Below are 53,656 nucleotides of genomic sequence, written 5' to 3'. Positions count from 1 at the left end.
GTATGGCGGCTGCACTTCCGCCAGCCAGTAGTCAAACCATTCATCGCTTCCTGTTTTTTTCATCGGCATCGTTTCGAATTGCCAAGCGCCGTTCCGCCATTCGTATGGGTCGCCGTGCAGCAGCTCCACCTTGTCGACATCCCCTTTTTTGGTCCGAAGCCGAAGATGAAGCGTTCGTTCGTCATAAGCATAAGCGAAATTGTCCGTTGGACGATGGTAAACAGCCTCTTTGAACACGGGGCATCCTCCTTACAAAAGCAATCGTTTGCATCATTTCCTCTTTAAAAAAAGAGTAAAACAAGAAGAGAAGAAAAGTCAAATTTTATAGAAAAAGAGCTTGTAAAATAGAAAAAAGGCGATATAATAGAAATGAGCGGTGCAATCGTTTTCATCGATAATGTCGTTGTTTATTTGTGCAAACGATTTCCTGATGGTTGCACTGTGGCCGTGTTCTCAAACTTTCTTGTTTAGGAGGGGGATTATGAGAAAAGCGTTGTCGTTGTTTCTCATGACGGTGCTCTTGGTCGGTCTGCTTTCCGCCTGCGGGCCGAAGCGGGATGCGGAGCAGCCAAAACAGACCAACAATGGGACCGAAGAAGCGAAGAAACCGGAAAAGCTGGTCGTTTGGGTGAACGACGATGAAAAACAAAAACAAGCGTTGAAAGATATTTTTCAAAAGTATACACAAAAAACCGGCATCCAAATCCAAATGGTTGCTGTCAAAATGCTGGATCAAACAAAAAAATTGGCGCTTGACGGTCCAGCCGGCAAAGGGCCGGACGTGTTCTACCAGCCGCATGACCGCATCGGCGACATTGTGCTGCAAGGGCTGGCCGATCCGGTTGATCTTGGCGATGCGAAAGGCGAGTACAGCGAGACCGCTGTCAATGCGGTGACGTATGACGGACAAACGTACGGTGTGCCGGCGGTTGTGGAAACATACGGCGTGTTCTATAACAAAAATTTAGTGCCGGAAGCGCCGAAAACGATGGATGAGTTGATGAAGATCGCTAAAGAAAAAACGAATGCGGCGAAAGACCAATACGGCTTTTTAATGGAAGCGGCGAACTTCTACTTCGTTTATCCGTTCTTCGCCGGCTACGGCGGCTATGTGTTCAAAAATGAAAACGGCAAATACGATACGAGCGACATCGGTTTGGCCAACGACGGAGCCGTCAAGGGAGCAGAGCTCGTCCGATCGTGGTTTAAAAACGGCTACATCCCGAAAGAAATCACCAGCGATATTATGAACGGGCTGTTTACAAAAGGAAAGGTGGCAGTCGCCATCACCGGTCCGTGGAACATTGCTTCGTACAAGGAAGCGTTAGGCGACAAGCTGGCAACGGCACCGCTGCCGGTGCTCGACAACGGCGAACATCCGAAATCGTTTGTGGGTGTCAAAACATGGATGTTGTCCGCTTATTCGAAAAACAAAGCGTGGGCAGTCGATTTCATGAAATTTGTGACGAACGAAGAAAACTCGCTTCACTACTATGAAGTGGCCGGCGAAATGCCAGCAAACGAAAAAGCGTTGACGAACGAAAAAATCACGAACGACCCGCTGATCGCCGGCTTTGCTGAGCAAATCCAATACGGCGAACCGATGCCGAACGTGCCGGAAATGTCGCAAGTATGGGAGCCGATGGGCAACGCGCTGCAATTCATCGCGAAAGGCGATAACCCGAAAGCGGTGCTCAGCGAAGCGGTCAAAACGATTCAAGACAAAATCGCGGCCAGCGGTGCTGGAAAATAACACGTCATATGGCGGTGGATAGGATCATCCCTATCCACCGTTCTTATCCATCGATAGGAGGGAGTTCCGATGCCGGAAGCGAACGTCCGTCATCGGCCGGCGGTGGCGATGGCGCTGTCATTGCTGTTTGCCGGCCTTGGACAATTGTACAACCGCCGCTATATCAAAGGAATTTTGTTCCTCATCATCGAAGCGGCGTTCCTTATCACCTTTTATAACTTTTTGAATATCGGGCTGTGGGGGCTGGTGACCCTCGGCGAAATCCCGATGCTCGATCATTCGATTTTCTTGTTGATTCAAGGGCTTGTTTCCGTGATCATCATCGCTTTTGCCGTTGCGTTGCACGTTGCCAACGTCATTGACGCCCGCAACGACGCCCGCCGGCGGCAGCGCGGCGAGCCGTTTCCCTCGCTTGTTGAGTCGTGCCGGAACGCATGGGACCGAGGATTTCCGTACATTTTTGTCACGCCTGGGCTTGTCATGCTTTTGTTTATCGTTGTGCTGCCGCTGCTGTTCATGGTGTCGCTCGCCTTTACGGACTACAACTTGTATCATTCACCGCCGCGGCATTTGTTGAATTGGGTCGGATTTGACAACTTCAAAAACTTAGTCTCCATTCCGATTTGGAAAAGCACGTTTTTCAGCGTCCTCGCGTGGACGATCGTCTGGACGGTCGTAGCGACGACGATGCAAATCGCGCTTGGGCTGTTTTTGGCGCTGCTCGTCAACGATCCGCGCATTAAGTTGAAACGATTCATCCGCACGGTGCTCATTTTGCCGTGGGCCGTGCCGGCGTTTGTCACGATTTTGGTGTTTGCCGCGATGTTTAACGATAAATTCGGGGCGATCAACCGTGAGGTGCTGAGTTTGTTTGGGTTGTCGGTTCCGTGGATGACCGACCCGTTTTGGACGAGAGTGGCGCTCATCTTGATTCAGACATGGCTTGGTTTCCCGTTTGTGTTTGCGTTATTTACCGGCGTTTTGCAAAGCATTTCCCGCGATTGGTACGAAGCGGCCGATATCGACGGGGCGACGCGCTGGCAAAAGTTTAAATCGATCACCTTGCCGCATGTGCTGTACGCCACGGCTCCGCTGTTGATCATGCAATACGCGGGGAACTTCAATAACTTCAACATCATCTATTTGTTCAACCATGGCGGTCCGGCCGTGCGCGGGCAAAACGCCGGCGGAACGGACATTCTTATTTCGTGGGTGTACGATTTGACGTTTACGACGAACAACTACAATATGGCGGCTGCGATTTCGCTCATCATCGGCTTGATTGTGTGCGGGTTTGCTGTTTATCAGTTCCGGCGCACCCGTTCCTTTAAAGAGGAGGGGAACATTTAATGAAGCGCAAATGGAAATCGCATATCGAAGTCACGCTCATTTACTTGTTTATCGCGTTCATGTTTGTTGTCATCGCTTATCCGCTTCTTTGGACCATCAGCATGTCGCTCAATCCGGGCACGAGCTTGTACTCGGCATCGCTCATTCCGGAAAAATGGACGCTCGAGCATTACAAATGGCTGTTTACCAGCCCGCAAAGCGATTATTTGCTTTGGTATAAAAACAGCTTGTTTGTTGCGGCGGTGAACGCGGCGCTGTCCGTTTTCTTCACGGCGCTCATCGCTTATGCGTTTTCGCGCTACAAATTCGTCGGGCGGAAAACGGGGCTGTACTTGTTTTTAGTCTTGCAAATGTTCCCCTCGCTCATGGCGATGGTGGCGCTGTATATTTTGCTTGACATGCTCCATTTGCTCGATTCGCTCTGGGGGCTCATTCTCATTTATGTCGGCGGGCAAATTCCGTTTAACGCTTGGCTTGTGAAAGGCTATTTTGACACGATTCCGCGCGAATTGGACGAGGCGGCGCGCATCGATGGCGCCGGTCATTTCGGCGTCTTTTTCCGCATCATGCTCCCGTTAGCCAAGCCGATTTTGGCCGTTGTCGCCTTGTTTAACTTCATGGCGCCGTTTACCGACTTTTTGCTGCCGTCGATCGTCTTGCGCGATCCGGATAAATTTACGTTGGCGGTCGGGCTGTTCAATTTCATCAGCGACCGGTTTGCCAACAACTTCACTCGCTTCGCCGCCGGCTCGATTTTGATTGCCGCCCCGATTGCCATCGTCTTTTTGTTCTTGCAGCGATATTTGATTTCCGGCTTAACAGCGGGTGGCACAAAAGGGTAAGAACCGCTATCATAAATAGTGGGCTTACCCGTTTCCACACAGCTAAACGGATAGAAAAGTTCCATGGGCAGCGCGATCTGCCCTCCACCCGGGGATGAAAATCCCGCGTCAGTTCGACATTTTCACAGTAAAGGGGGGAAACGGAAATGGGGAACCGTCTTGGTGTACTGTTCATCCTTCCGTTCCTTCTTTTTTATGCCATGCCGGCTGCGGCGGCGGAAAAAGAAGAACGGACGTGGCAAGACGAAGCGATTTATTTCATCATGGTCGACCGTTTCAACAATATGGATCCGACGAACGACCGAGACGTCAATGTCAACGACCCAAAAGGATATTTTGGCGGGGATTTAAAAGGAGTGACCGCGAAGCTCGATTACATCAAGGAAATGGGGTTTACCGCCATTTGGCTGACGCCGGTGTTTGAAAACATGCCGGGCGGCTATCATGGATATTGGATCAAAGATTTTTATCGCGTCGACCCGCATTTCGGCACGCTCGATGACTTGAAAACGCTGGTCAAAGAGGCGCACCGGCGCGACATGAAAGTCATTTTGGACTTTGTTGCCAACCATGTCGGTTACGACCATCCGTGGCTTCAAGATCCGGCGAAAAAAGACTGGTTCCACCCGAAGAAAGAGATTTTTGACTGGAACAATCAAAAGCAAGTAGAAAACGGCTGGGTGTATGGGCTTCCCGATCTGGCACAGGAAAACCCGGAAGTGAAAAAATACCTCATTGACGCCGCCAAATGGTGGATCAAAGAGACCGACATTGACGGCTACCGGCTCGATACGGTGCGGCATGTGCCGAAATCGTTTTGGCAAGAATTTTCTAAAGAAGTGAAGGCGGTGAAGAAAGACGTTTTCCTTCTCGGTGAAGTGTGGAGCGACGATCCGCGCTATATCGCCGATTACGGGAAGTACGGCATCGATGGGTTTGTCGATTACCCGCTCTATGGCGCGGTGAAGCAGTCGCTTGCGAGGCGCGATGCTTCGCTCCGCCCGCTCTATGATGTCTGGGAGTACAACCAAACGTTTTACGACCGCCCGTATTGGCTTGGGACGTTTTTGGACAACCATGATAATGTCCGGTTTACAAAGCTAGCGATTGACAACCGCAACAACCCGATTTCGCGCATCAAACTAGCCATGACGTATTTGTTCACCGCCCCAGGCATCCCGATCATGTATTATGGAACGGAAATCGCGATGAACGGCGGCCCCGATCCGGACAACCGCCGGTTGATGGACTTCCGCGCCGACCCGGAAATCATCGATTACTTAAAAAAAATCGGCCCGCTCCGTCAACAGCTGCCGTCGTTGCGGCGCGGCGATTTTACGCTCTTGTATGAAAAAGACGGCATGGCGGTGTTCAAGCGGCGCTATCGGGATGAAACCACTGTCATCGCCATCAACAATACAAGCAAAACGCAGCACGTGCATTTGACGAACGATCAGCTGCCGAAAAACAAAGAGCTGCGCGGCTTTTTATTGGACGATCTCGTCCGCGGCGATGGGGACGGCTACGATCTTGTATTGGACCGCGAAACGGCGGAAGTGTACAAACTGCGGGACAAAACGGGGATCAACATCCCGTTTATCGCCGCGCTAGTCGCGGTTTACGCGCTATTCCTCTTGTTTTTATACATGGTGAAAAAACGGGCAAAACGGATCCATGAATAAGAATAAATAGAAAGGAGGGGACTTATGACCGTTACAATTAAAGATGTCGCCAAGCGGGCCAATGTCGCGCCGTCGACCGTATCGCGCGTCATCGCCGACAGCCCGCGCATCAGCGAGAAAACGAAGCAGCGGGTGCGCGAGGCGATGAAAGAGCTCGGCTACCATCCAAATTTTATCGCCCGCAGCCTCGCCAGCCAAGCAACGCAAGTGATCGGCATCGTCATGCCGAGCTCGGCGGACCAAGCGCTGCAAAACCCGTTTTTCCCGGAAGTGATCCGCGGCATCAGCAAAGCCGCCCATGAAAAGCGGTACGCCTTGCAAATGTCGACCGGGGAAAAAGAGAGCGACATTTACGAGCGGGTCGTCGAGATGCTGCAAGGGCGGCGCGTGGACGGCGTCATTTTGCTTTATTCAAGGCAAAACGACAAGCTGATGAAATACTTGCAAAAACATGACTTCCCATTCGTCGTCATCGGCAAGCCGCACCAAAAGGCGGAACAAGTGACCCATGTCGACAACGACAACGTGCAGGCGGGAAAGGACGCCACGACCTATTTAATCGCCCACGGCCATGAACGCATCGCCTTTGTCGGGGGCAATCCGCAATATTTGGTGACCATCGACCGCCAAACCGGCTATGAAGAGGCGCTTCGTGAAGCGGGGCTGCCGTACCGGCCGGAATACGTCATCCATGAGGAGTTTTTGCAAGAAGGCGGCCAAGAGGCGATGAAAGAGCTGCTTTCTTTGCCCGAGCCGCCGACCGGGCTGGTGGTCGCCGACGATCTCATGGCGCTCGGGATGCTGAAGACGCTCGATGAAATCGGCCTGCGCGTCCCCGAAGACGTGTCGATCGTCAGCTTTAACAACACCTTGCTCGCCGAAATGTCGCGCCCGCCGCTCACCTCAATCGACATCGGCATTTTCCAGCTCGGCTACGAAGCGGCGAAAAGTTTAATGGAAAAAATCGAAAACGAAGCCGAACCGATCAAGCGCATCATCATCCCGCACCGGCTTGTCGAGCGGGGGTCGTGTGCAAGGCGCTAGATCACGGAAGCGCTGTTGGGGAAAGGTGTCCGTCGCACGTCGCATGGGCGGGCATCTTTTTCTATTTCTACATAGAGCTTAGAAGGCCAGTGAAAAACCGCTGATTCCCTTCATCAATGGGGGAACGCGTGAAAAGCAGGACCGATGCAACAAAGTTTTTCTAGTTGAGAAATGAGATGGAAAAGCTGGGCCCACGAGTAAATCACCGGCCCTCTAGAAGGCCGGTGATGTGTGAAGACAATCAGCGCGCGATCTGCCTTTCTCCATTTGAGAAACCTTGCCTCATCACCATGCATTCAAGATCCAGACAATCAAAGGGATGACGATCACAAAGCCTAATATAAGATAACTGAAATACCGAAGCCATTTGGGTGCGGATTTTACTTTCAAGCTCTCTCGTTTCCATGCTCCGCCTGTTACGATTCTTTCAAAATCTTCAATGGGCGAAAAAATTTGCTCGTTATCTTTTTTCGGATATTCCTCCGTTGCTTGCGTTTCGTGAAGATCCTTCATGATTGTCACCTTCTTTTTCAGTATTGGTGAACTACCCCCACTTAATTTTCTAGCGAAAAAACTTACTATGACTCCGTAGAAAAGATGCCCAATTTGCCAGCAAAGGAGCGCCACGCCTGAGGTCAACGGCGGCGTTCGCTCTGACAGCGCGGTTGTCGGATAAAGGAGCAGACCAAGCAAAAAGCAAACAATAGGAAGGCGGATGAACATTTGCTTAGTGGTCCACTGTTGCTTGACCGCAACATAGAAAAGGCCTACTGCCAATACGATCGATATAAATAGATGAAAAGAAAACTCGACCGCTTCCGAAAAGGCAAAGCGATTGAAAACGGGGACATAATCGATATTTAGAAGCAGTGTATACAGTTTGATGTTCCAATATGTCTCAAGCATTTTAAAAAACAAGCCAAGCCATATGCCTGACACCAAGCCAGCCACACTTCCTTTTATGACAAGCGAGCGACTCATGACTTGTCTCCCTTTATTAAATAATCAGTCTTAAATCTATAAAAGGACTGACATATCATAGTAATAATCATTCAGTATTCTCATTGTATTATCATCTTGTATTGGTTGTAAAGCAAGCATTGGTTAAGGCTCACCTACCAGAAACATTGTGATAGGCTAAAGAATGCTTGCATAGGAGATTCATTATACTATACAATGGAATCAATCGGTAAGCAGCATTTTTGAACCAAAAGGAAGGGGAACAGTATGGCAGGGATACAAGTAGAACAATCGAATGATCATTTAGTGATTCGTTGGCTGTTATCGGACATAGAAATCCCTCTCTCTGATATTGTAGAAGTAACACTTGACGATACTTATGCTGGGGAGGAGAAGACAGCGATCAGAATTGGTACGCCATACGGGGAAACCGATAGATTGGTCATTCGCACCCATGCGAATACTTATATTTTGTTTACGACTGATGCGGCCAACCTTAAAAACAAAATTGGCTCGTTTCAAAACGATGTGCGTAAACACCAATGATATTCTCGTTCTTACAGACATCGGTTAGATAACCGTTGTCTTTTTTATTTGCCAAAATCAGTACTCTCGGATGATCATGATGAGCAAACGAAAGTCATAAAGCCTAGCGGTCAGGAGATGAAGAATTTGATCTTTTGTATATTTTTATATACAATCGTATACAGAAAGGAGGGGAGAAGGTTGGAACTGAGGCGTCGATATGATCTATGATCACCACGAAGGATGGGAGTTGGTCCGGCAATGAAACCGCTACCTGAATGAACAGTTTGCTCCGCAAGATGAAGTGCTTGCCAGTGTCTTACGATCGGTGGCGAGAGTGAAAGAAACGATGGGAAAGGAGGAAAGATGAGCAAATGCATGGACATTTTTTCCCCGGGGATGGGCATTCATTCGAAGGTCATCCCCCTTGGAAAGGCCCCCATATGCGCATGGGGCCACATCGCGGCGCCAAAACATTTCGACGGGGACGGGTGCTCGATTTTTTACAAAGGTTATACGTCAAGCGTGAGACCTTAAAGCAGCAGTTGCAGTCGCCAGAGCTTCAATCGATTCATCCTGTGCTGACGGGGGAATTGAAAGCGATCGAAATGGTGATCAACGAATTCATTCAGTCGTTTGACATTCATAATGATGAGTTGAACATGATGTTGGGGATCCACCAGTCCGATGATGCCCACATCGATGAACGCGATGATGAAGGGAATGGCGAAGTAGGAAAGGAATGACCATCCAAAAAAGGAGAGAGGATTCATGTTTGTGCAAATGCGCAAAATTACAGTGGCGGAAGGATTCGCTGACCAAGTGGTTGAACGCTTTCAAAAACCAGGAATCATCGAGCAGCAAGAAGGATTTGTTGATTTGAAAATTTTAGTAAAAAAAACGCGTCGTGGTGATGAGGAAGTCGTGCTTCTGATCACATGGGAATCGGAAGAACATTGGAAAAAGTGGGAGAAAAGCGACGCGCACATCGCCGGTCATAAAGCGAAACGAAATGAGCCCAAACCGGAGTTTATTCTTCATGTAGAAGTGGGGCATTACGAAGTAAAAGCAGTGAAACAAGGGGGACAGTTGGCAGCGGCCGAAGAGTGAAGGGAGACACCAAAGCTCCTCTTTCACCGATGGCGGTCGGGGGAAGAGGAGTTGAAACAGGTTATTGTTTTGCTTCGTTTCGGACATTCGGCGTTCCGTAAGTATGGAACGTTTCGACGGTTTTGTTTCCCTATGCCTGCCCTCGGCTTCTCTCTTCTTCAGTCCATGTAATCGGTTTCCAATCCGGCGCTACGACGAGATAGCCGCCGGCACGTCCTTTTATCTTAATTAGGCGAGAAGACTCCCACTTCAACGAAGCGAAGCGGCGCATTAAACATCTTAAAGAAAAGTAAAGCTGTAGACCTGAGTGTCTTATGCTCTAGCGGCAAAGTGGACACGCCTCAAAGAATAAGGATTGCTTGAAGCAGTCAAACTTCTTTGGAAGCCTCCACTTCAAATTTTCGCTAGAAAATTAAGTGGGGGTCGTTCACTCAGTCCCTTCCTTTTCAAAAACAAAACCTCCGTCATAGGCAACGCACGCCCAAAGAGAGATGGGCACGATTCACACAAAGATCGGTCAGGGGCATGCTCCGTTCGCCTTTCACAGTCAAAGAAAATACCCGCCCCATCCGGGACGGGCAGAGAGAAGAGGGGCACCTTGTTACGAAGTAGGGAACATCGTAGCTTTATCGTACGCGATGTTTTCCCATTGTGCCATATTTTTGTAAGGAAAGGTAACGTGATTTTGTAAAAGGGTTGGCGTCAACGGCGGCTGCCATCAGCTGCTAATGAATTGGCCGCCGTCGACATGAAGCATTTGCCCGGTCATGTACGATGATTCGTCGCTTGCCAAAAAGACGTAGCACGGGGCGACTTCGCTCGGCTGGCCGGGCCGTTTCATCGGGGTGTTGGCGCCGAACGTGGCGACTTGGCTGCTTTGGAATGTCGACGGGATGAGCGGTGTCCAAATCGGGCCTGGGGCGACGCCGTTGACGCGGATGCCTTGGCCGACGAGCGCTTTGGCCAGCGAGCGGGTGAAGGCGACGATCGCTCCTTTTGTTGCTGAATAGTCAATCAGTTGTTCATTGCCTTCATAGGCGGTGATGGAAGCGGTGTTAATGATGACGCTGCCGTTTTTTAAGTGCGGGAGCGCCGCTTTCGTTAGGAAAAAGTAGCCGAATACGTTCGTACGGAACGTTTTTTCCAGCTGTGCCGCGGTGATGTTGAGAATGTTCGGCTGCGGGTGCTGTTCAGCGGCGTTGTTGACGACGATGTCCAACTTGCCGAACGTCTCGATCGTTTGTTTCACCGCCTCTTTGCAAAACGTTTCATCGCCGCTGTCGCCGGCGATCGCCAAGCACCGTTTTCCTTCCTGTTCGACGAGCCGTTTCGTTTCCGCGGCGTCCTCGTGTTCGTTCAAATACAAAATGACGACATCGGCTCCTTCTTTGGCGAAATGAACCGCGACCGCCCGGCCGATGCCGCTGTCGCCGCCGCTGATGATGGCGACTTTATTCGCCAATTTGCCGCTTCCTTGATACGAGTCTTTGATCGTGACCGGCTGCGGGTTCATCTCCGTTTGCAGGCCCGGCTGGCGCGTCTGGTGCTGCGGCGGCAGCGTGGCTTGTTGCTTTGTGACCATATGTTTCTCCTCCTTGGCGGGTATTGTCAACGTTAGTATGGAACGGAGGGGCGGAAATATGTGCAACGAGGCGATGAAGGGGTCGACAGTGATCACTTTTTTGCCGACGTTTCCATCGAGGTCGTTTGCCGATCATGACGCATGGTATATGCTTTTTTCTGAAGCGGTAAGGCGATAGCCGTTGAGCCGAAGGAACGGGTTCAAGGCGGCAAATCTTGTTCGTTGATTGGCGTGATGAAACAGATGATTTTGGAAGAGGCTGGCATCTAATGCTGCCGCCTTTAGCTAAAGGGGGAAGCGTCTTGCCCGGAAGCGCTTTGTTTCGGACGGTTGACCGCGCTGTTCAGCAGATCTAGAAGGCTGGTGAAAAACGGTTGTTTCTCTTGATCGATGGGGGAACGTGTGAAATGCGATACCGATGTGACAAGGCTTTTCTATTTGAGAAACAAGGCTGGTAAGCGGCCTGTTCCCTTAAATCACCAGCCTTCTAGAAATTTACGGAACATGTTCTTTTCCTCTTTCGTTTTTTCGTTTCTTGCCATAAACGTCTTTGGGGGGAGATGGTCTTTACTTTTTTGATTAAGTAAAGATAAAATAGTGGGCAAAGAGGAAAGTCCTGCGGTATTTTGGCGCAAGAAGCCAGCGAGCAGTTGCACGTCCATCTGAGAGATTTCATCAATGCTCAACGACTCGAAAAGCAGTTCTAAAATGTATGTTCGAACACGGAGCTGTCGACTCCGACATAGAGTTTCATGAGATCACCTCCGTTCATTGTAGGATCGTGGGGGTGGGACTCTTCGGGATGCCCCCGGACCGCGCATGTTGACCAGTCACCCTCGCGTATGAGAACTCACGTCTCTCGGCTGCTCGAACCATTGCTTACTTCTTCGTGTTGGTAGTGTTTTAATGTCATCGAAAGCTGAAGTGAGGAGTGATATTCTTGAGACAGGAATCTTTGGAACAGAGAGTAGAACGGCTTGAATTTTATATTGACCTATTACGAGATTTTGCCGTTGATCCGGAAACATTTGCTATTTGGGATTGGGTCATTTCTCGTAAATTAAACAAAAGTCAGGTGGATCGCTTAATGAAGACAGCTAAAGAGTTCAATCAAGCCATTAAGATAGCGAATGAAAACGGCAATCAGCCACCAAAGTTCGAAGAGTTCAGCCGAAAAATTATTGAGATTGTCCATTTCGAAGATGATCCTGCAGATGAAGAGACTGTGTTGCAATTTTTAAAACGAATTAAAAACTCTCACAGATATTTGTCCGATTGCTACTTGACTACCACAGAATAACCCTCGTATCACAAATGTTTTCATTTTTTTACTAGAAGGCCGGTGAAAAATCGCTGTCACACACCAACTGGAGGCATTTTCATTCAGAAAAGAAAGCTGATTCTGCAAGGTTTCTCTCATTGAGAAATGGGTGGAACTCAGCAGTATTTTGCACAAAATCACCAGCCTCCTAGGAACATTTTTGTGAAAATGCCGAACTGACGCGGAGTTTTATCTCCCGGTGAAGGGCAGATCGCGCTGTCCATGGAACTTTTCTTTGGAACCTATATTCCTTAATCTGTCATTTTTGTGTTAGAGGTGAGGGCAAGGTTTGCTTATGAATATTTTTTGTTCCGAGACGATGGCATGGCCGAGGTTTGTTGCGTGAAAAACGAAGAGAGGAAAACGAGCTGACTCGTTTGAGCCAGCTCGTTTTCTTTACAGCACATTGAAATAACGCGCTTCCGGATGGGCGACGACGATCGCCGAGACGGAGGCTTCCGGCTCCATCATGTAGCCGTCGGTCAAGCGGATGCCGACATCTTCCGGATGAAGGAGGCGGAACAGCTTTTCTTGGTCTTCCAAGTTCGGACAGGCCGGGTAGCCGAACGAGTAGCGCTGGCCTTGGTATTTGGCGGCGAAGCGCTCTTCCATCGTGAAGTCCGGGTCGTCTGGGAAGCCCCAGCGGTCGCGCATAATTTGATGGATGCGTTCGGCGAACCCTTCGGCGATCTCGAGCGCCAACGCCTGAATGGCGTGGCTTTTCAAAAATTCGCCTTCGTCTTTCCACTGTTGGGCGAGTTCGCGGATGCCGTGCCCAGCGGTGACGGCGAAAAAGCCGACATAGTCCATTTCCCCGCTCTCTTTCGATTTCAAGTAATCGGCGAGGCAAAGGTGCGGCGCCCGCGGCTGGCGCGGGAAGTCAAACGTCTCAAGCACGGTTTGCCGGTCGATCGGGTCGTAAATGTACACGCGGTTGCCGTCGCTTTGCGCCGGGAAAAAGCGGTAGACGCCGGCCGGCTGAATCCAGTCGTGTGTTTTGGCGGCGGCGATCAGCTCATCGACGACCGCTTTTAAGGCGAGCGCTTTTTCGTCTTTTTCTTCCAACAGCCGCTTCACTTTTCCTTTCAAGCCGAGATGATGGCCGAGCACCATTTGCCAGTTGACGTACGGCAACACGTGGTCAAGCGGCACATTCCTTAGCACGTGGCGGTCGAGATCGGCCGGCACGTAGACCGGGACGTCGGTCGAAACGTTGGATTTGGCGGCCGCGGCGACAGCCGCCGTTCGCGCCGGTTCGTGTCCAACGGTTTCTTTTTTTTGATAGTCGATCTCGCCTTGCTGGATTTGGTTGGCAAGGGCGAGCCCATCCATGGCGTCCTTCGCGTACAAGACGATGCCGTCGTATTCGGGCGCGATTTTGTTTTCCGTAAACTTGCGCGTCAAGGCGGCGCCGCCGACTAAAATCGGGGTCGAAACACCGGCTTGCCGCAAGTCTTGCGCGGTGACGACCATCTGTTGCGCCGATTTGACGAGCAGGCCCGACAGGCCGATGATGTCCGGTTTATGCTCGCGCACCGCTTCGATGAGCTGCTGGGGGGCGACTTTGATGCCAAGGTCGATCACTTCATAGCCGTTGTTGCTTAAAATAATGTCGACCAAGTTTTTGCCGATGTCATGCACATCGCCCTTCACCGTCGCCAGGATTACTTTTCCTTTCGTGCTTCCTTCTTTCTTTTCCATATATGGTTCTAAAAAGGCGACGGCCGCTTTCATTACTTCTGCGCTTTGCAATACTTCAGCGACGATGAGCTGGTTGTTGTTAAACAGCCGTCCGACTTCGTCCATGCCGGCCATGAGCGGGCCGTTGATGATCGCGAGCGGATCGGAGTACGTTTCCAGCGCCTGTTCCAAATCGGGAATGAGCCCGTCTTTTGATCCTTCAATGACGTAGCGGGCGAGCCGCTCTTCCAAGCTCAAGTTCGTCTGCACCGGCTTGGCGGCGGTGATTTTGCTTCGGTAAAATTCAATAAAGGCGTTTAACGTTTCGTCGCTGGTGGCAAAAAGAAGCGCCTCGGCCATCCGCACTTCTTCTTCCGGAATCGAAGCGAACCGCTCGAGCTTCTCGGTGTTGACGATGGCGTAATCGAGCCCGGCTTGCGTGCAATGGTACAAAAAGACCGAGTTCAGCACTTCGCGCCCGGCCGGCGGCAAGCCGAACGAGACGTTGCTGATGCCGAGCATCGTTAAACAATGAGGAAGCCGCTCTTTAATGAGGCGGATTCCTTCGATCGTTTCTTTCGCCGCGCCGATGTATTGCTCATCGCCGGTGCCGACCGGGAAGACGAGCGGATCGAAAATGATGTCGCGCTCAGGCACGCCGTAGCGGTTCACGAGCAAGTCATACGAACGCAAGGCGATCTCGAGCTTCCGTTCGGCGGTGACCGCCATCCCTTGTTCATCGATCGTCCCGACCACAACGGCGGCGCCGTAGCGGTGCAGCAGCGGCACGACGTTGGCAAAGCGCTCTTCGCCGTCTTCGAGGTTGATCGAGTTAATGATCGCCTTTCCTTGTGAATACGTGAGGGCGCGCTCGATGACACGCTCGTCGGTCGAGTCAATGACGAGCGGCACTTTTACTTTTTTGACGACTTCGCGGACGAACTGTTCCATGTCGGAAAGCTCATCACGGTCCGGATCGGCGAGGCAAATGTCGATGACATGGGCGCCGTTTTTCACTTGGGCGCGGGCGATTTCCGCCGCTTCTTCGTATTTGCCTTCGGCGATGAGGCGCTTAAATTTGCGCGAGCCGATGACGTTCGTCCGCTCACCGACAAAAAGCGGGCGCATCGTTTCATCGTAGATGAGCGCTTCAATGCCGGAGACGGCGTGCGTGTCAAACGAGGACGGGATCGGCCGCGGCGGAATGTGGCGCACCGCTTCGGCGATGGCCCGGATATGGTCCGGCGTCGTGCCGCAGCACCCGCCGACGATGTTGATCCATCCTTTTTCGGCAAAGCGGCGGATTTTTTCCGCGAGCATCTCCGGTGTTTCATGGTAATGCCCTTCTTCGTCCGGCAGGCCGGCGTTCGGGTAGCAGCTGACCGCCGTGTCGGCAAGCGAGGCGAGCGTGCGCAAATGATCGGTCATAAACTCCGGGCCGGTCGCGCAGTTTAAGCCGACGGCGATCGGCTTCATGTGGCGGATCGAGATGAAAAACGAATCGATCGCCTGCCCGGCAAGCGTTGTACCCATCGGCTCGATCGTGCCGGAAATCATGAGCGGCACGCGGCGGCCGACCGCTTCAAACGCTTTGGAAATGCCGATGAATCCCGCTTTGACATTCAAGGCATCTTGGCACGTTTCCAAAAGGAGAAGGTCGACGCCGCCCAAAAGCAGTCCGCGCGCCTGTTCTTCATAGGCGGCAACGAGTTCGTCAAACGTCGCTCCGCCCGTGACCGACAAAGTTTTCGTCGTCGGCCCCATCGAACCGGCGACAAAGCGCGGCCAGTCGGGCGTCGCGAACGCCTCGGCCGCTTGTTTGGCGAGCTTCGCTGCTTCGATGTTCAGCTCGAGCGCCAAATGGCCAAGTCCGTATTCATCAAGGACGATGCGCGTCGCCCCGAACGTGTTCGTTTCAATGATGTCCGCGCCGGCTTCCAAGTACGCTTCATGAATGCGGCGGATGACGTGCGGGGCGGTGATGGTCAAGTATTCGTTGCACCCTTCATACGCCTCGCCGCCAAAGTCGGCGGCTGATAAGTTGGCGCTTTGGATCATGGTGCCCATGGCGCCGTCGATGACAAGAATTTTTCGCTGCAGCTGTTGTTCGAAGATGAGGTCAGCCATGCACAACCTTCCTTTCTTTCGCGGCCGCTTCTTTTTCGTGAATGTAGCGGACGAGCTCCACCGTCATGTCGTAGCGCAAAAACGGCGTAATGAAATAAATGCCGTGAAACAAGTCGAACGCCGCATCAATGAGCGCTTTGGCGATGGCGATTCCTTCGCGCGCCGCCCGCACCGGGTCGTCGCCGCAGGCGGCCATGCGGGCGCGAATATCGTCGGACAGCGTAATGCCCGGCACCTCATGATGCAAAAACTCGGCGTTGCGCGCGCTCACAAGCGGCATAATGCCGATGTAAATCGGCGCATTCAAATGTTTCGTCGCTTCGTGCACGGCCATGATTTTCTCTTCCGAGTAAACCGGTTGAGTCAAGAAATAATGGGCGCCGCACTGAATTTTTTTCTCCATCCGCTCAACGGCCTTATCCAAATGGCGGACATTCGGATTGAACGCCGCGCCGATCGAGAAGTTCGTTTTTTGTCCGAGCGGTTTGCCCGAATACGACAATCCCTCATTAAACTGGCGGATCAAGCGGATTAAATCAAACGACGATAAATCGTACACCGATGTCGCTCCCGGAAAGTCGCCGATTTTTGACGGGTCGCCGGTAATGGCGAGCACGTCGGTGATGCCGAGCGTATGCAGGCCCATCAAGTGTGACTGCAGGCCGATCAAGTTGCGGTCGCGGCACGTAATATGCACGAGCGGGCGGACGCCGAGCCGCTCTTTGATGATGGCCGCGACGGCGGCGTTGCTGATGCGCGGCGTGGCGAGCGAGTTGTCGGCCAGCGTCAGCGCGTCAATGCCGGCGTCATGGAGCGCTTTCGCCCCGGCGAGAAATTTGTCAATGCCCAATTTTTTCGGGGGATCGAGCTCGACGATCACCGAGCGGCGGGCGCGGACAAGTTCGGGAAGCGGCGTCGCTGATGATGGAATGTCGGATTGGACCGACACCGGCACGGCGCGTCGTTTGACCGTTTTTTCCGTTACCGGCGTCCGGTCTTGCAGCGCCCGCGCCATCGCTTCAATATGGTTCGGCGTCGTGCCGCAGCATCCGCCGAGCAGCCGCACCCCTTGGTCGCGAAACGCTTTCGCCGTTTCCTCGAAGTATTCGGCATTCGTCTCATAGACGAGCCGGCCATCGCGATAGTCGGGGAGGCTCGCGTTCGGGTACGCCGATAAAAAGGCGCGCGTTGGCAGCGGCACTTCCTCGAGCGATTGAAGCATATAGTACGGCCCGAGCCGGCAGTTGAGCCCGACGACATCGGCGCCAAGCGCTTCTAAGCGGGCGAGGGCGTCAGCGAGCGGCGTGCCGTCTTGCAAGACGCCCACTTCATGGAGCGACACATGGGCGATGACCGGCAAGTCCGTCTCTTTGCGGGCGATGGCGAGCACCGTCTCCAACTCTTCTAAATCGTAATACGTCTCGAGCAGCACGCCGTCCACTCCCTCCGCCAGCAAGACAAACAGCTGCTCGCGGAACGTCCGCTTCACTTCATCAAGCGGCACGGCGCTTTTGTTTAACGTGCGCAGCCCGCCAATGGTCCCGAGCACGTACGCCCGACCGTTGGCGGCTTGCCTAGCGAGCCGCACCGCCGCCCGGTTGATGGCCGGCACCTCATCTTGCAAGCCGTAGCGGGCGAGTTTCACATAGTTGGCGCCGTAGGTATTCGTCTGGATGACGTCGGCGCCTGCCGCGATATAGGCTTCGTGAATATGGACGATGTCTTCCGGTTTCGATAGATTCAATTCTTCAAAACAACGGTCAACGCCATGCGAATAGAGAAGCGTCCCCATCGCCCCATCGGCGATCAGCACGCGTTGTTTCAACTCATCAAGCAATCCCACGTTCCATTTCCCCCGTTTCTTGGCAAGTAAAAGAAAAAAGCCTTCTAAGAAGAAGACTTTCCGTTCGCTTCTTCTTATCTTCCAGGCTGCTGCCTGTCTGGATTTAGCACCTTGGCCGCCCGCCAGGTTGCTGAGGGTTCACCGGGCCAGTCCCTCCCCCTCTCTTGATAAGAAAATTCGTATCCAATTGTATCGTCCCGTTTGGGTGATTACTATATAATTTAATGTATTTTTTGAAATTATTCAATACAGTGAAGCAAGAAATTTGCCAAAGATTTGCCCGATCAAGGGAGAAGGAACTCTTGTATGATTGCAAAAATCGGAAATAGCGCTACAAACACCTGCCGCCATGCGGGCAATCGGTGTTTTCTCTTTGCTTGCCAATCGAACGTTCAGCAGGGAAAGACATTCTCCAGTGGCCGATGTTCAACGAAGCCATGCGCTGTTTTCCGATTGAGGCTGGTGAAAAACCGTTGTCACACACCAATCAGAGGCATTTTCATTCAGAAAAGTTCCATGAGCAGCGCGACTTGCCCTCCACCCAGGCATGAAAATCTCGCGTCAGGCCGGCATTTTCATTCAGAAAAGAAAGTGGATTCCACTAAGTCTCTCTAATTGAGAAATAGGTGAAATCAGTAGTATGTTGCACTAAGTCCACCGACCTCTATTGTGTTTTGGCTATTGAACATCTCCTTGCGCTGACACCAATTTCTTACCAATCGCTTTTTTGCTTAGTTCATCACCATAACGTGCACTTCTCTGAACAGGTGTAGGCAAAAAATGATTTGTTCCTATTCTTTCGTGGATGCATAAGTTAAGGCATGTCATGAAATACAACTTTTAGTGAAGAGCCTTTTGTTTCGATAGCACAAAAAATGTCGAAATATGTTAAAAAAAGACGAAAAACGTCAACTCATTTCTCTTTTTTTTTAATTTTTTTTTAAGAGTCAAAGTGTATAATAAAAAATGGATGATGTTAACAAGGAATTTAATAGAAATGGCGTCACAGACAGGAGTGAAATAGATGAAACGATGGTCGTGGCCGTATTTTATTCTCATTAGCCTGCCGTTTGTGTTGTTTATTGTCCTTGCCTTTGGTTTAAAAGCGGCTAAGATGCCAATGTGGGGAAAAATCGCATTGATTGCGGCCGTTCTTGTTTATGGGATCGTTTATTCGCGTTTATTGCGGAAAATAAAATAAAGTCCGATCGGATTTGAAATACGAGTAGTTCACGCTTATTGCCAGAACGCTCGGCGTGTCGCAAGCAGTTGCTACAACTGTTGTTTCGATCGTGCTGACCGGCTCCACGCTCGTTTCGATGATTCTTGGAATTACTGCGATTTTGTCAGGCGGAGTCGATGCCATTTTGGAAATTGGCTGGTCAGCGTTTGTAGCAACGGTGAAAAAAATAGTGGCTGAGCGGGAACAAAAAGCGGCTATTGCATGGTAACATGGAAACCGGCAGGGGGAGAAAGGCCCCCTGCCGTTCCTATGAGATGAAAGGGGGAAGAGCCGTGAGACTCGTATGGCTATGGTATCTCCAAAAACAGCGAAGCAGTATCGCCCCTTTACAGCGAAAATCACCGTTTTCCCCGCGGACGACACTGTTGTTGTTGGAAGCGACGAAATGGCTCATTTCGTCGGCGCTCGTTGCAGTGATCTGTTTTCGATCGACAATGATGTTTCGTCCTGTTGTGACGATGTTGATTCTTTTCTTTTTATCGGTCGGTCCTCTAATCGGGGTTTCGCTGGAGTCAAAAGAGGCGTTGGAGCGCCGCTACCATTTTGACTATTTGCGGTTGTCTAGTGTGCGGGATGATCACGTATGGAGGCGGTTGCTAGGCCTTCACTATGCGGTGTCTTTGCTGCGTCTATCGCCGTTGTTTCTCCCTCCCTCTGTCGGCTTGATCGCCAAGTTTGGGGTGGTAGGAGCGGTGTGGGTATGGCTTGGGCAAGCGATGATGCTGCTTCTGTATGTCATATCGCATATGATGCGCGGTTCAACAACTAGAGCGGCGCGTGTATGTTCAGCTTTGTTCTTTCGCATGGCCTCATTGGCGCTCGGGTATGCTGTGCTTGCGGCGATAATGCCGCTGTTGCAATTGTCCCGCCAAGCGGTTCGGATGTATGGGTTGTCGCTTTCTTATCTTGCGCATATGGATGATTACGTTGCTCACTGGCAACAGCAATTTTATCAACGCATGGCCCACTTAGGGGAAGGATGGTCCTTTTCAAGCACTGCTTTATCACTTGTTGGAGCTGGGTTTGTACTGTTGGCTCTGCTTTGTTTTCCTTTTCTTCGTGCCTCTCATTCCAGCAAGGCGATGGATAAGCTGTATTCATGGCAGCTGCGTGCCATTGAGGTATTAGCGGTTCGCGGCACGAACAATGCGATTTTATATAAGGATCTTTGTCTGTTCATGCGCAAAGCAAAGGAGTTGGCCAAGCCGCCTTGGACGCTGTTTCTGCCAGGGGAATTGTTCTTGGTTGCTGGAGCGAATTTGCCGCTGTTGGCGGCCGTTCACAACGGAGCGATCCTTTTGTTTTTGTTTCTGTTCGAAGTATACTTGGTCATGACAGGGACGTTGCGAGCCATGACCGATGCCTTTCCAGACATTTTTCAGTTTGAAAGCGAAATGGAGCGTCTCCTTGTTTTTCGGCTTCTTTCTCCGCCTCCCCTTGGATCGTTAATTGAAGCGAAATGGACGCTGCTTGAGCGATTAGGGAGTTACCCATGCCTAATCGCATGCGGATGGCTGTTTATCGAATATATCGGATTATCGGGAGTGCATCGAGGGGTGTGGGCGGTAATCGGAGCGATACTGATGCTGCCAGCCTATCCGTTTGTTGTGAAACGGATTTTGCGCACCGATTATGAAGTGTTCTGCCTTGTTTTAGCCAGCGGTGAACAAGCGGCATTGACATCTCCGCGTGATTATGCAGGGTATATGTTGATTGCAGCCGGAAATCATTCGTTTCATCGCTTGTTAATTTACATCACCATCTTTTCATCGCTCGTTTCGGCCTTTTTTATGCTCTTGAAAGGTTGGAGTTGGGCGTGGTACAGCGGTTTGTTTGTCGTGATGCTTTACCTTGTATTGTGGCACAGTTCTCGATATGCGCGGCGCATGTGAGGGGGCATTGATGATGATCAAGCGAGCCATTCACACTCATTTCCCGTATTTTCTATTGTCACTAGGGGTGTATGTTGTCTGCTTTGCATTGGGGGCAGGGATTTTTTCGCAAAAACTTGTCATTCATCCGACTTCGATGGCGTTTTGGGCTACTTTCGGGCACAACTTGATGGTTGGGGTCATTTTGATGGTCGGCGGATGGCTGACGTTAGGAATGGCTAATACTCTTTATCTTGGTTATCATGCTGCGATGCTCGGAGTGATCGTGAAAGGAGTCGCCAAAGGCTATGGTTGGCATCCGTTGATGACAGGAGTTTTCCCCCATGCCATTCCGGAAATAATGGGACATCTTTTGTTTTGTACATTAGGATATGAAACATGGCGATTTCTTCACATTGTGAAGCAAAGAGCGAGGGGGGAAAAAACGGAACCGCTCTATATACGCGATATCCTCTTTTTGTTTTTGGTGGCGGTTGTGCTGCTCATTCTCTCCGCCGGCTTGGAGGCAACGGTGTCTCATGGGTGAGAGGTGTAAATGCAAAGCGATTGAATCATAGTGGAAAAAGAATAGAGAAAATAAGGGAGAGAACAAAGGATGGATCCGTTGTTTTCGCTACAAAACTTGACGTATCGCTATGATGGGGGAGCAACGATTTTTCAGCAATTTTCATTTTCCATTTTCCCTGGAGAGAAGGTGCTCCTCACAGGCCCAAACGGAGTGGGGAAAACGACGCTTTTGCATATTATTTCGGGATTGCTCACTAAAGGCGAGCTGCACTATGAAGCTTTTTATAAAGGCCGTCCCATTCAGCTTTCCGACATGCGCGCCCATTTGTCTTATGTGACTTCGGAGACCGTGATGTTTTCGAAGTTGACTGGCTATGAAAATATTGAATGCTTCCGCCTTTTATGGAAGTTGGATCGACAGTACACTCATAAAGCCAAAGAATTGTGCCGCTTGTTGAAGATGGAGGAGATGCTGGCGCTTCCGGTGGACCAGTATTCACTAGGCACAAGGCAAAAGTTGCATGTTGCGATTTCGTTGGCACGTCCAGTGGAATTGTATCTGATGGATGAGCCCTTCAATTCCCTTGATATGGTGAGCCGCGATCGGTTGACCGAATGGATCCAACAGGACCACGAGGCGGCTTATTTGATCGCTTCCCACGTTCATCAAGAGCGATTTCCTGACTCGCGCATCGTATCGCTTACACGCCCAAGCGGCGGATCTGAAACGGAGAAATCATCGTGAAATCTGAACGATCAAAAAGCGTGTTTCCAATCAAGGGATCCGACATTGTTTTCCGTTGCGCTTTCATCCCTGCTGTGTTCTAATTAGGAATGATGGATATGATGAAGATGGGGGGCTGAAAGTGAACGGACAAACAATCATCCGCTTTGACCATGTGACGAAGGAATACGATGGGACAGCGGTATTGGACGACGTCAGTTTCGAGATGGAGCGAGGCAAATTTTATACGCTGCTAGGTCCGTCCGGATGTGGGAAGACGACGATTTTGCGGCTGATCGCCGGGTTTATTGAACCGACGCAAGGGACGATTTATTTTCACGGGAAGCCGATGAATCACGTTCCGCCCAACAAGCGGCAAGTCAATACGGTGTTTCAAGATTACGCCTTGTTTCCGCATTTGGATGTGTTTGAAAATGTCGCTTTTGGTTTGCGGGTGAAAAAAATGAAAGAAGCGGACGTTCGCCAAAAGGTGAAGGAAGCGCTCCGGTTTGTCAACTTGGAAGGGTATGAACGCCGCCGCATTCAGGAAATGTCCGGCGGCCAGCGGCAGCGCGTCGCGATTGCCCGAGCGATCGTGAACGAGCCGGAAGTGCTGCTTCTTGATGAACCGCTCTCGGCGCTCGATTTGAAGCTGCGCACGGAAATGCAGTACGAGCTTCGCGAATTGCAGCGCCGGTTGGGGATCACGTTTATTTTCGTCACGCATGATCAAGAAGAAGCGCTGGCGATGTCCGACTATATTTTTGTCCTCCATAAAGGGAAAATTCAGCAATTTGGGACGCCAAAAGAGATTTACGATGAGCCGGTCAATCGGTTTGTTGCTGATTTCATCGGCGAATCGAACATTTTATCGGGGCGCATGATCGCAGATTTTCTCGTCGAATTTGCCGGCCGACAGTTTGCCTGCGTTGACCGCGGCTTTGTGCCCAACGAATCGGTTGATGTCGTCATTCGCCCGGAAGATTTGGAGCTCGCCGCACCGGAAGACAGCCAAATCGTCATTCGCGTCGATTCGCTTTTGTTCCGCGGCGTTCATTATGAAATTTGCGGCTATGATGAAAACGGCAATGAATGGCTCGTTCATTCAACGAAAAAAGCGGAAGTCGGGGAAACGATCGGGCTTCGCTTTGAACCGGAAGCGATTCATGTCATGCGAGCCGAGCGCAGGAAAGGGGACGAAGGATGGAACGGGCATGGCGAAACTGGTATTTGATCCCCTATGCGGCATGGCTGGTGTTGTTTGTCATTGCGCCGCTCGTCTTTCTCGTGTATGAGTCGTTTTTGGATATCGATGGACAGTGGACGCTGGCCAATTATGAAAAGGTGCTGACGCCCATTTATTTGAAAATGATGGCGTATTCGTTTTGGTACGCGCTGCTGATTACGCTCGCCTCCTTGTTGATCGGCTATCCGACCGCGTATTGGCTGACGAAAACGCGGCATAAGCAGCTATGGCTGCTGTTGCTCATTTTGCCAATGTGGGTGAATTTGTTGCTGAAGGTGTATGCGTTTTTAGGGCTGTTCGGCACATACGGACTGGCCAACGCTTTTTTGCAGGCGATCGGCCTCGGGGCGCGGCAGCTGTTGTTCACCGATTTCAGCTTTGTGTTCGTCTCCGTGTACATTTTTATTCCGTTTATGGTGCTGCCGATTTTTAATGCGCTGGAAGAATTGCCGCCGTCACTCATTGATGCGGCCCGCGATTTGGGCGCGTCCGGGTGGACGACGTTCCGCCGCGTCGTGTTCCCGCTCACCCTCAGTGGGGTGAAGGCCGGCTGCCAGGCGGTGTTTATCCCGGCGTTGTCGCTGTTTATGATTACGCGCCTCATTGCGGGCAATCGCGTCATTACGCTTGGCACGGCCATTGAGCAGCATTTTCTCGTCACCCGAGATTGGGGGATGGGGGCGACGATTGCGGTTGTGCTCATGATCGCGATGGCGGTCATTGTCTTCTTGACAGGAAGCGGAAGGAAAGAGGGAAGTCGATGAAACGCACACATCGGTGGGGGCGCGTCTATTTGCTTTTTGTGTTTGCCATCATGTACACGCCGATTGGGTACTTGATGTATTATTCGTTCAACAGCGGCGGGACGATGCACGATTTTCAATTCTTCACGTTGAAATGGTATGGCGAGGTGCTATTGGATGACCGTTTGTTGATCATTGTGCTCAATACGCTGGTCGTCGCGTTATTGTCGGCGGCGGTGGCCACGATTTTGGGCGTCATCGGGGCATTGGCCATTTACTATGTCAAGCGGCAGCGGATGAAAAATACGCTGCTCGCTCTCAACAATGTGCTGATCGTCAGCCCGGACGTCATCATCGGCGCTTCGTTTTTATTGTTGTTTACGCTGGCTGGCATCAAGCTCGGGTTTGTGTCGGTGCTGTTGTCCCATATCGCCTTTAGCGTGCCGATTGTCGTGCTGATGGTGCTGCCCAAGCTTGAGGAGATGAGCCCGACATGGATCGATGCGGCGCGCGATTTGGGGGCAGGATCGCGGCAAGTGCTGTCGCGGGTGATCCTCCCGTTTTTGACGCCGAGCATCTGGGCCGGGTTTTTTATGGCGCTCACGTATTCGCTCGATGATTTTGCCGTGACGTTTTTTGTGACAGGAAATGGGTTTTCGACGTTGTCGGTCGAAATTTATTCGCGGGCGCGCCAAGGCATTTCCTTATCGATCAACGCGCTGTCAACGCTGTTGTTTTTGTTTACGATGCTGCTGGTCGTCGGCTATTACGTGCTCAGCCAAAAAGGCGGCCGCATGTACGGAATAGGGGGGCGGAAGTAGGTGAAACGTCTCGTTCAAGGGTTTGCCGCTATATTCATCGCCGCGTTCGCCCTGATGTTCATGACCCATCGGCTCAACGAAACGGAAGGGTACGGAGGCGACAAGACGGTCAGCGTGTACAACTGGGGCGATTACATCGATCCGGCGCTGATCCGGAAGTTTGAAAAAGAAACCGGCTGGAAAGTCGTTTATCAAACGTTCGATTCGAACGAGGCGATGATGGCGAAAATCGCTCAAGGCGGCGCGACGTTTGATGTCGCCGTTCCGTCCGATTACGCCATCAGCAAGATGATCGAGGAAAACTTGCTTTTGCCCCTCGACCATAGTAAACTGCCGAACTTGAAATACATTGAACCGCGGTTTCTCGATTTGTCGTTTGACCCGCATAACCGCTATTCGGTGCCGTATTTTTGGGGGACGGTCGGCATCGTCTACAACCGCGGGATGCTGGGTGGCAAAACGATCACCAGCTGGAACGACTTATGGAACCCGGATTTGCGCAATCAAATTTTGCTTGCTGACGGGGCGCGCGAAGTGATGGGAATGGCGTTAAACAGCCTCGGCTATTCGCTCAACGATACAAACAAGCAGCATCTGCAAGAGGCAAAACGAAAGCTCGACCGGCTTATGCCGAATGTAAAGGCCATTGTCGGCGATGAAATCAAACTGCTTCTTGCCAACGAAGAGGCAGCCGTCGGTGTCGTCTGGTCGGGCGATGCGGCGGAAATCATTTCCGAAAACGAAGCGTTGGACTATGTCGTGCCCAAGGAAGGATCCAATTTATGGTTTGACAACATGGTCATTCCGAAAACAGCGAAAAACATCGAAGGCGCGCACGCGTTTATCAATTTTATGCTTGACCCGAAACACGCGGCGCAAAACGCCGAATATGTCGGCTACTCGACGCCGAATCGCGCGGCGCTTCGCTATTTGCCAAAAGACATTGCCAATGACCGGCGCTTTTACCCTGATTTGGATTCGGCAGGGCGCTTGGAAGTGTACGAAAACTTAGGGAAACGTATGCTCGCCTACTATAATGAGTTGTTTTTGCAGTTTAAGATGCAGCAAAAATAAACCATTGCCGGATGAGCGAGGGCGTGTCTGAAAAAACTTGACACGCCCCCGCTTTTTGCTGGGGAGGCTAGCGTTTTCTTTTTCTCGGGATCGTCAACGCTTTCCAGCGCTCGGCGTTCAGCTGTTTCGCGATATAGACGATTTGTCCGATATGATACGAATAATGGTACATTTGTCGCTCAATCGCTTCGATGACAGAATGGGGCTCACCGCGGATCGTGACCGTCCGCAACAAATCCGTTTCTTGCCGTTCGCTGAGCGTCTGAAACAAAGCGGACCACCCCTTTTCCCAGCAGGCCATGACTTCTTCGCGCGTATGAAAATCGTTGATAAACTCATCATCGCGGTTGCGGTTCGGTTTTTCCCCATCCGATGACAAAAAGTCTGTCCAGCGCGACACCATATTTCCGCTCATATGTTTGACAATGATGGCGATGCTATTGGCCTCCTCATGAAAACAATAGAACAGCTGTTCCTCTGAACATTGAGCCATCGCTCGTTCGGCGATCGGTAAGCACAGAAAACGGTGCGGTTCTTATTTCTCCCAAAAGAAAGGATTGGAAGACCCCCATTTTTTCTGAAATCACGCCCTTCGATCATGCTTGTAAAACAAAAAAGCGGATCGAGGATTCCCTCATCCGCTTAACGATAATTCACAAACTGCACCTCAATTGGCAAATCCGCTTCGCGAATGGCGGCGATGACCTTTTGCAAGTCGTCTTTGCTTTTGCCGCTGACGCGGATTTGGTCATCCTGCACTTGGCTTTTCACTTTCAGCCCTGTGTTTTTAATGATCGTGTTGATCTTTTTCGCGTTTTCTTTGTCGATTCCTTGGACAAGCTTGGCGCGCTGGCGCACCGTGCCGCCTGAGGCCGGCTCGATTTTTCCGTATTGGATGTTTTTCGTCGCCACCCCGCGTTTAATGAGCTTGCCGATGAGCACGTCCTTCAGCTGCTCCAGCTTAAACTCATCGTCGGAGATAAGAACGAGCTCGTCTTTCTCGAGCGAAATGTCGCTTTTGCTTCCTTTAAAGTCATAACGCGTTTTGATTTCTTTCATCGCGATGTTGATAGCGTTCGCCACCTCAGCCAAATCGACTTTCGAGACGATATCAAACGAACTTTCCTTCGACATACGAAACCTCCCGGGCGTGTGATGTACTTTCATTATAGAAAAAGGGGGCAGCGAACACAACCATCAGCAAATGGAAGAAGAGAACAATAAGAAGATTTTTGGGGCTCTTCACCAAAAGTTGTACTTGATTTTTTCATCACGTACCTTACTTATGCAACCAAGAAAGAACAGGAAACCAATCATGTTTTGCATACACTTGTTCAGAGAAGTGAACCGTCTGTCAAGTACATGTTGTGGTGATGAGTCATTTTTGGTTAAAACGCTAAAACATCCTCCAATTCCGCCGATATATGTTAATGGACATCATGGGAAGGAGACAGGGAGATGAATCGTTACAGACGACTATGGCATTTCTTGTTGGCACTTGTGGTGTTGTTAGCTGGCTGTTCCGATCATGCCCCAGCTGTGCAGAAAAAAAGAGTAAAAGTCGGTATTATGTTGTCAGACGTCGGACTGGGGGATCAGTCGTTCAGCGATGCCGCGTTTCGCGGTTTGATCAAGGCGCGGGACGAATTAGGTGTTCAGTTTGACTATCGTGAGCTTAGTGAAACAAAGACATATGAGCAAGGGTTGAAAGAATTGGTCGCCGCCGGCAATGACGTGGTCATTGGGCTGGGATTTATGGTGCAAAACGATTTGGAAAACGTCGCGAAACAATACCCAAGACAACGGTTTATTCTGATTGATGCGGAATCGACGCTGCCTAATGTGACATCGATTACCTTTAAAGAGGAAGAAGGAAGTTTTTTGGCTGGAGTGGTAGCGGCGTTGGCAACGAAAACAAATCATGTCGGGTTTATCGGCGGAGCCGATGTGCCGTTAATCCGGAAGTTTGCTGACGGATTTGAGAAAGGGGTGCGGTCTGTCAAGCCGCAAGCAAAGGTGACAACCGTCTATGCAGGTGATTTTGGCAATGCTGATCTTGGCGCACAATGGGCGAAGAAGCTGTTTGCTAAGCAGTGCGATGTCATCTATACGGCGGCTGGGTTTACCGGCATTGGCGCGCTTCGCGAGGCCGAAGCGCGTGGAAAGTATGCGATCGGTGTCGACAGCGATCAATATATTTACGCGGAAAAAGCGGTGATCACCTCGATGGTGAAAAATATTGATGTTGCGCTTTATCAAGTGATCAAGCATTATGTGAAGGAAAAACAATGGCCCGAGGGTACGGTCACGTTAGGATTGGCCAAAGACGGAGTCGGTTTGGCACCGATCCGGGTCATTCCGTGGGATGAACAAAAGCAACGTCTGGTTGACAGTTGGGCGCAAAAAATCATCGACGGACAAATCGCAACAAACTAAAAAGAGAAGGGGAGGACCATGACGATTCGCCAAAAACTATGGCTGCATGCTTTCGTTGCACTCGTGGCCGCCATCGGCATCATCGGTTACATCATTGCCACCATGTTATCGATTCAGGAGAAAAACGAGGATATCGTTCCGGTGCTGCTTTCAGTAAGACAGTTGGAAGCTGATATGAAGGGGGCAAAGCAAAGCTTAAACAGCGCTTCCTACAATATGACGGAAGGGAATAAACAACAGGCGTTGGCGCAGCTTCACATCGTCGATCAACGGTTGGAGAAGCTCAAAACAGCGGTTGAACAACCGCGTTTTCGTTCTTTGGTCGAGAAAGCGGGCACGAAATTTGCCGCTGTGAAACAGGCGGTCGGAACAGCGTTCGCGAAAAAGGATGCGGCAGAGGTGCGGCGCCAAGCCATGCGCATTGAAGGGGCGATCAACGATGTCGTTGTTCTCGGCTGGGAGACGAATGACCATTATCAGGCCGTCCAGCGTGATTTGAAACAACAAATTCAAACGGTCATTGGGACGGCTGTGATCGGCAGCGTCTTGTTGATGCTGATCTCCGGATTGGCGAGCTGGCGTCTTACTCGTTCGATTACGTCTCCGCTCCGACAGTTGGCGGCCAATGCGGGGGAAATTGCGAGCGGAAACTTGATCGTCGCTCGTGTCGATTATCGGGCCAAGGATGAGCTCGGCTCATTAAACGAGGCGTTTGCCGCAATGGTGGAGCAACTAAAGCAATTGCTAGGATCAGTTGGGAAAGCAAGTAAACAAGTCGAACAGTTTGCTCAAGAGATGGAAGCTGAGCAACAAACGCTCACTTCCCTTCATGAACAAGTCACGGTGTCGGTCAATGAACTGTCCACGGGGACGCAAAATATCGCCGAAGAATTACAGCAAGCGGTGGAACAAATCGAAAAAATGGATGAAACGTTTGCCAAAACGGCAGAGAGGACCGAGCAAACGGTCCGTTATGGCAGCGCGGCGTTAGAAGCGGTCGAAAGCGGCCGGGCAGCCATGGATCAGCAAATGCGCCTTATTCACCAAAGCGTGGAAGCAACTCGCTTGATTGAACAGGCGACAAAACAATTGGCTGGATATGCGAGCCACATTCAACAAATGGCAGCCTCAGTCGCTGAGATCGCTGAACAGACGAATTTGTTGGCACTCAACGCGGCGATTGAAGCAGCCCGCGCCGGTGAAGCGGGGAAAGGATTTGCCGTTGTGGCTGATGAGGTGAGAAAGCTAGCCGAACAATCGGCTCAAGCAACGAAGCAAATTTTTGCGACCGTTTCATTGATTGAGCGCGGTGTTGCGTCCGTCACCGATGCAGTGACCAACGGGATGGAGATGGCGCGTGAGCAATCGGAGTCGGCCGAAGTAACAACAAAGGCGTTTGCGAAAATTGATGAGACCGTCACAAGCATTTCCGCTGATCTCCAAGCACTTGCCGATGCGTTTTCCGACTTAAAATGGCGTGAGGAACAAGTGTTCAAAAATGTGGAAAGTATTAGTGCCGTTGTTCAACAATCGGCTGCCGGCAGTGAACAAATCGCCGCATCGATGACTGAACAGCTTGCCGCATTTGAACGGATGAAGGAAAAAGCAACAACGCTCCGCGAGTTGACAGATGAATTGCGTGCGGCGATGAGTCAGTTTCAAGTCAACGAAGAGGAAAAGCACATGGAAAGACAAAGGTAAAAAGGCGGTCGTTTGCCCGCCTTTTTGTCAGTTCGCTTATAGATGATCCGTCTTCTTCGAATACGCGAACTTCCCGGCTTCCCGGTTTTTCTCGCGCATCATGTTTTTTTCATGGCGCTTCGCTTGGTTGTCGCGCGCTTTTTTGTCGTTGTCGCTTGTGTTTGGCATGGACCAGCCCTCCCTGCATTCCGATCGTGTAGGATTAGTATGGGCAAATGCACAGGAACTATAGAGGGAGTTGATGGAAAAATTATGGAAAGGTTTCCCTTGATCACTGGCTCGCTTGCGGATCATGAATAGAGGACTGTCATCGATGAGAAGGGAGAGGCTTTAAGCGATGGGGGGACGCAGGAGGATAGGGCGAGCGTGGGCTGTCGTCAATGAGAAGGGAGAGGCGCCTGTTCTGGACAGGCGCCTCTGTTTCGTTTCGCGTCAGATTTCAATGTATCGATTCAGAAAGAACAGAGCGATCGTCCCCGGTCCGGCGTGGGCGCCGATGGCACTGCCGATGTCGGAGAGGAAAAAGCGCTTGCAGCCGTGCGTTTCTTCGATCATCCGCTTCAGTTCAAGCGCTGTTTCTTCGTCATCGGCATGGCTGATGCCAATCGTTTGTTTTTGAAGATCGTTGCCGCGTTCGCCCATCAACTCGACCATCCGTTTCAACACTTTTTTCCGCCCGCGCAGCTTTTCCAGCGGAACGAGGGCGCCGTCTTCGACATGGAGGAGCGGTTTGATGTTGAGCAAGCCCCCGAAGGCGGCGGCGGTTTTGCTGATGCGGCCGCCGCGCGCCAAATAGTCGAGATTGTCGACGGTGAAGATATGTTCCATATGGCGGCAGTACGCCTCGATCGTTTCGCAAAGCAAGTTGTATGGGGGGTTGTGTTCAGCCAACTCGGCCGCTTTCATGACGGCAAGCCCTTGGCCGAGCGAAGCGCATTTCGAGTCGATGATCGTCAGGCGAAACTCAGGGTATTCGTCAAGCAGTTCGCTGCGGACGGCCATGGCGGTCTGGTATGTACCGGATAATTTCGAGGAAAAGGCGATATACACGCATGGCCGATTTTCTTTGGCGTACGGCAAAAACAGCTCCTTCATCGCCAGCGGGCTCGGTTGGGCCGTTTTCACCGCCTGTCCTTGGCGCATAGCGTCATACACTTGTTTCGGTTCGATCGTCACCCCATCTTCGTAGTCTTGGCCGTTCCAATGGACGACGAGCGGCAAAAAGGCGATATGATGTTCGCGGATGTACGATTGCGGCAAATCCGCGCCGCTGTCGGTGATGATTTGAATGGACATCGTTCGTCCTCCTCTTTTCTCCTTCCGCGTTCCTCGCGGCTCGATCGGCTGAACCGACCGTTTCCGCAGGTGAACAGCGATTCATGTTTCTATGTTCAGTGTAGCCGGTTTCGGTTCGGAATACAACGGAAAATCGGGGACGAGGGAAAAAAAGCTGCGGGAAGCCCGCAGCGGTTATTGGGTGAGCTCATCAAGCTCAGCTTGAAATTGACGCAACTGCGCTTTTTCCGCCGTATTGGAATGCGCGTAAGCTGAAGACAAGGCGTTTTTGGCAATGGCGATGGCGCGGTCGACGCTCATGTCGATTTCGCCGCTGGCCGCTTGCTTCGCTTGGGCGACCGCTTTGCGCGCCTCTTGAAATAGACGATTGCCCATCGCTACACGCCCCCAAGCGACGTTTCCACCGCTTTTTCCGCTTTGCGCGCTTCCGCCTCGGCGTACGTCAAATGGTAAGGGATTCGTTTGTCATGCCGTTCGACTGCATCGACGCTTTGCTGGACGAAACGCTTCGATTTGTTTCGTTTGCCCATGACGGATTCCCCCTTTAAAAAATGAAGACGCACGTTGCGTCACGTATAGTGTAACCGCGAGCGGGGAACAGTAGTTAAGGAAATTCGTTACAAGCGAAAAGCGCCGTTTCAAGCGTCCGGTCTGTTTGGAAAAAGGTCCCCGGGCGACGGTTTGGCCATTGCCCGGGGATGAAAATCACGACCCATCGACACGGCGTTTTTACGGAAACGATCGATGGCAAGGGATGTGCCCTCCAAAATCACCGCTTGCCAACGCGATTTTCACGGAACGGTAGTTAGGAAATGGGACCAACCGCTGTCCCCAACGCCGGATGAATGCGACGACAGGGCGGAGAGCTATAGGTCCAAGATGTCTTGCAAATACACGCCGATGCCGTCTTCTTCATTCGTTTTCGTCACATCATCGGCGATCGTTTTCAGCGGTTCGATGGCGTTGCCCATGGCGACGCCCAATCCGGCCCACTCAATCATCTCCAAATCGTTGTCTTCGTCGCCAAAGGCGATCACTCGCTCCCGAGGGATGCCGAAGTGATCGGCGACTTGTTGTAAGCCGGCCGCTTTATGCACCCCATGGCGGATGATTTCAATCACATGCCATGGCTCATTCCAACGCCGATGGTGCAATACGTTGGCATATACGTCGGACAGATATGATTGAATTTGTTCGACATGACTACTCTCTGTATACACGAGCACGCTCGTCGGGTCTTTGCTGAGCGAGCGGCGCAAATCGCCGATTTTCACCGTCGGGTTGCCGAGGCGGACGATGTCGAGCAACACTTCGTCATGTTCGTGAAAATAGACGTCATCCATCACTTCCGCCAAAATGTTTTTGATTCGATACGTTTCCCCAAGTTCGACGATGTCTTTCACAACAGGCAGGGGCAGCGGAACATGGCGGATTCCCCATGACGGTTGGCGCGGGTGGTGGACAAACGCGCCGTTGAAATTGATGATCGGTGTCGTGAGGTTCAGTTCCTCGTAATACATGCGACTGGCCCGGTACGGCCGACCGGTGGCAATGACGACAACATGGCCGGCGTCAATGGCGCGGCGGATGACCTCTTTGGTCAGCGGGGAAATCGTCTTATCCTCTCTCAACAATGTGCCATCCAAATCCAGAGCAATTAAATATGGCTTCATGTCTGACTCCTTTGCTTTTGGTTTTCTCATTACCTAGTGTAACTCTTTTCCAAAATCGCTGTCCATATGGTACACTATACAACGATAGAAAAAGAAAAGGAGTTTGTGTAGCGATGGTGATCATTGAACAACAACAGTTGGCCGGCGTGCCCGTTCTACATGTCGTTCAGCCGGAAAAACGGGACGAACCGCTTCCGCTCATTTTCTTTATTCACGGCTTTACGAGCGCCAAAGAACATAATTTGCATTTCGGCTACTTGCTCGCCGAGGTGGGCTATCGCGTCGTGCTTCCCGATGCGCTGTTTCACGGCGAGCGGGACGAAGGGTTGAGCGAACGGAAATTGCAGTTGTCGTTTTGGGACATTGTGGTGCGCACGATCAGCGAAATCGATGAGATGAAAAATGATCTTGTGAGCCGCGGGCTGGCTGACTCGGGGCGAATTGGGCTTGCCGGAACGTCGATGGGCGGGATCGTCACGTTCGGAGCGCTCGCCGTCTATCCGTGGGTGAGGGCGGCAGTGGCGCTGATGGGCTGCCCGAATTTTAGCGCCTTTTTTGATGCCATGATTGAAGAAGGAAAGCGACGCCACATCGACATTCCGATGCCGCCGGCGTTGTTGGCGTTGGAAAAAGAAAAGCTTGCCCGCTATGATTTATCGAAACAACCGGAAAAACTCGCCGGGCGGCCGCTCTTCATATGGCACGGAAAAGTCGACCAAGTCGTCCCGTATGCTTATACATATGAGTTTTATCAGCAAATTAAACCACTTTATGAAGGGAACGAAGACCGGCTGCAATTCATCACCGACCCGCACGCCGGCCATAAAGTGACGCGCGAAGCGTTTTTGGAGACGGTGCGTTGGTTTCGCGAATACATATGAGGCCGGTGGTTTCGTGCCAAATCTGCTGATTCCACCCATTTCTCAATGAGAGAAACCTCGTAGAATCAGCTTTCTTTTCTGACTGAAAATGCCGCTGATTGGTGGGTGACAGCGGTTTTTCACCAAGCCTCTATAGAAGCGGTGATTTCGTACAAAATACGGCTATTCCATCTGTTTCTCAGTTAGAGAAGCCTTGCGAAATCCGCCTTCTTTTTTGGCGAAATGCCGTTGATTTGCTCGTGGCGGCCGTTTTTTCACCAAGCCTCTATAAGTTGAAACCGACGGCAATGGGCCTCATTACTGCGGTGCGTTCATCAGCCGAAATCCGCCTTTCGCTGCGACGAAGGCGGATTTTTGTCATGCAGGGAACTTTTTTCATTCAAATGAATATTTGAATATCAAAAAGGGATATGATATTCTATATTCAAACAACTATTTGAATGTTGGCAAGGAGAGGAACGGAATGCATCGCCAAGATGTATGCGACGTCTACTGTTATGACGAGGAGAAGGTCAGGCGGATTCAGCGCCGGCTGAATGAGGAAAACATGGCGTCGATTGTGCCGTTTTTCAAAGCGTTGGCCGACGAAAACCGGGCGAAACTCGTCTATGCGCTTTGCGGCGAGGAAGAGTTGTGCGTCTGCGACTTAGCGAACGTGATCGGGGCGACGGTGGCAACGACGTCGCATCATTTGCGCATTTTGTATAAACAAGGCATCGTGAAATATCGGAAAGAGGGAAAACTCGCCTTTTATTCGCTCGATGACGACCATATTCGCGAGCTGTTGCTTGTCGCGCTCGCTCATCAGAAAGAGGGGGATCACCGTGGCGAATGAACAAACATTGGAGCGGATCGAGGCCAAAACATACCGCGTGCAAGGGTTAACGTGCGCAAATTGCGCCGCCAAGTTTGAGCGCAACGTCAAAGCTTTGCCCGGTGTCAAAGAAGCGAAAGTCAACTTCGGCGCCGCCAAACTCACGGTATGGGGCGAGGCGACGTTGGAAGAACTGGAACAAGCCGGAGCGTTTGAACGCCTGAAAATTCGCGAAGCACGCGAGCGCACTATCCAGCGGGAGCCGTTTTGGAAGAAGAAAGAGAACCGAAACGTCCTCGTCTCTGCTGTATTGCTTCTGATTGGCATTGTGGCCGATGCGGCGGACAGCGCGGGAATGGCGGTCGCGATGTATTTGGCGGCGATCGCGCTCGGCGGCTATTCCTTGTTTTGGACGGGGCTGCGGAATTTGGCCCGCTGGCAGTTGGACATGAACACGTTAATGACGATCGCCATTCTCGGCGCGGCGGCGATCGGCGAATGGCAAGAGGGAGCGGTCGTTGTCATTTTGTTTGCCATAAGCGAAGCGCTCGAGCGCTACTCGATGGATCGTGCACGGCGGTCGATCGTGTCGCTGCTGGAAATGGCGCCCGCTCAAGCGACGATCCGGCGCGGTGCGGAGGAAGTGACCGTTCCGGTCGAAGACGTTCGCCTCGGAGAGGTCATGATCGTGAAACCAGGCGCGAAAATTCCTTTGGACGGCGTTGTTGTCAATGGGGCGTCCACGGTCAATGAGGCGGCGATGACCGGTGAAAGCGTGCCGTCGGAAAAAACGGTCGGCGATGCAGTGTTCGCTGGGACGCTGAACGGGGAAGGATTCCTAGAAGTGAAAGTGACAAAGCGGGCCGATGAAACGATGTTGGCGAAAATGATCGATCTCGTTGAAGAGGCGCAGGCGGAGCGGGCGCCGTCACAAGCGTTCATCGATCGGTTTGCCCGCTATTATACGCCGTTCATTATGATTGTGGCCCTGCTTATCGCTGTCATTCCACCGCTTGTCGTGGGCGGTAATTGGCTTGATTGGGTGTATCGCGGCCTTGCTGTTCTCGTCATCGGCTGCCCGTGCGCGCTTGTCATTTCGACACCGGTGGCAATTGTCACCGCTCTCGGCCATGCGGCCCGGCGCGGCGTGCTCATCAAAGGCGGGGGATATTTGGAACAAATCGGCCGGCTGCGAGCGGTTGCCTTTGATAAAACCGGGACGTTAACGGAAGGGAAACCGTCCGTGACCGATGTCGTCGTGTATGACGAAAGCCGTGAACGACTGCTCGGGGTGGCGGCGGCCATCGAAAAACGGTCGCAGCACCCGCTCGCTTCCGCTGTCGTCCGTCAGGCGAAAGAGGAAGGCGTACCGTTTCTTGACGTGCCGGTGGATGAATTTCAGTCGTTGACGGGTCAAGGGGTAAGGGCGGTCGTCGGAAACGAAACGTACTACATTGGCCGCCCATCCTTGCTCGCTGAGGTGCTCGGCCGTTTGCCGGATGAAGCGGAACAGCGAATCGCCACCTTCCGCCAAGAAGGAAAAACAGTGATGGCGATCGGCACGGCCCGTCGGCTGTTAGGATTGATCGCGGCGGCTGATCGACCGCGGCCGTCCGCCGCGCCGACCGTTGCAGCATTGCGGCGTCTCGGGGTCAAAGAGATCGCCATGGTAACCGGCGACCATAAACAAACCGCCCAAGCCATCGGCCGCCAAGCCGGCGTGTCGGCCATGTGCGCCGGGCTGCTGCCCGAGCAGAAGCTGGCGGCGATCCGCGAGCTGAAACAACGTTATGGCATAACGGCCATGGTCGGCGACGGAGTGAATGACGCCCCCGCTTTGGCCGCAGCCGATATCGGCGTGGCGATGGGCGGAGCGGGGACGGATGCCGCTTTGGAAACGGCGGACGTCGTGCTGATGGCCGACGACTTGCGCCAATTGCCATACACCGTTCGCCTCGGTCGCCGGACGCTTGCGATCATCAAGCAAAACATTGCCTTTGCCTTAGGGTTAAAAGCGTTAGCGCTCGTTGCCGCCATCCCCGGCTGGCTCACCCTTTGGCTCGCGGTGTTCGCTGATATGGGGGCGACATTGCTCGTGACCTTCAACAGCATGCGCCTGTTGCGGGTGAAGGAAGAAGGAGATGGGCAGTGAGGACCAACCGGAGTCTCCGGCTTGGCGAACTAGGACAAGAAGAAGCAAAAGACACGGAACGGCTTTCGCTTCCGTGTCTTTTTCGTTTTCTGCTGTTTTCATCCGTTCTCAAGTTGTCACGCGCAGGCATCGCGGCTTACGCTTTCTTCAACTTACGATCGTTAAGGAAAGGTCCATTTTTCCTTTGTCGCTTGCTTTTTCTGTAAAGCGGTTTAGGCAAAATAACCAAGCTGCCGCAGCGCTTCTTCGCTCATTCGCTTCGGCGTCCACGGCGGGTTCCACGTCACTTGGACACGCACGTCGTGGATGCCGTCGATTTGTTCCAACGCCCGCTTGACGCCGCCGGCAATCGAGTCATGAAGCGGGCAGCCGGGGGTTGTGAGCGTCATGAGCACATCGATTTGGCCGTCTTGAATTTGCAAGCGGTAAATCAGCCCTAAGTCGACTACATTAATGCCAAGCTCCGGGTCAATGACCGTTTTCAGCTGATGAATGGCGAGTTCACGAATATCCATGTTGATTCCCTCCTTGATTGTCATTTCCAAAAGGCTAGGAAGACGCGATGTTCCAGCGCTTGTTCTTAGCCAAAAAGACATGATGCCTGACTGTTTCTCAAACGAGGCGATTGGCTGCCAAAGCGCCTTCATCGATGCGCCGGGCCGCTGGTGGCCGATGTCGTTATTTGCGCAAGACCGCTAAAATCGTGCCGGCAAACAAGATGCTGAGTCCAGCAAATAGCGTTTGGAAGGCGGCAAACAGCGTAGTGTTGGTGAACAAAAGCGCCGCCGCGGCGAGCACCAAGGCGACAGTGAACAGAAGACACTGAACGGTGATCAACCGTTCATTCATCATTTGTTTTAACGTCGGCACATTTTCTTGACCGACTTTTTCGCTATAGCGATGGGTCCACCATAAAAACGGCACAATTTTGAACAAATAGCCGACGATGCTGAAGAGAATCCAGCCAACAATGAATAGATAAATAATGATGCCAAGCAGCCGTCCGCTGCCGACAACGACGGAGGCGAAGGCGGCAATGTGCAGCCCAAGGCCGATGACGATGGCCGATAACGAAAATCGAAACGGGCGATCGAGCGCCTTTTTCATCCGCTTTTGCAAAATCGCATAGATGTGCCAAGTGAAAAGAGCGAATCCAGCCGCCAGCAAAGAGGAGCCGACCGCTAGCCATGTCCGGCCCGGCAGGAACAGGCTGATCAGCCCCACCGCAATTCCGCTCGTATACAGTGCATAGACGTAGCGCGCCGGCCGCATCGAAAAGCCGTGGGCGAGGGAAAACATCGGCGCCATTTTATACGAAAAGCCCATAATGAGCAGGGTAAACCAGCCGCACAGCCCAAACAGCACATGCAGGCCGAACACCGTTTCATGACTGTTGGCGCCTGTGGCGGCGAAAAAGTGAAAGGCAAGCAACGCCCCGGCGGCGCCCGTCAACAGCAAAAACAACAAGGAAGTCGCGACAAACAGCGTCATGATCGTTTTGTTTTTTTGTTGCTTTAATGTCATCGCCATTTGCCAGACAAACAGCACGATGCCGAACAGCACAAGCAAGCTAGGGAGAAACGCTTGGTTTGGCGTAAACACGAAACTGGCGGCAAAGGCGACGATGCCGAAAGCGGTGATCGCAAACTGCCAAAAACCGAGCCGCTCGTTCCAAATCGGTGTCAAAAAGGCGACCGGAACGAGCTGGTACATCGCTCCCATCGCCGCCATTAAGGCGAAACCAAGCAGGGCCAAATGGGCCGCCGCCCACACGAGCGGCAGTCGGAACGCGCCGCCGCTCATTGCGGGAACAGCCGCCAGCAGCACAAGCTGCGATGCGGCGAACGCCAGCACGGCGAAAATGATAAAGGAAAACGGAAGGCCGATGTCCGTTTCCGTTCCGGTGCGGGCCGGAAACATGGCGCTCATCCTTTCGTAATCCGAATTTCAAAGCTGCCGTCTTCACGTGCGACCGTCTCGTGCCGGTAGCCCAGCTCGTCAAGCTGCTCGTACAAAAACATCGGTCGGCGATCGTTAATGATCGTCAGCGTCTCGCCAAGGTTCAGCTTAGCGAGGGCAGCGAGCGTCCGCATCATCGGCTGCGGCGGCTCGAGTCCGCGGTTATCGAGGATCATCGGTCATTCCCCCTGCTTCACAAACGTTACTTTCCAATGTTTTTTTTCAATTTGTTCCACTTCGTACGTAAATCCTTTCGCTTTCATAATCGGAAACAACGGCAGCGGCTTGAACGGGGCGTGTAAAATGAACGTATCGCCCGGCTGCAGCGGCTTGATGGCGTTCATAATTTTTTCAAACGGTTCCCGCTTTTGCCGCAAATCTTCGCGTACATCGAGTTCAATCGTTGTGGCCATCCACATTCCCTCCTTTTTGCTATTATGATAATCATTTTCATTATGGAATGTTGTGATATAGCTCACAACTACGGGGTCGGAATACGATATGTCTGCCGCTGGTTCGAAAACGATAGATGGTTTGTTCTGAACGTGCGATGTACAGTCATTTCCTCGCCATCTGACTCTCAATTGAGGATAAGGGCGGCATTCATCCCCATTTTCACGATAAGCTGCATGTTAGACAAAGGGGGATTAGAAAAAGATTTCTTGCTCAAGCCCTTCTTGGTCGATCAAATAAAAGCCGTGTTTGTCGACATGGATCAACCCTTTCCGTTTCAGCTGGCTCAACGTCCGGCTGACCGTTTCGCGGGCGGTGCCGATCATATTGGCCAGCTCACGGTTTGTCACATGGGCGGTGAGACGGTGCCACTTCCCTTGTTTGACGGCATTCGTCCGCGTCAACCGCAGCAAAAGCAGCACGATTTGTTCGTACGTATTATGAAGCACTTGCGCTTCGAGCCGGTTTTGCAAGTCAACAATTTTTTCGCCCATGACGCGAAACAGCTTCATGCATAGCTCAGGGCTGGCCATCAGCACTTGTTCAAAATCATGGATGCAGATCGCGATCAATGTCGCTTCTTCCATCACTTCGGCGTGAGCCGGGTAGGCGCCTTTTAAGAAAAAGCCGGCGTGCGGAAACATTTCCCCTGTCTGCAAAATCGAAACGATTTGTTCTTTTCCGCTTACATCTGTTTTGTAAATTTTCACTGTGCCGGAATGAATGAAATAGACGCGCTCTAACGGGTCGCCTTGCATAAAGACAAACGTCCGCGGTTTGTAGACGCGCACATGGGAAATGGCGACAAGCGAATCGAGCTCGTAATCGGACAGTTCACGAAACAACGGAACGGCTTTTAAGCGGTCTCTCATCCAATGGTTCGCCATGGCGTTCTCTCCCTACATGAAAATGTGACAAAATGATAACAATGGCCAAGCGGGGACTCGATCGGTTCTCTGTTTGAAAACTTGCGTCGTTCAGCACATTCTGCTTTCATTGTATAAATTCCTACACCGAAAAGCTGTGATATAAATCATCGTTGACATTTGCCCCGGCTCACAAACCGCCAAACGATCAGCCCGTTACAATGAGGGCGAGCAAACGAGAAGGAGGTTGTCTCATATGGAGGTTCATCGATCCGTTCGCCCCAACATCCAGCCGGGGCGGCAAACGACAAACAGTTTTCTTAAATCAATTCTCATTTTCACCATTTTGATCAGCTTTACCGTCCTGCTTGTCGGCGGGTATTGGATCTTTAAAGAAATGGCGCCAAGGCCGAAAGAGGTGCGCAGTGAAAGCGGCCAAGTGCTGATGACGAAAGAAACGATCGTCGGCGGGCAAGCCGTCTTCCAAAAATACGGATTGATGGATTATGGCACGGTGCTTGGCCATGGGTCGTATATGGGACCGGACTATACGGCGGAAGCGTTGAAAGTGTACACGGAAGGCATGCAAGATTACAAAGCGAAAGAGCAGTATAACAAACCGTTTGCCGACTTAACGGACGATGAGAAGTCGATCATCCGTGAACAAGTGATAAAAGAGATGCGGAAAAACCGTTACAACCCGGTAACCGATGTGCTCGTCTTGACAGATGCGCAAGTCTACGGGTTGGAAAAAGTGCGCGACTATTACCGCGACGTTTTCACCAATGGCGATGGTTGGGGATTGAAAAAAGGATTAATCAACGAAAGCGACATGCCAAAAGCAGGTCGAGCTTGGGTTGGGGATGGCGATCAAATCCGACAGATTGCCGACTTTTTCTTCTGGACCGCTTGGTTGTCGAGTACATCAAGACTTGGCGACGAGATCACCTATACGAACAACTGGCCGTACTATGAGGACGCCGGCAATACGACGTCGTTTTCCGCGGTATGGTGGAGCGGTGCGAGCGTCACGATTTTGATTTTGTTTATCGGGATCATTTTGTACGTATTCCATCGCTACCAATTAAGCATGCAAGAAGCGTATGCCGAAGGGAAATTTCCGGTCATCGATTTACGGCGGCACCCGCTGACTCCGTCGCAAGTGAAAGCAGGTAAATATTTTGTTATCGTGTCAGCGCTCTTTTTCGTCCAAACGATGTTGGGGGCATTGCTTGCCCACTACTATACAGAACCGGACAGCTTCTTTGGTATCAAATGGATTTACGACGTATTGCCATTTAACATAGCCAAAGGGTATCATTTGCAGCTGGCGATTTTCTGGATTGCGACCGCATGGCTTGGTATGGGAATTTTCATCGCCCCGCTCGTCGGCGGACAAGAACCGAAAAAGCAAGGGTTGCTTGTTGATTTGCTCTTCTGGGCGCTTGTTGTCCTTGTCGCCGGCAGCATGATCGGCCAATGGCTCGGCGTCAACGGCTATTTAGGAAACGAATGGTTCCTGTTTGGCCATCAAGGTTGGGAATACATTGAGCTCGGCCGCATCTGGCAAATCATTTTGGTGGTCGGCATGCTCCTTTGGCTGTTCATCGTCTTCCGCGGCGTCAAACGCGGGCTGAAGCGGGAAAGCGACAAAGGCGGGCTCATCCACTTGCTGTTTTACTCAGCCATTGCCGTTCCGTTCTTTTACATCTTCGCGTTCTTTATGAAACCAGACACGAACTTTACGATGGCTGACTTCTGGCGCTGGTGGATCATCCACTTGTGGGTGGAAGGCATTTTCGAAGTGTTCGCCGTTGTCGTCATTGGGTTCTTGCTCGTTCAACTGCGGCTCGTGACGAAACATTCGACGGTTCGGGCGCTTTACTTCCAATTTACGATTTTATTAGGCAGCGGTGTCATCGGCATCGGTCACCACTATTATTATAACGGTTCGCCGGAAGTATGGATCGCTCTTGGCGCGGTGTTCTCAGCCCTCGAAGTCATTCCGCTCACGCTCCTTATTTTGGAAGCGTACGAACAATATAAAATGATGCGTGACGGCGGGGGCAACTTCCCGTATAAAGCGGCGTTTTGGTTTTTGATTTCCACAGCGATTTGGAACTTAGTCGGCGCGGGTGTGTTTGGTTTCTTGATCAACTTGCCGGCGGTCAGCTACTTTGAACATGGGCAGTTCTTAACGCCGGCTCACGGCCACGCGGCGATGATGGGCGTGTACGGTATGTTTGCCATTGCCGTGCTTCTTTACTCACTGCGCAACATCGTCAAACCGGAAGCGTGGAACGACAAATGGCTGAAGTTCTCATGCTGGATGTTAAACATCGGACTCGTCGGCATGGTTGTCATCACGCTCCTTCCAGTCGGGATTTTGCAAATGAAAGAGGCGTTTACCCGCGGTTACTGGGCGTCGCGTTCGCCTTCGTTCCTGCAACAAGACATCGTACAAAACTTGTTGCTGATCCGTGCCGTTCCGGATACGATCTTTTTGAGTGGCGTCGTCGCCTTGCTTGTCTTTGCCATCAAAGCGATGTTCCATTTGCGCAAGCCTACGCACAGTGAAGGGGAAGAGCTGCCGGTGGCGAATTTGGCAAAGGAAGAATAACAAAAACGGGGCTGACCCAAAATGCGAATGCGTTTTGGGATTAGCCCTTTTTGACACGAAATAGAATCGTTCGTTTTCTAACAGAATAGAGTCACCATAACCACTATCACCGAAAAAGGGGCGATTCTTTTATGACACATCATCATATTTTTGCAGAGTGTATCATGGATAATCTCACGTTGCCAAGTGATATCATTCTTCTGGATAAATATGGATCATATAGTTCGCCAAATGGTTGAGTGCATTCCGATGGAGACGTTTCTTCCTTAAAATTATAAAGGCGGCCGCTCCTCAGAAAGACAAGGAGAGATGCTCCATCCTTGATCATGTTGTCTTAATCAGGCGAATGCTGGAAATTGCTGCTTCTTGTTCAATCGAACGCCTAGAAAGAAGATCTAAAATCCGTTCGTGCTTTTCCATGTTTTGTTCCATCTTCTTAACGATTTGATTCGTTTCAAGCACTGCTTGTTGGACGAAAACAAACTCTTGCTTCGTGACCATATTGGCTTTGACATGATCTAATTCTTTCATTAGGTTGTTCTTTACGTCCTCAAGCTCCTGTTTGGTAGCCATATTGGCTTTGATATCTTCAAGCTCCTGTTTGGTAGCCATATTGGCTTTGATATCTTCAAGCTCCTGTTTGGTAGCCATATTGGCTTTGATATCTTCAAGCTCCTGCTTGGTAGCCATATTGGCTTTGATGTCTTCAAGCTCCTGTTTGGTAGCCATGGTGGCTTTGATGTCCTCAAGCTCCTGTTTGGTAGCCATATTGGCTTTGATGTCTTCGATTTCTTTTGTGAAACTATGCTTCACTTCTTTAAGTTCTTGTTTGGTGGCCATGTTGGCTCTAATGTCTTCAAACTCTTTTGTGAAACTATGCTTCACTTCTTCAAGTTCTTGTTTCGTTGCCATGTTGGCTTTAATATCCTCAAGCTCTGTTGTGAAGTTTTGCTTTACTTCTTCAAGCTCCTGTTTTGTCGCCATGTTTGTTTTGATATCGCTTACTTCATGTTCGATTACTTGGAGCTTGTTCAAAATTTGGTTCAATATCGTTTCCAAAGAAAATCCTCCCTTCTAATTAAATAGTTGAAATTTTGTTTTACATCCTGCTGATTACTGAACTCGTTCTATCATAATCAACTTGTACTTAGATGAAACGCGCAACGAAAAATCGGAAATTCTTTATTGCAACTTATATAGTAGCCCTGCAAAAGCGTGTGATGGTGAATCGCTCCTTTCTTTTGAGAACTGGGGAAACGAGTGTGTAGAGTAAGTGGTTGAGGAAAGGGATGAGATTGTAGCGCAGAACACATGAGGATCATCGTTCCCCTTTCATATTATAAATGATTCACAGAAATTTGAACATAGTGTTTTGGGTCATGGTCGCTTTGCATCCGTCCAAGAAAAGGAGTGCATTTTGGTCCGTACGGTCATATTAATCGCGACAGCCGCATTGTTTTGGCGAAAATCGAACTTCCTTTCTTTGTAATTAAGGAGAAACCGAAAAGGCTGGTGATTTCGTGCAAAATACCGCTGAGTTCCACCCATTTCTCAATGAGAGACACCTCGCAGCATCAGCTTTCTTTTCTGAATGAAAATGCCTCCGATTGGTGTGTGACAGCGGTTTTTCGCCGGCCTTCTAAGATTTAGTCGGAATCGTTCATGATCAATATACGATGAAAAAAAGAAAGAGCTGGCTCCAAAAGTCCGCTTGTTAGCAGATGTTTGGGTCAGCTCCCTTTCATTTGTGAACGTTTTCAATCACTGGTGGCATTTATCTGGCGTAGCGTGTTCGGTTTCCTTTTGCTTGTCATGGCATGGAAAGCAGTACAACATCTCGGTTTCGCGACTGACCACTCCGTTTAAAAAACCATGCAAACAATGGATCGGCTTGCCGCATTGCGCGCAAAAGCCAACAAGCTCTTCCAACCGCCATTTCTCCTTTCGTGGGGATTGAACATGTTCAACTGCGGGCGGCGACGCTCGCCATCGCCGCCGAAGGCGATGGCAGTTATGATGCAAGTATATAATTTATTATATTACAAAGAAGGCCAATGTTATGAGCCAATTTGTTAAAAGGACGGTAAAAAGCAAACTTTTCGGGTCAGCTTCACCATATTTCATAATTTATGCTTTATGAAACAACAGGTTCTAATCGGTATCTATTGATACGAAAAACTCGATCACATAAAATATCTATATCCTCTTGATTGTGGCTTGTCAACAAAATGGTACGCCCTTCATTTTTGAAAGATAATAGTAAATGGCGAATGGTATTGACACTTTCAGCATCCAGTGCATTGAATGGTTCATCTAATATAAGTATTTGTTGGTCTTCCATAATCGCTTGGGCAATTGCTAGCTTCTGCTTCATTCCTAAAGAGTAATGTTTCACTTTTTGCTTTGCTTGTGGTTGCAATCCAACTTTTTTCATTGTTTCTGCTATTTTTTCATCACTAATCTTTCCTCTGATCATGGCCAATTCCTTTAAATTTTGAAAACCAGTTTTATTAGCTATATATCTAGGACGATCGATAATAATTCCGATATTATCTGGGAATCTTTTGCTCTTCCCGATTTCTACTCCATCGACAACAATGCTCCCCTCATCTGGAAATACAAATCCACAAATCATTTTAAATAAAACAGATTTACCCGAGCCATTCGGGCCCACAATCCCACATATACTTCCTTTTTCGATTTCCAAATTGACGTTTTGAAACAGTGTTAATCCTTTATAAGATTTACTTACATTTTTTAAGGAAATCATCATTGACATATTCCATCCCACCCATATTGATGTTTTTATATCTTTACACTTTGCTTCAATAAATAGTCAATAATAGAATATGAAATCACATTCGCCGCAACTAAAATAAGGGTTAGATAATAAGGAGAATCGTCCTCCAAATAAATAATGCTATTTAATCCTACAGGTATGATCCCTTTTGAATTAATCCCAGGCAACATGAGAAGCATTAGTATACTGGTCAGAACAACTCCATATATTGATTCTTTATTGATCCAAGAAAATATAAAGACAAGACTTATATAAAAAATGACTTGTAAAAAACCATTAACAAGGAAGTGATAAATCACTTCATGTAGAGGATTGGGAAGCAGAGTTAGCGAAAAACCGACGTTGGCTCCAAAACAAACAGCTAATGCTAGCGAAAGAATAATCAGTATGAATAAGAAGTAACCGCTTATTGCCATTAACTTTGTCATCCAGCTCCAAAACCATTTCCTTAAGCTCTTGAAACGAATAATTTTATAATATCCTAACTGCTCAATCTCATTGCTTAGAAAAAGCAGTTGAATTAAATAAACCAATCCGAAAAATACCACTGAGTAAAAGAAAAACGGAATATAGGCAAAACGATCAGCACTAACCCCAATAAAAGACATCGCGAAGACATCCCAAATTGTCACAGCAGAGGATTGAGCTAATGATCGAGCTGTTGCTCCGATCCCCATGACACAAATAGAAAAATAAGCAACAATGGGCATAGATGATTTGATAGAATGAATGTATATTTTTTTATTTAAGTCCAAAAATTTCAAAAACCATATACAAACAACCAAAAAAATGATCACGATACTAAAAATGGGGAGCGGAGAATGAAAAGCACGTACCCCATTAGTGATTGATAAAAAGCAAACAGGTGACAAGAAAGCAAATTTAGTCGGCAATAGCTTAAACCCTATACCGCTGTACAGGAAAAAGAAAACACTAAGAAAAAGAATCAAATTCTTTTTTTTCGTTAATACGTATATGATCGCAAAAGCGATATGTAACAGTGAAAAGGTAAAGAGCAACAAAAGCAATTGTGCTATGAAGGCAAATATAGGTTTGTGAAAGAAATACACAAGTTTGTCAAGTGTATTAGTAGAAGATGCTATCTTACTAACCTCACTCCATTCCCACGAATGGGGAAATCCAATTGCCATAAATAAAGACATAAACCCCCATAGAAACAGCAATGGAAAAGCCATTCGCCAGAAATTTTTGAAGGAATAATAGATCCATTTCTTGAACGACCCTAAACGAATTAAAATTTGATAATCAAAGTCGATTACAATCGACTTTATGAAAAACAATAATGCAATGGGAACAACGAAATAAAGAATGAGATAGGGATCAGTTAACAAGCGCAAAGACACATCCCAGTTGTTGAAGTGTAATCGCTGTTGATGTGCCGTTTGAATGATCTCGCTTTTAAGCATTGCGCCATAAAAATAAAAGACAGCACCTACACCTATCCATTTTATACTAATCATATTCTCCATATTCTCGCGTTTCATAACTTAGATCATCCATTCATTCTCATTTCGTATCGAAAATACCAAAACTATAGTTAAAATAATGAGTAACAACGAAAACGGAACGAACACGGTCCATAAAGGTTGCTGTTCAATATTGAAAGGAAAAATTGTACTAAGCGGCGAGAAAACAGCGAAATTCAATAAACCGGTCACAAAGTTAAAAAGCTGATAGAACAGAAACGGGATGGATAAAGCGACGAATGGATTGCTGACATTTAACAATAACAGAAAAGCAATGGTAGAATAAACGACGCCATTTAGGGCAACCCATAAAGAATAAACAAGCCCGTACGTGAACTCTCCGTACGATAAAAACTGTGAGAAAGTTACAGCAGGTATTCGCATATGTTCGTTAGAAGAGCTATAATGAATGATTCCTAATTTCTGTTCAAAATACACGATAAAAACGAACGGAAGAAAAATGAGCAAAAATATGACAAGCCCTGTTAGCAGAGCATTGATCAACCCTTTGCTAATTATGTAAGTATGCAATGGAACTCTAGTACGGGTATACGTAATAAACTTGTTTCTTTGTTCCTGTAAAAAAGAAGGTAAATAAATGATGATAGCGATAACAGGAAAGAGCAACGGAATAATACCTGACACTGTTTCATGAAATACTTCGATAGGTTTATAAAACTGGTACCCGTCTTTCACCATATAAAACCTAGCTGTTGGCAGCAAAACAATCAGACCTAGCCAAAACAATATATTTTTTTTTGTAAGTGCCCTTTTTAATTCGACCATCAATTGATGATGTAACATGTTTTTCACTCCCTAGTCCCTGCTTGTACTACTCCACCGAACACCAATAAACCGACCGATAAACTGGATAAAGCTAATTTCTTTTTCAAATTCAACTACCTCCTATAATACTTCTATAATTATACATACTATTTTTTTTTATTTTCAAGAGAATTCTTACATAAAAATGAGAAGGATATTTGGTATCCATTGTCGAAGGAAGTTTTGGCATCCAAGGAGTTGCGGCATCATGAGCGTTCAAATCCGTTGCTAATAGAATTTTGTTCACGGATGCAAGCTTTTGTAGGGTTATCGATCTATCTGGAGTCCCGTCAATCCGCAATGCTAAACTTGAGCCAGCGACGTTGGACGGCTGCTCACTGGAGAGTATGGTTATCTCAATGATGACCGTAAATAACAGGAACAGCAAAATTCCTTCCCTAATCTGCATTTCATAAAAAACAGCAAGATATGAATGATCAACTTTTGACAATAGCAGGCTCCGGAAAGGGGAGTGTGATGAAACAAACGATTGCTGGAGTGGTGCTGGCCGGCGGCCAGTCGCGCCGGTTCGGGCGGCCAAAGGCGTTCGCGTTGCATCAAGGCGCGCCGTTTTTCGCTTGGTCTGTCGCCGCGCTGGCTCCGATCGCCGATGAGTTGTATCTCATTAGCCATCCGGCGCTTGTCGGCGAGTTTCGTCGGCGAACGGACATTCCGGTGCTGCTCGATGTGGAGCGTTACCGCGGTTTTGGGCCGCTTGCCGGCATTTACACCGCCATGGAACAGAGCCGATCCGATTGGGTGTTCATTCTGCCGTGCGACATGCCGTATATGAATAAGGACGTAACGGAACGGCTCGCCGCCTATGCCGATCCGTCCTTTGACGCCGTCGTCCCGCTCCATGACGGCCGCCCGGAGCCATTGGTTGCCCTATACCACCGGCGGCTTCGCCCGCTGATCGCCAAGCTGCTTGATGCCGGTGAACGACGGATGGGTTCGCTTCTTGACGGCGCCCGCGTCCGCTATGTTGACGCCCAACCGCTTGCCGCCGATGAAACCGTATGGCGCAATGTCAATACCGAGGAAGAGTATCGATAAGATGGGAGGATCCATCTTTTGCTGATCGGAAGAGCGATCCTTGACCACCCGGCTCTTCACCACCCAATGTACTTGATACAGAAAGACGCTCATGATGAAAAATGATTTTGCCTGTCCAATAGCGTTCCATCGTCGTCAATAAAAGGTCAATGCTGAAACGGCAACAGTGCGAAAAAAGAGCCGAACGACCTCGGCTCTTTTGCGTTATTGGACTGGAGATTGGTTTTGATCCATTTCCTTCGCCAACTCTGCCACTTCGGCGACAGTCAGCCCCGTTCGTTTCGCGACTTCGTGAATCGGCAGGACGTCAAGCAAGTTTTTCGCGATTTCGATGGCTTTCTGTTTTTCCGCTTGTTTGACCGCTTTCTCTTTTTCCTGTTCTAGATCTTCTACGAGTAAACGAAAAACTTTATTCATTTTCATCCACTCTTTTCTTCTAACCTTATCGTATTTCATAAAGATTGGCAAAGTTTAGGAAAATATTGCTTTTGCCTTTTTTTATATCATTTAGATGAATGAAACTCTCTTCCCTTGGATTGTTGTTAATTAACAAGAAAGACCGCTCTTTGCTAGATGAAATGATTTCTTTTGGAATAGGGATGATAAAATCCTGATCTTTTGGTTGTTCAAACGTATAAGAACGAGATTGTTTTCCTGTTACTCCATATATATTTCCTTCCATATCAAAAAACATGATCTCCTCTACCATGTTGTGGGGACTTTGATCAATTCGAACATACCGTGCTTTATTAGCCTCTTCTACCTCTAAAGGAGTGAAACGATCATTTAACAAAACAACAGATGGCAGACCAAACTTGTTGCTTTTACTGGGTTCCTTCTTAAATATCTTTTGAACATGATCCAATTTTATATGTGATGATATTTCAGAGAAATCATTTTTATTTCTTTTACTCACTAATACCTTCGTTACAGGTATGTTTTCCGTAAAAAATCGTTTTTGATCTTTATCAATTAAAATAGGCAAATACTCACTAAAATCATAATTATTTGATACTTGAACACGAATCGGAATTTTTAAGGATCCGTTTCCTTTCATATGAATATCATAATACGTATATTTTTTGTTGTTAATCAAAAATTCGGTAAATTTTTGATTATGGAAAATAAACAGTCGAAAGTGACGATCTCTATCTTTTAGACTATCAATGATAAAGTTGAACGTGAATTGTTTCATTCCAGATTGTAAAGAAATAATATCAACCGATTCATTATCAATCATCCACTTTTTTTTCAGTTTCGAATCAACTGTAAATGAAGTTGCGGTATCAGGAATAAATCCAAGCTGTTCCTGCGCATTATTGGGTATAATAAAATGCTCATTTTCATGGAAAGAGATAGTATCACTTGTATGCAAGGGTTGTCTCTTTTCTTTTTTTAAAAAATTATTGCATCCTGAAAACAGTAATACAGAAAGCATGATGAGTGCTATAATGAAATAGCTTTTTTTTCGGTTCATTTTGTCATTTTCCACCTTCCGTTTTTCACCTTGATGAAAAAGCTCAAAATGTCAAAGCATTTTGAGCTTTTGGTTTTTTTATTAAAATCTTATACTATCTCCTGTATCAGCCATATAAATATTAGTAGAAGTTGATAATGTGTGATGGGAAGTAGCTCGATATTCCCATCCAGAAGGAATACTTACTGGATAATGAGAAACTGTTGCTGTATCAGTAGTTTTTCCTAACCCAGTATCTTGCTTAGTACCTAGAGAGTTTCCATTAAGCATTAACGTCGTAGTCACTCCATGAGATGAAAGAGTAACTTTACTCGTCGTTTTTCCAACAGCCTTTACTTCACTAACAGGATACGCATTTGGAGAAATTCCTTTAATCGACGAGGATGCCGAAGATTCTGAAACATAAATATACGTGGAGCCTGTCCCTACTGTGGATATAGAGATTGATCCTTGAGCCGTCACTTTTCCGGTTTCTACTACTGCTTTCAAGTTTGCTTCATTGCTATAATGGATGGCATTTTCCTACAATTTTGAAACACTGTCTTTATTCTCTTCTGCAAAAACTCCTCCTGAAGAAAAAGAAATCAAAGAAGCGGACAAGGCTGTGGCAAGTCCGAATTTAAAAAATTTCATTTTCTTCATTTCCTATCCCCCATTTCTCATTTTTTGCAATTTTATTATAAATTATTAAAAATAAACTTTCAACACCAGTGTATGTGCTCATGGATTCCTAGTATCCGTCCTAAGCGCTTATCGAAGCCTGTCTGAACCGCCGTTGGCTGTAGATGTGATGGATATCACATAACGCGTCCAGCCATTGCGGTACAATGGAGGCCAAGGAGGGAATGGGATGCGCGATTTCAATGAAAATCCGTTTATTGTGATTTGGGAATTGACCAGGGCGTGTCAATTAAAATGCCTTCATTGCCGCGCCGAGGCACAATATCACCGCGACCCGCGCGAGTTGACGTTTGAGGAAGGGAAAAAGCTCATTGACGAGATTTACGATATGGATCAGCCGATGCTCGTTTTTACCGGCGGTGATCCGCTCATGCGGCCGGATGTGTACGATTTGGCGAAATATGCGATCGATAAAGGGTTGCGCGTGTCAATGACGCCAAGCGCGACGCCTAACGTGACGAAAGAGGCGATCCGCAAGGCGAAAGAAGTCGGCTTGGCGCGCTGGGCGTTCAGCCTTGACGGACCGAACGCCGAGATTCACGACCATTTCCGCGGCACGAGCGGCTCGTTTGCTTTGACGATCCGTGCGATTCAATACTTGCATGAGCTCGACATTCCCGTGCAAATCAACACCGTCATTTCGCGGTACAACGTTCATGTGCTTGATGAAATGGCGGAATTGGTTGAGAAGCTGAAATGCGTTCTTTGGAGCGTCTTTTTCCTCGTCCCGACCGGAAGAGGAAAAGAATCGGACATGATTTCCCCCGTCGAGCATGAGCGAGTGTTCCGCTGGCTGTATGAGACGAGCAAACGCGTTCCGTTTGACATTAAAACGACGGCCGCCCAGCATTACCGCCGCGTTGTGCTGCAGGCGAAAATGCGCGAAGGAAAAACGGCGAACAACGGCATTCACTACGAAGATGTCTTGAATAAAGGATTAACTGGGCAAGTCGACGGGCTTGGCCGCGCGCCGAGAGGGGTGAATGACGGCAACGGCTTCATCTTTATTTCCCATATTGGCGACGTTTATCCAAGCGGGCTGTTGCCGGTCAAAGCCGGGAACATCCGGGAAACGCCGCTGGCCGACATTTACCGGCATTCGCCGATTTTCCAAGACTTGCGCAATCCGGACAAATACAAAGGAAAATGCGGCGTCTGCGAATTTCGCCACGTGTGCGGCGGCTCGCGTTCACGCGCTTACGCCGTAACGGGCGACTATTTGGAAAGCGAACCGTACTGCATCTATATTCCGAAGGCGCTGCGAAACAAAGGAACAAATTGTTGCTAGGCCAACGATTGATCAACATCACATTTGGATGTTAGGTTGTCTTTCTCTTTTCGAAGGGAGCACCCGCTTTGTTTATGTTTGATTTTGCGCTTGACAAAGAAAGACATTCATTATCCAAGAATGAACGAATTGTCATGGTCACACTTGGGCTGGTTGAGCGCTGACACTCGATTAGCACTACAGGTTAGGTATAAATAATCACTAGACACGTTGTAAAAAATGGTAATAAAACGGTTCATCACCAAAAGATGTACTTGATTTTTACGTTAAAATGTGATAGAGGTCTCTAGACAGACACGCAAAGTAAAACGCTGGATATTTCGATACCCATATCCTCGCCTTTTGATCCATTTTATTTTGTTGTTGATTCCTTCCATTGGACCATTGGAGTAAGAAAAAACGATGCAAGAAAGCACGGCGTCTCTTCGGGTGATGAGTGCCTTGGCAATACGGCGTACGGCGGCACAGTCGCTAAAAAGGTACCGGTCAAACCATTGGGTCAAACGAGTTTCGGCTTGCTTTCTTGTTTGGCTTTTGGATACGTAACGGAAATGTTGAAGGGCTTGATAGACATCACGTAAATAAGCACTTTCTTGGCACCATTGTCGAACTTCCTGTCTCTCTTCTTCTGTTCATTTTTCTGGACGTTGGCTTAACAATCGGCACACGCGGCGAACGCTTCCGTGTTTGGTTCCGCCTTTGGCAAGGGATTTGCGACAACGTTCCAGTGCATCGGTGAATAACTGAATCACATGGAAGTGGTCAAGAACATGGATGGCTTTTGGACATACCTTTTCCATGGCTTTTCTCATGGCAGGAGCCAAGTCGCTGACCACATACTTCACTTTGGAGGCGACGGGTTGAAGCGCCTCCACAATGGCTTCTTTATTTTTTCCAGAAGCAATGGAAAGGACATTCCGAGTCTGTGTGTCCATCACCGCTACTCCGTCATCATGTCCCTTTCGGAAAGCGAATTCATCCACACATACGACGGTAGGATTCGATGTTGGTAAAAGAGCCGGGGTATATTGATAAAACCAGCGTTCTACGGTCGTGTAGGCGAGTGGTAACAAGCGAGCGACTTCTTGAATCGTTTTTCCGATGCATAACTGGGCGACCCAA

53 protein-coding genes, 3 pseudogenes and 1 riboswitch are annotated in these 53,656 nt (G+C 49.5%); of the genes and pseudogenes, 27 read left to right on the top strand and 29 right to left on the bottom strand.

Annotation, left to right across the window (positions count from 1 at the left end):
- Positions 1–237 (bottom strand): alpha amylase N-terminal ig-like domain-containing protein (locus B4113_RS20345; RefSeq protein ID WP_235597960.1); only part of this gene is annotated, 237 nt, incomplete at its 3' end.
- Positions 238–481: 244 nt separating this feature from the next.
- Between B4113_RS20345 and B4113_RS04915 the strand changes: the two genes are divergently transcribed.
- From B4113_RS04915 to B4113_RS04895, 5 genes are all read left to right on the top strand, one after another.
- Positions 482–1,753: an extracellular solute-binding protein gene (locus B4113_RS04915; RefSeq protein ID WP_033019704.1), complete on the top strand. Its 1,272-nt coding sequence runs from the start codon at positions 482–484 to the stop codon at positions 1,751–1,753.
- A gap of 69 nt (positions 1,754–1,822) precedes the next feature.
- Positions 1,823–3,103, top strand: coding sequence for a carbohydrate ABC transporter permease (locus B4113_RS04910; RefSeq protein WP_033019706.1), 1,281 nt, complete (start codon positions 1,823–1,825; stop codon positions 3,101–3,103).
- The gene (locus B4113_RS04905; RefSeq protein WP_033019707.1) at positions 3,103–3,945 is read left to right on the top strand and encodes a sugar ABC transporter permease; all 843 of its coding nucleotides are present in this window, start codon (positions 3,103–3,105) and stop codon (positions 3,943–3,945) included. The genes B4113_RS04910 and B4113_RS04905 overlap by 1 nt, the downstream gene beginning before the upstream one ends.
- A 146-nt stretch (positions 3,946–4,091) precedes the next feature.
- Complete coding sequence (locus B4113_RS04900) at positions 4,092–5,627, top strand: alpha-amylase family glycosyl hydrolase (protein WP_033019709.1); 1,536 nt, start codon at positions 4,092–4,094, stop codon at positions 5,625–5,627.
- Positions 5,628–5,651: 24 nt separating this feature from the next.
- The gene (locus B4113_RS04895; protein ID WP_033019711.1) at positions 5,652–6,671 is read left to right on the top strand and encodes a LacI family DNA-binding transcriptional regulator; all 1,020 of its coding nucleotides are present in this window, start codon (positions 5,652–5,654) and stop codon (positions 6,669–6,671) included.
- 285 nt (positions 6,672–6,956) lie between these two features.
- Here B4113_RS04895 and B4113_RS04890 read toward each other — a convergent pair whose 3' ends face one another.
- The gene (locus B4113_RS04890) at positions 6,957–7,652 is read right to left on the bottom strand and encodes a hypothetical protein (protein ID WP_051962628.1); all 696 of its coding nucleotides are present in this window, start codon (positions 7,650–7,652) and stop codon (positions 6,957–6,959) included.
- A 246-nt stretch (positions 7,653–7,898) separates the two neighbouring features.
- Between B4113_RS04890 and B4113_RS04885 the strand changes: the two genes are divergently transcribed.
- The 3 genes from B4113_RS04885 to B4113_RS04875 all read left to right on the top strand — a co-directional run bounded on the left by B4113_RS04885 (position 7,899) and on the right by B4113_RS04875 (position 9,266).
- A complete protein-coding gene (locus B4113_RS04885) occupies positions 7,899–8,177 on the top strand; it encodes a hypothetical protein (protein WP_033019716.1) in 279 nt (92 codons plus the stop codon).
- Positions 8,178–8,530: 353 nt separating this feature from the next.
- The gene (locus B4113_RS04880; RefSeq protein ID WP_033843232.1) at positions 8,531–8,902 is read left to right on the top strand and encodes a hypothetical protein; all 372 of its coding nucleotides are present in this window, start codon (positions 8,531–8,533) and stop codon (positions 8,900–8,902) included.
- Between the two features lie 25 nt (positions 8,903–8,927).
- Entirely contained in the window at positions 8,928–9,266 is a 339-nt protein-coding gene (locus B4113_RS04875) for an antibiotic biosynthesis monooxygenase (protein WP_033843233.1), read from the top strand.
- A gap of 61 nt (positions 9,267–9,327) precedes the next feature.
- On the opposite strand, the pseudogene B4113_RS21115 reads toward B4113_RS04875, so the two are convergent.
- The 3 genes and pseudogenes from B4113_RS21115 to B4113_RS20060 form a co-directional block, all read right to left on the bottom strand.
- A pseudogene (locus B4113_RS21115) lies at positions 9,328–9,480 on the bottom strand (catechol 2,3-dioxygenase); the annotation flags it as partial.
- A gap of 504 nt (positions 9,481–9,984) precedes the next feature.
- Entirely contained in the window at positions 9,985–10,848 is an 864-nt protein-coding gene (locus B4113_RS04870) for an SDR family oxidoreductase (protein ID WP_033843234.1), read from the bottom strand.
- 476 nt (positions 10,849–11,324) lie between these two features.
- A complete protein-coding gene (locus B4113_RS20060) occupies positions 11,325–11,510 on the bottom strand; it encodes a hypothetical protein (RefSeq protein ID WP_033843235.1) in 186 nt (61 codons plus the stop codon).
- A gap of 278 nt (positions 11,511–11,788) precedes the next feature.
- On the opposite strand from B4113_RS20060, the gene B4113_RS18540 reads away from it, so the two are divergent.
- Positions 11,789–12,148: a DUF1878 family protein gene (locus B4113_RS18540; RefSeq protein ID WP_197055014.1), complete on the top strand. Its 360-nt coding sequence runs from the start codon at positions 11,789–11,791 to the stop codon at positions 12,146–12,148.
- 417 nt (positions 12,149–12,565) lie between these two features.
- Here B4113_RS18540 and metH read toward each other — a convergent pair whose 3' ends face one another.
- Both metH and B4113_RS04850 read right to left on the bottom strand, forming a co-directional pair.
- Positions 12,566–15,976 (bottom strand): methionine synthase, encoded by a 3,411-nt coding sequence (metH, locus tag B4113_RS04855; protein ID WP_033843236.1) that lies wholly within the window; start codon positions 15,974–15,976, stop codon positions 12,566–12,568.
- Positions 15,969–17,819, bottom strand: coding sequence for a bifunctional homocysteine S-methyltransferase/methylenetetrahydrofolate reductase (locus B4113_RS04850; RefSeq protein ID WP_033843237.1), 1,851 nt, complete (start codon positions 17,817–17,819; stop codon positions 15,969–15,971). Before B4113_RS04850 ends, metH begins: the two co-directional genes overlap by 8 nt.
- Positions 17,820–17,890: 71 nt before the next feature.
- Positions 17,891–17,993: riboswitch (SAM riboswitch) on the bottom strand.
- An 850-nt stretch (positions 17,994–18,843) separates the two neighbouring features.
- Between B4113_RS04850 and B4113_RS20055 the strand changes: the two genes are divergently transcribed.
- The 9 genes from B4113_RS20055 (at position 18,844) to B4113_RS04810 (ending at position 26,069) form a co-directional block, all read left to right on the top strand.
- A complete protein-coding gene (locus B4113_RS20055) occupies positions 18,844–19,020 on the top strand; it encodes a hypothetical protein (RefSeq protein WP_172418625.1) in 177 nt (58 codons plus the stop codon).
- A 37-nt stretch (positions 19,021–19,057) separates the two neighbouring features.
- A complete protein-coding gene (locus tag B4113_RS04845) occupies positions 19,058–19,270 on the top strand; it encodes an uberolysin/carnocyclin family circular bacteriocin (protein WP_033843238.1) in 213 nt (70 codons plus the stop codon).
- Positions 19,271–19,334: 64 nt separating this feature from the next.
- Positions 19,335–20,954, top strand: coding sequence for a hypothetical protein (locus B4113_RS04840; protein ID WP_033843239.1), 1,620 nt, complete (start codon positions 19,335–19,337; stop codon positions 20,952–20,954).
- A gap of 13 nt (positions 20,955–20,967) precedes the next feature.
- Complete coding sequence (locus B4113_RS04835) at positions 20,968–21,480, top strand: stage II sporulation protein M (protein WP_033843240.1); 513 nt, start codon at positions 20,968–20,970, stop codon at positions 21,478–21,480.
- 69 nt (positions 21,481–21,549) lie between these two features.
- Positions 21,550–22,206 carry an ABC transporter ATP-binding protein gene (locus B4113_RS04830; RefSeq protein WP_033843241.1) on the top strand — a complete coding sequence of 219 codons (657 nt, stop codon included), beginning with the start codon at positions 21,550–21,552 and terminating at the stop codon, positions 22,204–22,206.
- Between the two features lie 121 nt (positions 22,207–22,327).
- Positions 22,328–23,419: an ABC transporter ATP-binding protein gene (locus B4113_RS04825; RefSeq protein WP_033843242.1), complete on the top strand. Its 1,092-nt coding sequence runs from the start codon at positions 22,328–22,330 to the stop codon at positions 23,417–23,419.
- A complete protein-coding gene (locus tag B4113_RS04820; RefSeq protein WP_033843243.1) occupies positions 23,389–24,195 on the top strand; it encodes an ABC transporter permease in 807 nt (268 codons plus the stop codon). The genes B4113_RS04825 and B4113_RS04820 overlap by 31 nt, the downstream gene beginning before the upstream one ends.
- Positions 24,192–24,995 carry an ABC transporter permease gene (locus B4113_RS04815; RefSeq protein WP_033843244.1) on the top strand — a complete coding sequence of 268 codons (804 nt, stop codon included), beginning with the start codon at positions 24,192–24,194 and terminating at the stop codon, positions 24,993–24,995. Before B4113_RS04820 ends, B4113_RS04815 begins: the two co-directional genes overlap by 4 nt.
- 54 nt (positions 24,996–25,049) lie before the next feature.
- On the top strand, positions 25,050–26,069 hold the full coding sequence (locus tag B4113_RS04810; protein ID WP_369802224.1) for an ABC transporter substrate-binding protein: 1,020 nt from the start codon (positions 25,050–25,052) through the stop codon (positions 26,067–26,069).
- Between the two features lie 67 nt (positions 26,070–26,136).
- On the opposite strand, the gene B4113_RS04805 is transcribed toward B4113_RS04810, so the two are convergent.
- Together B4113_RS04805 and B4113_RS04800 are read right to left on the bottom strand one after the other, a co-directional pair.
- Positions 26,137–26,589: a DUF1572 family protein gene (locus tag B4113_RS04805; protein WP_051962631.1), complete on the bottom strand. Its 453-nt coding sequence runs from the start codon at positions 26,587–26,589 to the stop codon at positions 26,137–26,139.
- A 122-nt stretch (positions 26,590–26,711) separates the two neighbouring features.
- Positions 26,712–27,203, bottom strand: a complete 492-nt coding sequence (locus B4113_RS04800) for a YajQ family cyclic di-GMP-binding protein (RefSeq protein WP_033843246.1) — start codon at positions 27,201–27,203, stop codon at positions 26,712–26,714.
- 324 nt (positions 27,204–27,527) lie between these two features.
- On the opposite strand from B4113_RS04800, the gene B4113_RS04790 reads away from it, so the two are divergent.
- Both B4113_RS04790 and B4113_RS04785 read left to right on the top strand, forming a co-directional pair.
- Positions 27,528–28,505 (top strand): BMP family protein, encoded by a 978-nt coding sequence (locus tag B4113_RS04790; RefSeq protein WP_033843248.1) that lies wholly within the window; start codon positions 27,528–27,530, stop codon positions 28,503–28,505.
- 18 nt (positions 28,506–28,523) lie between these two features.
- Positions 28,524–30,206 (top strand): methyl-accepting chemotaxis protein, encoded by a 1,683-nt coding sequence (locus B4113_RS04785; protein ID WP_051962632.1) that lies wholly within the window; start codon positions 28,524–28,526, stop codon positions 30,204–30,206.
- 36 nt (positions 30,207–30,242) lie between these two features.
- On the opposite strand, the gene B4113_RS18535 is transcribed toward B4113_RS04785, so the two are convergent.
- The 5 genes from B4113_RS18535 to B4113_RS04770 form a co-directional block, all read right to left on the bottom strand.
- Complete coding sequence (locus B4113_RS18535) at positions 30,243–30,374, bottom strand: DUF3941 domain-containing protein (protein WP_008879040.1); 132 nt, start codon at positions 30,372–30,374, stop codon at positions 30,243–30,245.
- Between the two features lie 264 nt (positions 30,375–30,638).
- The gene (locus tag B4113_RS04780) at positions 30,639–31,502 is read right to left on the bottom strand and encodes a DegV family protein (protein WP_033843249.1); all 864 of its coding nucleotides are present in this window, start codon (positions 31,500–31,502) and stop codon (positions 30,639–30,641) included.
- Between the two features lie 174 nt (positions 31,503–31,676).
- Entirely contained in the window at positions 31,677–31,877 is a 201-nt protein-coding gene (locus tag B4113_RS04775) for a DUF3813 domain-containing protein (protein WP_031405196.1), read from the bottom strand.
- Positions 31,878–31,879: 2 nt separating this feature from the next.
- Positions 31,880–32,032 carry a hypothetical protein gene (locus B4113_RS20050; RefSeq protein WP_165570920.1) on the bottom strand — a complete coding sequence of 51 codons (153 nt, stop codon included), beginning with the start codon at positions 32,030–32,032 and terminating at the stop codon, positions 31,880–31,882.
- A 336-nt stretch (positions 32,033–32,368) separates the two neighbouring features.
- Positions 32,369–33,175 carry a Cof-type HAD-IIB family hydrolase gene (locus B4113_RS04770; RefSeq protein ID WP_033019201.1) on the bottom strand — a complete coding sequence of 269 codons (807 nt, stop codon included), beginning with the start codon at positions 33,173–33,175 and terminating at the stop codon, positions 32,369–32,371.
- A 113-nt stretch (positions 33,176–33,288) separates the two neighbouring features.
- Between B4113_RS04770 and B4113_RS04765 the strand changes: the two genes are divergently transcribed.
- The 4 genes from B4113_RS04765 (at position 33,289) to B4113_RS04755 (ending at position 37,022) form a co-directional block, all read left to right on the top strand.
- A complete protein-coding gene (locus tag B4113_RS04765) occupies positions 33,289–34,056 on the top strand; it encodes an alpha/beta fold hydrolase (protein WP_033843250.1) in 768 nt (255 codons plus the stop codon).
- A gap of 98 nt (positions 34,057–34,154) precedes the next feature.
- Positions 34,155–34,451, top strand: coding sequence for a hypothetical protein (locus B4113_RS19410; RefSeq protein WP_153017129.1), 297 nt, complete (start codon positions 34,155–34,157; stop codon positions 34,449–34,451).
- A 68-nt stretch (positions 34,452–34,519) separates the two neighbouring features.
- Positions 34,520–34,891: a metalloregulator ArsR/SmtB family transcription factor gene (locus tag B4113_RS04760; protein ID WP_033843251.1), complete on the top strand. Its 372-nt coding sequence runs from the start codon at positions 34,520–34,522 to the stop codon at positions 34,889–34,891.
- Entirely contained in the window at positions 34,881–37,022 is a 2,142-nt protein-coding gene (locus tag B4113_RS04755) for a heavy metal translocating P-type ATPase (protein ID WP_033843252.1), read from the top strand. The genes B4113_RS04760 and B4113_RS04755 overlap by 11 nt, the downstream gene beginning before the upstream one ends.
- 212 nt (positions 37,023–37,234) lie before the next feature.
- Here the strand turns inward: B4113_RS04755 and B4113_RS04745 are convergent, their stop codons facing one another.
- From B4113_RS04745 to B4113_RS04725, 5 genes are all read right to left on the bottom strand, one after another.
- Positions 37,235–37,537 (bottom strand): metal-sulfur cluster assembly factor, encoded by a 303-nt coding sequence (locus B4113_RS04745; RefSeq protein ID WP_033843254.1) that lies wholly within the window; start codon positions 37,535–37,537, stop codon positions 37,235–37,237.
- 163 nt (positions 37,538–37,700) lie between these two features.
- Positions 37,701–38,951 carry a hypothetical protein gene (locus B4113_RS04740; RefSeq protein ID WP_081897177.1) on the bottom strand — a complete coding sequence of 417 codons (1,251 nt, stop codon included), beginning with the start codon at positions 38,949–38,951 and terminating at the stop codon, positions 37,701–37,703.
- On the bottom strand, positions 38,948–39,157 hold the full coding sequence (locus B4113_RS04735; protein WP_033843257.1) for a DUF2249 domain-containing protein: 210 nt from the start codon (positions 39,155–39,157) through the stop codon (positions 38,948–38,950). The genes B4113_RS04740 and B4113_RS04735 overlap by 4 nt, the downstream gene beginning before the upstream one ends.
- A 3-nt stretch (positions 39,158–39,160) precedes the next feature.
- On the bottom strand, positions 39,161–39,394 hold the full coding sequence (locus B4113_RS04730) for a DUF2249 domain-containing protein (protein ID WP_033019179.1): 234 nt from the start codon (positions 39,392–39,394) through the stop codon (positions 39,161–39,163).
- A 234-nt stretch (positions 39,395–39,628) separates the two neighbouring features.
- Complete coding sequence (locus B4113_RS04725) at positions 39,629–40,321, bottom strand: Crp/Fnr family transcriptional regulator (protein WP_033843258.1); 693 nt, start codon at positions 40,319–40,321, stop codon at positions 39,629–39,631.
- 235 nt (positions 40,322–40,556) lie between these two features.
- On the opposite strand from B4113_RS04725, the gene B4113_RS04720 reads away from it, so the two are divergent.
- Positions 40,557–42,920 (top strand): nitric-oxide reductase large subunit, encoded by a 2,364-nt coding sequence (locus tag B4113_RS04720; protein WP_033843259.1) that lies wholly within the window; start codon positions 40,557–40,559, stop codon positions 42,918–42,920.
- A 324-nt stretch (positions 42,921–43,244) separates the two neighbouring features.
- Here the strand turns inward: B4113_RS04720 and B4113_RS04715 are convergent, their stop codons facing one another.
- The 6 genes from B4113_RS04715 to B4113_RS04695 all read right to left on the bottom strand — a co-directional run bounded on the left by B4113_RS04715 (position 43,245) and on the right by B4113_RS04695 (position 48,483).
- Complete coding sequence (locus B4113_RS04715) at positions 43,245–43,979, bottom strand: hypothetical protein (protein ID WP_033843260.1); 735 nt, start codon at positions 43,977–43,979, stop codon at positions 43,245–43,247.
- 702 nt (positions 43,980–44,681) lie between these two features.
- Positions 44,682–44,849, bottom strand: coding sequence for a hypothetical protein (locus B4113_RS20045; RefSeq protein WP_172418623.1), 168 nt, complete (start codon positions 44,847–44,849; stop codon positions 44,682–44,684).
- A 205-nt stretch (positions 44,850–45,054) separates the two neighbouring features.
- A complete protein-coding gene (locus B4113_RS04710) occupies positions 45,055–45,699 on the bottom strand; it encodes an ABC transporter ATP-binding protein (RefSeq protein WP_061912273.1) in 645 nt (214 codons plus the stop codon).
- Positions 45,700–45,725: 26 nt separating this feature from the next.
- The gene (locus B4113_RS04705; protein ID WP_033843262.1) at positions 45,726–47,225 is read right to left on the bottom strand and encodes a hypothetical protein; all 1,500 of its coding nucleotides are present in this window, start codon (positions 47,223–47,225) and stop codon (positions 45,726–45,728) included.
- A gap of 3 nt (positions 47,226–47,228) precedes the next feature.
- Complete coding sequence (locus B4113_RS04700; RefSeq protein ID WP_033018164.1) at positions 47,229–48,011, bottom strand: ABC transporter permease; 783 nt, start codon at positions 48,009–48,011, stop codon at positions 47,229–47,231.
- Between the two features lie 91 nt (positions 48,012–48,102).
- Complete coding sequence (locus tag B4113_RS04695) at positions 48,103–48,483, bottom strand: hypothetical protein (RefSeq protein WP_131385633.1); 381 nt, start codon at positions 48,481–48,483, stop codon at positions 48,103–48,105.
- 26 nt (positions 48,484–48,509) lie between these two features.
- Here B4113_RS04695 and B4113_RS04690 point away from each other — a divergent pair, with 26 nt between their 5' ends.
- The gene (locus tag B4113_RS04690) at positions 48,510–49,088 is read left to right on the top strand and encodes a molybdenum cofactor guanylyltransferase (protein ID WP_033018165.1); all 579 of its coding nucleotides are present in this window, start codon (positions 48,510–48,512) and stop codon (positions 49,086–49,088) included.
- A gap of 204 nt (positions 49,089–49,292) precedes the next feature.
- On the opposite strand, the pseudogene B4113_RS04685 reads toward B4113_RS04690, so the two are convergent.
- The 3 genes and pseudogenes from B4113_RS04685 to B4113_RS19405 all read right to left on the bottom strand — a co-directional run.
- Positions 49,293–49,520, bottom strand: a pseudogene (locus tag B4113_RS04685) (transcriptional regulator); the annotation flags it as partial.
- Between the two features lie 10 nt (positions 49,521–49,530).
- A complete protein-coding gene (locus tag B4113_RS04680) occupies positions 49,531–50,580 on the bottom strand; it encodes a hypothetical protein (protein ID WP_235597959.1) in 1,050 nt (349 codons plus the stop codon).
- A 66-nt stretch (positions 50,581–50,646) separates the two neighbouring features.
- Positions 50,647–51,054, bottom strand: coding sequence for a hypothetical protein (locus B4113_RS19405; RefSeq protein ID WP_153017128.1), 408 nt, complete (start codon positions 51,052–51,054; stop codon positions 50,647–50,649).
- A 361-nt stretch (positions 51,055–51,415) separates the two neighbouring features.
- Between B4113_RS19405 and B4113_RS04675 the strand changes: the two genes are divergently transcribed.
- Entirely contained in the window at positions 51,416–52,534 is a 1,119-nt protein-coding gene (locus tag B4113_RS04675; protein WP_033022769.1) for a TIGR04053 family radical SAM/SPASM domain-containing protein, read from the top strand.
- A 266-nt stretch (positions 52,535–52,800) separates the two neighbouring features.
- Here the strand turns inward: B4113_RS04675 and B4113_RS04670 are convergent.
- Positions 52,801–53,656, bottom strand: a pseudogene (locus B4113_RS04670) (ISL3 family transposase); the annotation flags it as partial.

Origin of the sequence: Geobacillus sp. B4113_201601, from assembly GCF_001587475.1 — a bacterium.
GTDB classification, from domain to species: domain Bacteria; phylum Bacillota; class Bacilli; order Bacillales; family Anoxybacillaceae; genus Geobacillus; species Geobacillus icigianus.
The sequence above is the reverse complement of the archived record's forward strand: the minus strand, read 5'-3'. Positions and strand labels throughout refer to the sequence as shown.

Bases quoted from the DNA above. Each gene is read 5' to 3' on its own strand.
- B4113_RS04775 (WP_031405196.1), bottom strand. From the start codon at position 31,877: ATGGGCAATCGTCTATTTCAAGAGGCGCGCAAAGCGGTCGCCCAAGCG.
- B4113_RS04700 (WP_033018164.1), bottom strand. From the start codon at position 48,011: ATGTTACATCATCAATTGATGGTCGAATTAAAAAGGGCACTTACAAAA.
- B4113_RS04780 (WP_033843249.1), bottom strand. From the start codon at position 31,502: ATGTCCATTCAAATCATCACCGACAGCGGCGCGGATTTGCCGCAATCG.
- B4113_RS04785 (WP_051962632.1), top strand. From the start codon at position 28,524: ATGACGATTCGCCAAAAACTATGGCTGCATGCTTTCGTTGCACTCGTG.
- B4113_RS04800 (WP_033843246.1), bottom strand. From the start codon at position 27,203: ATGTCGAAGGAAAGTTCGTTTGATATCGTCTCGAAAGTCGATTTGGCT.
- B4113_RS04905 (WP_033019707.1), top strand. From the start codon at position 3,103: ATGAAGCGCAAATGGAAATCGCATATCGAAGTCACGCTCATTTACTTG.
- B4113_RS04690 (WP_033018165.1), top strand. From the start codon at position 48,510: ATGAAACAAACGATTGCTGGAGTGGTGCTGGCCGGCGGCCAGTCGCGC.
- B4113_RS04880 (WP_033843232.1), top strand. From the start codon at position 8,531: ATGCATGGACATTTTTTCCCCGGGGATGGGCATTCATTCGAAGGTCAT.
- B4113_RS04885 (WP_033019716.1), top strand. From the start codon at position 7,899: ATGGCAGGGATACAAGTAGAACAATCGAATGATCATTTAGTGATTCGT.
- B4113_RS04875 (WP_033843233.1), top strand. From the start codon at position 8,928: ATGTTTGTGCAAATGCGCAAAATTACAGTGGCGGAAGGATTCGCTGAC.
- B4113_RS04790 (WP_033843248.1), top strand. From the start codon at position 27,528: ATGAATCGTTACAGACGACTATGGCATTTCTTGTTGGCACTTGTGGTG.
- B4113_RS20060 (WP_033843235.1), bottom strand. From the start codon at position 11,510: ATGGACGTGCAACTGCTCGCTGGCTTCTTGCGCCAAAATACCGCAGGA.
- B4113_RS04760 (WP_033843251.1), top strand. From the start codon at position 34,520: ATGCATCGCCAAGATGTATGCGACGTCTACTGTTATGACGAGGAGAAG.
- B4113_RS04765 (WP_033843250.1), top strand. From the start codon at position 33,289: ATGGTGATCATTGAACAACAACAGTTGGCCGGCGTGCCCGTTCTACAT.
- B4113_RS04735 (WP_033843257.1), bottom strand. From the start codon at position 39,157: ATGATCCTCGATAACCGCGGACTCGAGCCGCCGCAGCCGATGATGCGG.
- B4113_RS20050 (WP_165570920.1), bottom strand. From the start codon at position 32,032: ATGGGCAAACGAAACAAATCGAAGCGTTTCGTCCAGCAAAGCGTCGAT.
- B4113_RS04835 (WP_033843240.1), top strand. From the start codon at position 20,968: ATGATCAAGCGAGCCATTCACACTCATTTCCCGTATTTTCTATTGTCA.
- B4113_RS04740 (WP_081897177.1), bottom strand. From the start codon at position 38,951: ATGAGCGCCATGTTTCCGGCCCGCACCGGAACGGAAACGGACATCGGC.
- B4113_RS04815 (WP_033843244.1), top strand. From the start codon at position 24,192: ATGAAACGCACACATCGGTGGGGGCGCGTCTATTTGCTTTTTGTGTTT.
- B4113_RS04830 (WP_033843241.1), top strand. From the start codon at position 21,550: ATGGATCCGTTGTTTTCGCTACAAAACTTGACGTATCGCTATGATGGG.
- B4113_RS04730 (WP_033019179.1), bottom strand. From the start codon at position 39,394: ATGGCCACAACGATTGAACTCGATGTACGCGAAGATTTGCGGCAAAAG.
- B4113_RS04725 (WP_033843258.1), bottom strand. From the start codon at position 40,321: ATGGCGAACCATTGGATGAGAGACCGCTTAAAAGCCGTTCCGTTGTTT.
- B4113_RS04820 (WP_033843243.1), top strand. From the start codon at position 23,389: ATGGAACGGGCATGGCGAAACTGGTATTTGATCCCCTATGCGGCATGG.
- B4113_RS04710 (WP_061912273.1), bottom strand. From the start codon at position 45,699: ATGTCAATGATGATTTCCTTAAAAAATGTAAGTAAATCTTATAAAGGA.
- metH (WP_033843236.1), bottom strand. From the start codon at position 15,976: ATGGCTGACCTCATCTTCGAACAACAGCTGCAGCGAAAAATTCTTGTC.
- B4113_RS04745 (WP_033843254.1), bottom strand. From the start codon at position 37,537: ATGGATATTCGTGAACTCGCCATTCATCAGCTGAAAACGGTCATTGAC.
- B4113_RS04870 (WP_033843234.1), bottom strand. From the start codon at position 10,848: ATGGTCACAAAGCAACAAGCCACGCTGCCGCCGCAGCACCAGACGCGC.
- B4113_RS04675 (WP_033022769.1), top strand. From the start codon at position 51,416: ATGCGCGATTTCAATGAAAATCCGTTTATTGTGATTTGGGAATTGACC.
- B4113_RS04895 (WP_033019711.1), top strand. From the start codon at position 5,652: ATGACCGTTACAATTAAAGATGTCGCCAAGCGGGCCAATGTCGCGCCG.
- B4113_RS04915 (WP_033019704.1), top strand. From the start codon at position 482: ATGAGAAAAGCGTTGTCGTTGTTTCTCATGACGGTGCTCTTGGTCGGT.
- B4113_RS04910 (WP_033019706.1), top strand. From the start codon at position 1,823: ATGCCGGAAGCGAACGTCCGTCATCGGCCGGCGGTGGCGATGGCGCTG.
- B4113_RS18535 (WP_008879040.1), bottom strand. From the start codon at position 30,374: ATGCCAAACACAAGCGACAACGACAAAAAAGCGCGCGACAACCAAGCG.
- B4113_RS04770 (WP_033019201.1), bottom strand. From the start codon at position 33,175: ATGAAGCCATATTTAATTGCTCTGGATTTGGATGGCACATTGTTGAGA.
- B4113_RS04890 (WP_051962628.1), bottom strand. From the start codon at position 7,652: ATGAGTCGCTCGCTTGTCATAAAAGGAAGTGTGGCTGGCTTGGTGTCA.
- B4113_RS04705 (WP_033843262.1), bottom strand. From the start codon at position 47,225: ATGAAACGCGAGAATATGGAGAATATGATTAGTATAAAATGGATAGGT.
- B4113_RS04810 (WP_369802224.1), top strand. From the start codon at position 25,050: ATGTTCATGACCCATCGGCTCAACGAAACGGAAGGGTACGGAGGCGAC.
- B4113_RS04720 (WP_033843259.1), top strand. From the start codon at position 40,557: ATGGAGGTTCATCGATCCGTTCGCCCCAACATCCAGCCGGGGCGGCAA.
- B4113_RS04900 (WP_033019709.1), top strand. From the start codon at position 4,092: ATGGGGAACCGTCTTGGTGTACTGTTCATCCTTCCGTTCCTTCTTTTT.
- B4113_RS20055 (WP_172418625.1), top strand. From the start codon at position 18,844: ATGAAACGATGGTCGTGGCCGTATTTTATTCTCATTAGCCTGCCGTTT.